The organism is Flavobacterium sp. W21_SRS_FM3, from assembly GCF_052113625.1.
In the GTDB taxonomy this organism is placed as follows: Bacteria; Bacteroidota; Bacteroidia; order Flavobacteriales; family Flavobacteriaceae; genus Flavobacterium.
This window is the reverse complement of sequence record NZ_JBGQOD010000001.1, coordinates 1-57,671: the sequence shown is the minus strand read 5'-3', so window position 1 is coordinate 57,671 and position 57,671 is coordinate 1. Positions and strand designations below refer to the sequence as shown.

Genomic DNA, 57,671 nt, shown 5'->3' with positions numbered 1-57,671 from the left:
ACCAAGCAATTGCTGAGGTTGACTCTGATAAAGCAACTTTAGAATTACCTGCTGAAGCTAGCGGAATTATCACATTAAAAGCTGAAGAAGGGGATGCAGTAGCAGTAGGGGCAGTAGTTTGTCATATTGATACAGCAGCAGCAAAACCAGAAGGTTCTGCTCCGGCAGCAGCGGCTCCAGCAGCAGCTACTGAAGCTCCAAAAGCGGCTCCAGCTCCAGCTCCGGTAGCAGCGGCTCCAGCAGCAACTTATGCTTCAGGAACTCCGTCTCCAGCAGCAAGAAAAATTTTAGACGAAAAAAATATCGCTCCTGCCTCTGTAACAGGAACAGGTAAAGATGGTAGAATAACTAAAGATGATGCTGTAAATGCTGTACCGTCAATGGGAACTCCTACAGGAGGAAGCCGTGGTCAAGAGCGTACAAAATTATCAATGTTGCGTCGTAAAGTAGCAGAACGTTTAGTTGCTGCAAAAAACGAAACGGCTATGTTAACTACTTTCAACGAAGTAAACATGACGCCTATCAACTTGATTCGTAATCAATATAAAGATGAGTTCAAAGCAAAACACGGTGGTGTAGGTCTAGGATACATGTCATTTTTTACAAAAGCAGTAACAAGAGCTTTAAAATTATATCCAGACGTAAACTCGATGATGGATGGTGATTATAAAATTGCTTACGATTTCTGTGATATCTCGATCGCAGTATCAGGACCAAAAGGTTTAATGGTTCCTGTGGTTCGTAACGCTGAGAATTTAACGTTTCGAGGTGTAGAAGCTGATATCAAAAGATTAGCAATCAGAGCACGTGATGGACAAATTACTGTTGATGATATGACAGGTGGAACATTTACCATCACTAACGGTGGTGTATTTGGTTCTATGTTGTCTACACCTATCATTAATCCTCCACAGTCAGGAATCTTAGGAATGCACAACATAATTGAGCGTCCGATTGCTGTAAATGGTAAGGTTGAAATTCACCCAATGATGTACGTTGCTTTGTCTTATGACCACAGAATCATCGATGGTCGTGAGTCTGTAGGTTTCTTAGTAGCTGTTAAAGAAGCTTTAGAAAACCCAATGGAATTATTGTTAGACAACAATCCTAAAAAAGCATTTGAATTGTAATACTATTATTTCTTTCAAATGAAGGAAAATTTAAATCCCGCTTGAGCAATCTAGCGGGATTTTTTAGTTAGTCGTATATTCTACTGAATCAAAAAGTGCATAGTTTTGCTTTTTGGGTATATGATCGCCAATGAAGGTTAGGTTTTCCACACTGCAAAAAATTGCAAACTTCTTTTTGAGTCCATAATCCAGTTGCGCTGTTGCAGCTAATTCATTGTTGATTTTCCAGTTCACGTTGTAATGCCGACTTGGATTTAAACTTAATTCTATCGAAAAAGTGTGCCACTGTCCTCTTTTTATCTTTGCTTTGAAAGATTTGCTAGGATTATCTTGAGACGTCATATGGACAATAAGATCATCCATGGCTGCATCTAGTTCTGTTCTATAAACTTGCTTGCCATAGCCTATTTCAAAATCCAATTCGTGATTGTTACTATTGTATAAAAAGGCACCAATGGTTGCCATGTCGCCAACTCCCATTTCAGGAACGAAGATGCGCCAAGTATAAATACCAGTACTATAAGTTGATGTCGTTTTTACCTTAGAACGATCCCAAGTGTTGGCACGAGTATAAATTTTTAACTGCTCATTTTTTATATGGTAATTGATACTTCCAGATTGCGTAGCATCTTTCCAGCCACTTAAGTCTTTAAAATCCCAAAACTTACTGGTAGGTTTTTTAGATACTTTTGCTGAAAAATTAATAGGCTGTTTTTCTGGTTTAGTCATAATAGTTTCGCCAGCACCACATGAAAAAAATAGTAAACCTATCAATACCCCTATTACTGTGCTGTTTGGTTTCAAATGTGTTGTTTTAAATAATTTTTTAAAGAAAAGTTAGGCTAATAAATATAAGTAATGATTGTAATAATCTACGATTGCTTTCCCTTTCATTAATACATCTGCACCTATAATGCCATGAACAGCTCTTGATTTATATTGCGTTAATGCTTCATTGACATGCGACAAATCAAAGATGACTAATTCAATATCCGAACTTTTCCAGTAGCCCAATTGCAGCTTTAAATTTCGTGCTGTCTGTGTTAACATTCCTGAGCCTCCTGCTCCCGAAGCTTTCGTACTAGATTCTTTTGCTTCAAGCTTAAAAAATTCAATACTTTCAAACCCGATACAACTGTTAGAAGCTCCGGTGTCTAGTATGAAATCTCCTTTTATACCATTAATTTTAGCATGAATTAAGAGATGCTGTGTTTTAGTAATCTTGAATTTTATCCTTTTATAGTTGTTTTCCTTAAGTACATTTTGAAGTTGTTCCATTGAAGCTAAATTCGTTTCAGTAATTATATGTTTAGCAAAAGTGCAAAGCGTTTTCACAAAGATACAGCAAGATTTTAGAATTTACTCGCTTAGAGAACTGCTGTTCTTTGCTAATCTTTGGCTAATAGTTTAGTTTTGTAGCTTAAATGATGATTAAGGATGATGATTACTGATACGCATACCCATTTATATTCTGAAGAATTTGATCAAGATCGTGATGAAATGATGCAAAGAGCGTTAGACGCTGGTGTTTCTCGCTTTTTTATTCCTGCGATAGATTCAAGTTGCACACAGTCTATGTATGATTTAGCGGATAAATATCCTGATAATGTTTTCCTGATGATGGGTTTACACCCAACGTATGTCAAAGAAAATTTCATAGAGGAATTACAGCACGTAGCAGATGAACTGGCCAAACGAAAGTTTTATGCAGTAGGAGAAATTGGCATTGACTTGTACTGGGATAAAACTTACTTGGAGCAGCAGCAAACTGCTTTTAGACAACAAATTCAATTAGCCAAAAAATATAAATTACCTTTTGTTATCCACTGCCGTGAAGCGTTTGATGAGATATTTGCAATCTTAGAGGAGGAGAAAGGGGATGATTTGTTTGGTATTTTTCATTGTTTTACAGGAACTTATGAGCAAGCCTTGCAAGCGATATCCTATAATATGAAATTAGGGATTGGAGGAGTAGCTACTTTTAAGAACGGAAAGATCGATCAGTTTTTAAGTAAGATTGATTTACAACATATTGTATTAGAAACGGATGCGCCTTATTTGTCACCAGTTCCTTTTAGAGGAAAAAGAAATGAGAGTAGTTACTTACCGCTTGTTGTTAGTAAACTGGCGACTATCTATCAGTGTTCAGAAGAAGAAATTGCAGCTGTGACTACAGAAAACTCCAAAGTAATTTTTAGTATTTAAGTACTGAATTCATCATAATTTGATATTTTTTTTGTTCATTTGCCACCTAAAATAACCAAAATGCAAAAATTTGACGCTATTCGGCCATTTTATGATTCAGAGATAAATGACGCCATCTTAAATGTAATTAATCATCCGATGATGAAAGCGATGATGAACTTTACATTTCCAGATTTGGCTGACGATGCCTGGAAAGATCAACTAAGAAAAACACATTCTATACGTGATTTTCAGTGTAATTTTATATACCACACTATTCAAAAAGTGTTAGAAAAAAGCTCTGAAGGATTGACTACTTCTGGTTTTGATAAACTTGAGAAAAACGAAGCTTATTTATTTGTCTCTAACCATAGAGATATTGTCTTAGATACGACTTTATTGAATGTGTCGTTGTTTGAACATGGAATGGTTATGACTGCTTCAGCAATTGGAGACAATCTAGTAAAGAAAGATTTCTTGAATACCTTAGCAAAAATGAACCGAAATTTTCTGGTTCAAAGAGGACTAACGCCTCGTGAAATGTTACAAAGCTCTAAATTACTATCAGAATATATTGGGCACTTAACACAACATGAAAACCGTTCTGTATGGATTGCCCAAAGAGAAGGTAGAACTAAGGACGGTAATGATGCTACAAATCCAGGGGTTCTTAAGATGTTAGCCATGGGATCTGATGAGGCTAACTTGATGGATTATTTTAAGAAAATAAAAGTGGTTCCCGTTTCTATTTCCTATGAATATGACCCAACAGATGTGCTAAAGATTCCGCAGTTAATGGCAGAAGCCAATAATGAAGTATATGTAAAGGACAAGAATGAAGATTTCATGACCTTATTGAGTGGAATAATGGGACAAAAGAAAAAGATCCATATTCACGTAGGAGATGTTCTTGACAAGGAGATTGATTTGATTAAAGATGAATTTCAAAATTCAAACAAACAAATACAAGCTTTAGCGCAAGTAATTGATGACTCTGTGTTGAAAAATTATAAGCTATGGCCTACTAACTATATTGCTTACGATATAGTCAATAAAACTAATGAATACGCCTACTTATATACCGAAAACGAAAAATCGTTATTCGAACGTAGATTGGAGATGAGAATAGATGGCGAAAATCCAGTTGCTTTGCAAGGAATTTTAGACATGTATGCTAATCCTGTTTTCAATAAATTGAAATATAAAAATGAGCAAAAAAGCTAACATTCTATTAATATATACCGGCGGTACTATTGGGATGAGCAAAGATTTTGAAACAGGTGCTCTTAAGGCGTTTAATTTCAATAAATTATTGCAAAAAATACCCGAATTAAAACAGCTAGACTGTGCCATTGAAACCTATTCTTTTGAAGATCCGATTGACTCTTCGAATATGAATCCAGAACAATGGTGTACTATTGCCACGATTATTGAAGAAAATTATGCTTCTTTTGATGGCTTTGTAGTACTGCATGGTTCAGATACAATGTCGTACTCGGCCTCTGCTTTGAGCTTTATGTTGGAAAATTTAGACAAGCCAGTAGTATTTACTGGATCCCAACTTCCGATAGGTGATTTACGTACAGATGCTAAAGAAAACCTGATTACAGCTATTCAAATAGCTTCTTTATTAGAAGATGATAAGCCGGTAATTAGTGAAGTATGTTTGTACTTCGAATATAAATTATACCGTGGAAACCGTACCACAAAAATTAATGCTGAACATTTTAGAGCCTTTACTTCGCCTAATTATCCAGAATTAGTAGAATCAGGTGTGCATTTAAAATTATATCCAGAATTGTTTTTGCCTCTTAGCGAAAAAAAGCCATTAAAAGTCCATAAAAAAATGGATACAAATGTAGCTATCATTAAGATGTTTCCAGGAATGAGTGAAACGGTTTTATCAGGAATTCTATCGATTAAAGGATTAAAGGGAATAGTGTTAGAAACCTATGGTTCAGGAAATGCACCAACCGAAGACTGGTTTTTAAACTTAATGCGAAAAGCAATTAAAGAGGGGTTATATATAATTAATGTTACCCAATGTTCTGGTGGTAGTGTTAATATGGGACAATATGAAACCAGTACTGTATTGAAAGAAATAGGTGTTATCTCTGGAAAAGATATTACTACAGAAGCCGCTATTACTAAATTAATGTATTTATTGGGACATGATATTGCAGTTAAAGATTTCAAGACTATTTTTGAAACTTCATTGCGAGGCGAAATTGCATTATAAGTTCGATTTATTTTCTTAACTCAATTATTTTAGTGTTATTTGCAAAACCAAATAGAGAGGTGGCCGAGTGGCTGAAGGCGCACGCTTGGAAAGCGTGTATATGGTAACATATCGAGGGTTCGAATCCCTTCCTCTCTGCAATAAAATGAATGCTTCCTGAAAGGGAAGCATTTTTTGTTTTATAATTAAAGTACTTAACTGTACAATAACTACCGAGTATTTTACAACGTTAAGCTTGCAGTCACGGTATAATTTATTTCAAAATTATGGGTTCCTGCAGGAGTTAAAGCGCTGGGTTTAATGCGAAATTGGATTGGAATATCAGTCCTACACCCTACAAATTCCATTATTTTAATGGCTTGAGAAGCATTATTAGGCACCACAATATAATTACCACCATTAGAGGGGGTTAAATCTCTGGGTCCTAAGGGTTGAATAGGAGAGCCATCATAAATACTTACTGCAGGGAAACGTTGTCCACTGTTGAATGATGTTTTGGCTTCAAGAATTACATTGGCAGGAGCATTAAGAGTGTTGATATAAACACTATAACGGTACACATTAGCTTCACAATTTAATGCAGAAGAAATACGAGGAAAGGAACGTGGATCTAAAACAAATCCTATTATAGTCGAATCAAAATTACTTTCAAATCCTACCGTGGTATCATCAGCACCCGCTTCCAAAACTACATCATCAACAGTTTGAATAAAACTAGGCATTCCAGATACATCAAGTGTTCCAGGTAAAATTTGTGCTATTGTATAAGAATAGTTTAAAAATAACAAAACGGTCAGTACAAATATCTTCTTCATGTTTTCTTTATTTAATTTCATAAATAATTTCAAAACCCGTAGATAATGAAACTCCATTTGGATTTTCTATGGTACAACGAACTTGGTATCCTGTACCTAAACCATCTCCTGTATATCCGCTTGCAAAATCATACACTAGTACTTGCTCAAAGTTGCTTAAGGTAATGGGATTCGTGTTGGGATTCGCATTGTAAACACCGCCTACATTTGCTCTAGCAATAATTTGTATTTTAATAGCCATGCCAGCGGGTACAGCTTGGTTAGTGTAGACAAAGATTCGGGCATTAGCATAATTTAAAGCTCGGTAAGTAAAATTTAACCAAGTATCTTCATTTATGGAATTTCCTCCAGCTCCGGTTACAGGTAATCCCGCTTCCATATTGCTTGTACTAATGCCAAAACTAATGGAGTTACTCGGGTCAGGTTCAGCATCAATAATAGCAATGGTTTGTAGGTCTAAAACTGCAAAGTTTGAACCTTGGCCACCACCAAAGAGAAAAGTATTGGGGTCATACGCATTAATGGTTTCTTGTGCCAAACACATTATGCCATTTAAAGCGAATAGGATAACTAATAAATATTTTATCTTTTTCATAATTAAGCACCTATTTTAAAGTTTTTACTTTTGAACTGTATTTTGCGTTCTTTGCCTTTTACAATTACTTCTATTATTTCCTTTTCACCTTCACTAACCGTTACTGTAGTTTCTTTATCTAATTCAAAGAATTGATTGCCTTTGTAATGAATTAATGTCAGTTTGTAAGTGCCTGGAACAATGTTTTTAAATTGAAAAGCACCTTTGGCATTGGACTCTACGTTATAAGAAAAATTATCATTTTCTAATTTTAAATATCCTTCAAGATTGTTAATTATAGGTTTGCCTAATTGAGGATAGATTAATTTTCCTGTTACGGTAGCTGAACGTACAAGCTCTATGTTTAAGTCTGTTTTTTGATCTTTCTGAATTGTAACTTCAAAAGGCGTTTGCACAGCAGCTATTATTCCAAAAGGGAGTGTAGATTCGTCCATAAGGATGTAATTTTTTCCTAATGCTAGGTTATTTAGTTCAAAACGACCTTTATCATCTGTGACAACGCTTTTCCCTGCCGCTATTATTTTAATTCCTTTGATGTCGATAGTGTTATCATTCAATTGAACGTATCCATCTACACCACCTTGTTCTAAAATTCTTTTTAAAGGCACTCCAAAAGAATAAGTGTATTTACCAAAAGCTAAAAGCTCTCGTTTATTTACAGCACCTGGGTTTTCGTAATAATTTGCGCGTAATTCAAATAGGTGATTCTTTGCAACTCGTACGGTCAATTTAGCATTAATAAAGTCTCGTCTTAGATAGTTTTCCTCAGGGCTAAAGCCACTGTTATAGGTAGCATTGAAACGAAAGTTCTTGTTGAAGTTATAATTAAACCCCATAGTATATCTAAAATAATTTGTGTTAAAGTTTGATGTAGCATATCGGTTGCTGTAGTTATGATTAACTCCTCCTCTTAAAGATAGATGATCTGAGAAACGGTAGGATGCATTCAGATTGTGTGCGTAAGTGTTTCTATATTGTAAATTGTCGCTTAACAAATTTTGTGTCTTCGCAATTCGTCCATTAAAACTTAAAACAAATGCACTATTAGAATAGAGATACCTATAATCCATTCCATATTCTTTGTAAAAATAATTTTTAGGTTCCAGCTGATCTTCCCTTACTCGCTTGTCAAAGCGAATGTTGATGTAATTTTTTTTACCAAAGCGATAGCCTATTTTCCCATAATAATTTTCATAATACGGCTCAGCTGCAAAAAATAAAGGATCTAATCGTTTGTTGACCTGTGATAAAGTTTGTCCTACTACAAAATCAAATTTATTCACTTTATAATACAAACTATTAGAGTATTGCAAACTGTTACCAATGGTTCCAAAGTAATTTTTACCTGCTACAGTGAAACTACCAGAATACGTAAGGTTTTTATACTTTTGAACCAAGGTAAGATAATTAGCATAGTCGACATTTTTGTTTGTCATACTTGTGGATGACTCGGCGTATATGAAAGTATTCTTGTTTCTATACTCAAAATTAAAAGTGGCAATTTGCCCTTTTTCATCCAGGTTTTCTTCAATATTTTTATTGGCTCCCATAACCGTTCCTTCAGAGCGCTCCACTGCAATTCCTAAGTGTAGCGATTTTGTAAAGTGATAGACGCTTTTAATACCAAAAAGGGCTTCTGAATTAAAACTGTACAGTCTTGGTTTAGAGTAAAAAGCAGATAAAGTCCAATCTTTGATATTTTGGTCGACTTTAAACCCCATTCCATATCTACTGTCAAAACCTAATCGGTTAATATAGTAGGCATGATCTCCTAAATATACCGTTGTGCTGTTGTTGTATTTGTATATTAAACTGTACTGGTCTGTTACTCCAAACCGTTTTAAGTTTTGCTGTTGCGGAGCTCGAATTATAAAATTCAAGTAATTTTTTTTGTTAACATCTAAATAACCATCACCGATAAATTCTGATGAAATGGTAGAAAAGTGATTGTCTTTGTAGGTATGACTATTATAGTTTAAACTTGCTCTAACAGGATATCTAAAGAAAGCATCTTTTTGTTTTAATTTTGAGGGGAATACCTGTGTACTACCAAATGATTTGTACACCTTTTCAGAGGTGTTACTAATAACATTCAAGTAAGTACCAATGTTTCTAAAGTCAAAATATTTAGCATCAGTCTCTTGGTTCAAATCAACTGTTACCTTAGAATTTGGCGCAATTTTGATTAATTTTTCTCCTTTTATATTGTTTTTTGAAGATAAGAAAATTTCTTGTTCAATATTCCCTTTGTTTTTAATTTCATATTTAGCTTCAATAGTTTCTCCAGCTTGCAATTTACTTGGTGTATATAAGTTGTAAACTTCCAAATCATAATTTGCAGCAATAGATAGGAACACTTCTTTAGATACTAATGTAATTCCATTATTGTTTTTTATAGCAATAGTCGCAGCTACTTTTTCAGGTGGGCTATCTGCGGGTATAAAAAGACTAATTAAAACTATTTTCTTTTTGTTAGGTTCTATTGTCCCTAAATCACTTATTGAAATTACTCTCCAGGTTTTAGGTAATAAAGCCTCCGCTAGTAGATTAATAGTTTTTGCATTAGTGTTCTCTACTTCAATAATTAAGGTGTGACTTTTATTAGTTTCATAGGTTTCTTGAAGATTTAGAACACGAATTTTTACTTCTTCAAGTGCAATACTTTTCCGCTGTTCTTGTTTTGAATCTATAAGCGCTTTTTTATTACTATCTTTCATTGCTGTACTATCTTCGCTAGAGTGTAGTATTTCTAGCTTTTTATCTACAAAAAGGCCTGTTTTCGTCACGTTATTTCTTTTAGAAATAGGTGATTTAACTTCTAGTAACTGTGTTTTGTCTTCCTTTTTTTTTGATTTTTTAGCTTCAGAAAAATTAACCTTTTCAGCTTTAATTGAGTCTGTAGTAATTGAGATTTCTTTTACTGTACTATCATAATCAGTATTAGGAAATGAGTGGTTTTCTTTAGTAGCCGCATTAAAATCTTCGGCCTGTACCTCTGTTGCGCATCCTATGCACAAAAGAAGAAATAGAGAGATAATATGTAATGCAGTTTTCATAATAAGCTGTTTTAATTAATTCAAATTTTAGTAGTCCATTATTCTATAGTTAGACTGATATTAGTACCTAAAAACTGATTTCTAGAATCAGCAACTAATAGACATTCGTAATTTCCTTTAGGTAGGGAAGAGATGTCAAAACTGTAGTCTTTACAGAATCCGGGGAACACCATGTTTCTGGCTGTAGCGGTTTCTAATATGTTTTTTCCATTAGAGTCATATATCTCAAGTGATAATTTGACACCTTCAATAAAAAGATTTTGGTTGGTAAGTTTTACTTTTAGTTTTTTGTTATTTCCAGATTTATCCACATCCATTTTTTGAAAATCTAAACTTACTTCATCTAACGAATTGACATTGGTAAGTAAACCTATGGCATATCTAACCTTTGTGTCGAGACCAATGTTTTTAGATAGTTTGTCTTTCTTAATAGGTTTTTCGACATCAATCATTAAACTAGTCCAGTAGGAACCTTTTAATGCTTTGTCTTTGGGAATGGTGATAGCAAATCGGTACACGTATTTTTCTTTTGGGTCAAGTATCTTATCCATCAAGCTACCGTCAAACCATTCTAATGAAGATTGATGATGGGTTTGTTCGTTAGTAAAGATGCGGCTTCCAGTACAAGAGAAAATAGCATCTTTTAAGTCAAAACTTACACGTTGCTCTTCATTTGAAGTATTTAATAAAATAATTTCTCCACGCATCTGATCGCCAGAGTTACCAGAATAAATATGAGTTAATCCATTAATTACAACTACACTAGAATAACTAAGGTTTGAGAAAATAAACAAGGCTACTATTAAGATGTATTTTTTCATTTTTGTAATGTTTTGATTAGATAGAAAGGTTTTTTGTTTTATATACTATCAAAGTTAACAGACACTTCAAGCGTTTTTGGCTTGTTTTCGTTAGTTGGTTGATTAGTGTAGATAAATGGTATCTATTTTTCCTTAAAGGATTTTTAACTTTTCTACTAATTTTAAGTACGATGCAGGTTATAGTAAAAAATGTTAAATTGGAACTTAGTATTGTAGGGTTTATCGGAATGATATAAACTAAAAAAGGTTCTTTACTTTGAGTAAAGAACCTTTTTTAGGGGGCAAAAAGGGATTATATATCGGTTAAAGTATATGTGATAGTTGCTTGGTAACTACCAGCATTGTATGCTGAGAAATTTCCGTTTTGTTCTAAAGTGTAGGTCAGTTTAACACCTTGTGCTTCATCACCAGTATACACACTTTCTACACTATCAACTAATAGGGCATCAACTCCTATAGCAGTAGTTTTTCCTAGAGCTACACCACCAGCAGTTACTGTCCCTGCCGAAGCTACAGTACCTCCATCAGCAATGATTTGTGGCGCTTGGGGTGTAATTCTTAAATCTAAATTACCAGGAAATGTACTTCCAGGTTCCAATTGAACATTAATTTGACGGGTTAGATCAAAGCCATCGGTATTAGCAGCACTGGCAACAACGCTCGTATAATTCAAATATAAATTTGAATAACTCATGTCTTCAAAAGCATAAAGACCTGCTTCAGCATTGTTTCCTAAGATAGTTACATCAGTCATGTCAAATAAAACAGCAGCTGCTTCTGTACCAGTATTGTCATCATAGATATCTAAGAGGGCCACTTCTGGAACATTTACATCTAAAGAGTGAGAAGCAATGTTAGTGTCATTGTTGTCTTGAGCGTTTACATTGTTTACAAATAAGGCTACAAAAGTTACGATTAGTAGGTTAACGTTTTTCATAATACTATTTTTTATTGATTAATATGATGTAAAAGTACTACTGAGTTCCCGTTGTGATTAGTGTTTTTCGTTGGATAGCGTTCAAGTGTAGATGAATAAATGAAATCGCGCTTTTAGATGAAAGACTGTATTGTTGTTTTTACTATTTATGATTTAGAGCATTAGATTTAAACTGCCATACTTTGTAAAAAACCTATATTTGTATAATTATACGTAGCAATTGAAGATATTAAAGGATATGAGAATAGTAATACATAGGAGCAGACTTCAACATATATTAGTACTTAGTTTTCTAGTACTATCTTCTTTTCAAATATTCGCTCAAGGAAAGGAGTTGATAGAAAAAGAATTAGGAGTGAAAGTAGATTCTTTATATAGAGAGGACCAATTTTATTTTAGTTTTACCTACAATACATTACAGCAAAAGCCAGAAGGTGTGTCTCAAAACAAGTTTTCTACAGGCTTTTCTGGAGGTTTTGTAAGAGACATGCCTATTAATAAAGATAGAACTATAGCAATTGCTTCCGGTTTGGGTTTTACCTATAATAACTATATTCAAAATTTAGCCATTACGGGGACTGATCAAGATCCAGTTTATACTGTTATAGATTCAGATACACCATACAGCTCTAATAAGTTTTCTCAATTTTTAATTGAAGTGCCCGTAGAGTTTAGATGGCGCACATCAACATATGAAAGCCACAAGTTTTGGCGCATTTACAGCGGACTTAAATTTAGTTACTTACTATATGACAAGTCTGCATTTACAGATAGTCAAGGTAAAGTTGTGATTACAGGGAACAAGGATTTTAATAAGTTATTGTATGGTATTTATGCATCTGCTGGATATAATACTATGAATGTATATGTGTACTATGGTTTAAATTCAATTTTTAAATCGGCACAAATTGAAGATAAAAGTATCGATATGAAGTCTTTAAACATCGGAGTTATATTCTATATTTTATAACCACAAATAAAGCAATAACATTTGCGGAATACTACCTATTAGTGTCCCAATGACCAATTCCTTTACGGTATGTGCTTGCATTTCTAATCGCGAGGAAGCAACGACGCCATTCATTAAAATTAATAAAGCAATAATGATGGTGTTTTGAGTTTGATCATGTAAATTCATTCCAATAATGAACAATGTTAAGGCGCTAATTCCCATCATGTGAAGACTGGCTTTAGTTTTTACAAACAGCAGTAAAAGTGCAATTAGTGTGCTTAATAGTGCTCCTAACAAAAAGAAGTGCAGTTCTGGATAACGGGCTATAACAATGGTTCTTTTTACTAATAAAATAATCAAGAAGGACTGGATAACTAAAGGGATTTTACGTTCTGAAATTAATGGTGCCATGGCTGAACTTATTCTGCCTGTGGAACGTAAAACAAAGAAAAAGAGTATTGGGACTAAAATTGTAATGATCACAATTTGAAATAATATAAAGACCTTTTCTTCACTAGAAAAATTAGTAGTACTAGAAAAAAGGTAAAATAAGGTGGCGTATACCGGAATAAAAACAGGATGGAAGAGGTAAGAAAATAATGGGAGAATTTTTTTCAAGGTTATTATATTTGGTTAGCCAAACAAATATAATAAATATCCTAAAAAGACTAGGCCGAAAAGCATAAATCCTAAAAGCAATGGCTGTCTCTATAAACTAAAGTTTTATAGTCAGAGCATTTTTCAATTCCCTAAAGAAGTAGTATTTTTGAGTAACTTTCTAAAACTATTAGTGTGATGTATAGCTCTTCTCTGATATAAATACCGTACTAGTAAGAATATTAAAAATGCCTAAAAATAACGCGAATAGCGTGTATCTAAATGAGTATAGCCTTAAAAAATATCGTTCCTGTCATTCAAGCCAAATGGGAAGGAACCCAAAAAGATTTTAAATTCGAAAATATTTCTATCGATAGCCGTTCCTTGCAAAATAGTGCTCACACCTTGTTTTTTGCATTAGTAGGACCTAATAATGACGCTCATGTTTACATTGAGGATTTAATAAGTATAGGAGTTACCAACTTTGTCGTGTCTTATATTCCGTCTGGCTGTGAAGCCAAAGCTAACTTTTTAGTTGTCGAAAACACTTTAGACGCTTTACAAAAATTTGCAGCTTATTATCGTCAGGGCTTTCATTTCCCTATTATCGGTTTAACTGGAAGTAATGGGAAAACCATAGTCAAAGAATGGTTGAATTTTCTTTTAAGCCCCGACTTTAATGTAATCAGGAGCCCTAAGAGTTACAATTCTCAGGTGGGAGTTCCTTTATCAGTGATTGCAATTAATGAAAAACACAACTTAGGGATTTTTGAAGCGGGCATTTCTACTGTCGCAGAAATGGAGCGCTTAGAAAAAATTATCAAGCCTTCAATTGGAATTTTGACTAATATAGGCACTTCTCATGATGAAGGTTTTGCAAATTTAGAAGAAAAAATAAAAGAAAAACTGTTGCTATTTAAAGAATCAGAAGTTGTAGTTTATCAAAAAAGTGCTGTAGTTGCTAAGTACATAGCTCCTGCAACTACATCTTTTACGTGGAGTTTTAAAGAGGAGCAGGCTGATGTTTATATCTATAGAAAAGAAATCAAAGAACAAAATACCAAAATTCAATACCGATATAAGGACGCAAATTATGAATTGAAGATACCGTTTCTAGACAAGGCTTCAGTTGAAAATGCAATTTCTTGTTTAATGGTATTATTGTATTTTGATTATGATCTAGCTACTATTCAGTCGCGTATGCTATTGCTCTTTCCTGTGGAAATGAGGCTAAAAGTGAAAAACGGAATAAATAATTGTAGTCTCATTGATGATAGTTATAGTTCTGATTTTCAATCTTTAAAAATTGCTCTTGATGTACTTGAAAGTCAAAAGCAGTTTCAAAACAAAACCGTTATTCTATCGGATATCTTTCAAAGTGGTTTATCTAATGAAGAACTGTATTCAAAGGTGTCTCAATTGATTATTTCGAATCATATTAATCGTGTGATAGGTATAGGGGAAACGATTACCGCATTTAAGGCCAAATTTGAGAATTGCATTACGTTTCATGATACTGCTGAATTTATTGCCAATTTCGAAAATCTAGAATTTGCTAATGAAACAATATTAATAAAGGGTGCTCGTTCTTTTCAGTTTGAAGAAATCGTATACTTACTAGAAGAGAAAACCCATGAGACGGTATTAGAAATTAATCTCAATGCCATTAGCTATAATTTGAATTTCTTTAAATCAAAGCTTAAGCCTAATGTGAAAATCATGGTGATGGTGAAGGCCTTTGGTTATGGCAATGGCGGTCTAGAAATTGCTAATTTATTAGAGCATCATAAAGTAGATTATTTAGGAGTCGCTTTTGCTGATGAGGGAATTTCATTGAAAAACGGGGGGATTCATTTGCCTATTATGGTTTTAAACCCTGAGAATACTAGCTTTGCTGCTATTATCCAACATCAGTTAGAACCTGAAATTTACTGTCTAAAAGGACTTCATGCTTTCTTGAAAATAGCCAAACAAAAGAACTTACAGCATTTTCCCATACATATAAAGTTAGATACAGGAATGCATCGTTTGGGTTTTGAAGAAGATACAATTGATGAGTTGATTAGTACCTTAAGAGGGAATGAAAACGTTAAAGTGCAAAGTATTTTATCCCATTTAGCAACCAGCGATGATCTAAAACATCGTGATTTTACAGATTCTCAAATTAGTTTATTCGATAAATTATCAACTAAAATTATCACGGAGTTGAATATTAATCCTATTCGTCATATTTTAAATACTTCAGGAATAAGTAATTTTCCAGATTCACAATTTAATATGGTACGTTTGGGTATAGGTCTTTATGGGGTTTCGAATGATCCATCTGAGCAAAAATATTTAGAAAATGTAGGCACGCTTAAATCAGTTATCTCCCAAATAAGGACGATAGAAGCAGGTGAAAGTGTAGGATATGGCCGTAAATTTATGGCCGAAAAAGCGACACGTGTAGCAACGATTCCTATAGGATATGCTGATGGTATTTCAAGAGGATGGGGCAATGGTGTGGGTTTTGTCAATGTTAAAGATAAAAAGGCTAAAATATTGGGGAGTATCTGCATGGATATGCTGATGGTGGATGTTACTGAAATTGATTGTACAGAAGGAGATACCGTTATCATTTTTGGAGAAAGGCCTACCGTTTCTTATATAGCTAAAAAATTAAATACAATCCCATATGAAATCCTGACTAGTATTTCGCAACGTGTTAAAAGGGTCTTTTACAGGTAAGCTTGAAATATTTCCAAGTAAAATGTTAAATTATGTTAAAAATTTATTAATTTAGATTTAAAATTATTTAACTTAAATAAAAAGGTATGGGATTCTTCAGTGATTTTAAAGCATCTTTAATGAAAGGTGATGTATTAAGTTTAGCTACTGCGGTAGTTATTGGTGGTGCATTTGGTAAAATTGTTAGCTCTGCAGTTGACGATGTAATTATGCCAATTGTAGGTTTATTAACGGGGGGAATTGATTTCACTCAAAAATTCATTGCTTTAGACGGAAACAGTTATGCTGACTTAGATGCAGCCAAAGAAGCAGGAGCGGCCGTAATCACTTATGGTAATTTAGTGCAAGCGACGATTAATTTTATAATTATTGCATTCTTTGTTTTTGTAGTATTGAGAGCTGCAGAAAAAACTAAGAAGAAAGAAGAAGTTGTTGCTGCTGCTGCGCCAGCTGGACCAACACAAGAAGAGTTGTTGATACAAATTAGAGACTTATTGAAAAAATAGTTCTGTAAAAATATTTGAAAAAGCCACATCTTAGGATGTGGCTTTTTTGCACATTGTTTTATTTGTAACATTTTGTTATTTTTTGTGAGAGCGATTGTTATGAAGGCTTTAATACTTACTTTTGCAGTTCAAATATGTATTCAATAACAAAATTATACTATGAAAATAGCTGTTGTAGGTGCTACCGGAATGGTAGGTGAAGTAATGTTAAAAGTATTAGCAGAAAGAAATTTTCCAGTTACAGAATTAATTCCTGTTGCATCTGAGAGATCAGTTGGGAAAGAAATCGAATATAATGGAAAAAAATACAAAGTAGTTGGCATGCAAACTGCTGTAGATATGAAGGCAGATATTGCTTTGTTTTCTGCAGGAGGAGAAACCTCACTAGAGTGGGCACCTAAATTTGCTGCTGCGGGTACAACTGTTATTGATAACTCATCAGCTTGGAGAATGGATCCTACTAAAAAATTAGTGGTACCAGAAATCAATGCGACTTCGCTAACTAAAGAAGATAAAATTATTGCTAACCCGAACTGTTCTACCATTCAAATGGTTTTAGTTTTAGCACCACTACATAAAAAATATAATATTAAACGAGTAATCGTTTCTACGTATCAGTCAATTACAGGAACTGGAGTTAAGGCAGTACAGCAATTAGAAAATGAGTATGCAGGAACTCAAGGAGAAATGGCTTACAAATACCCAATTCATAGAAACGCGATTCCACAATGTGATTCATTCGAGGAAAACGGTTACACTAAAGAAGAAATGAAGTTAGTGCGTGAAACTCAAAAAATTCTAGATGATAAAACCATTGCAGTTACAGCAACTGCTGTTCGTGTGCCTATTGTAGGTGGACACAGTGAAGCAGTAAATGTGGAGTTTACCAATGATTTTGTGGTTTCAGATATTCAAAATATTTTACACCACACTGATGGTGTGGTGGTACAAGACAACAACGATACTTATACCTACCCAATGCCTATGTATGCACAGGGGAAAGATGAGGTTTTTGTAGGAAGAATTCGTCGTGACGAGAGCCAAGCAAACACTTTAAATATGTGGATAGTTGCTGATAACTTACGTAAAGGAGCAGCCACGAACACTGTGCAAATTGCAGAATATTTAGTAGCATCAAAACTGGTGTAAATTATTACGGAAAATAATATAGTAAACCATCTATGACGGCAATTCTAAATGTTTTGTCTCCTTAGATGGTTTTCTTTTTTGATGTTTACCTACCTTTGTAGTGTATGAAAAAGAAGCAGCTCCTATTAAGTCTTTCTTTAGCGATGACCGTATTGTTTTCAATACTTGTTCAATCGTTGCATACCTATACCCATTTTGTCGAGCAATTTGCACAAACAGAATGCCAACATAAATACAATGTTACCCATACGGAGATAACGCACCAACACCATTCTTTTGAACAATGTTCGGTTTGTCATTTTACATTTGGTTCCTACGTTTCCCCAGAGGCTTTTACCTATAAATTCCATTCGAATTATAAGTTAATTCCATACTTTTTAACAACTACAGAAAAAATAACTTTATTTTCTGGTAGTTTGTATTCTCTTCGTGGCCCCCCTATTTGTATTGTTTAAACAGCGTTACAGTTTTGAATAAAGATAATGTATATCCATACTCTATTTAATTAAGTGATTACATCCATTCGTAATGGATCTACTCCTTAGCTGAATATTTTTTGATATATAGTGGTTATCCGTTTTTAAACTGTATTAAACTCGAATACAATTACAAACAATCTCACTGATATCCTTGGCTATGGCTAATTTTCAGTGAACTATAATTATTCTCCATGAAAAAATACATATTAACCCTAATTTTGGGTTTTACAGCGGTGCTACAAGCACAAAATACGGTATCGGGTACCGTATCAAATTTGGCAAACCAACCTATAAAAGGGGTTTCTGTCTATGCTCCTGAATTACACAAAGGAACTACTACAGATGAAAATGGGCATTATTCGATAACAAATGTGCCTAATGGAACTGTAAAGTTGAGTTTTACTTTTGTAGGTTTCACAACTCAAAATAAATCCATAAAAATTCAGCAACAAGAAAATAACTTTGATGTAATACTTGAGGAAACTATTTTCCAAATGGATGAGGTTATTGTCTCTACGGCTTTTAATAAAATACAGTCGCAAAACGTGATGAAGGTTGAGCATGAATCCATCAAAGATTTACAGCAAAAGGGGACGGCAACTTTAATCGAAGGATTAGCTACTATTCCTGGGGTTTCTCAGGTTTCTACAGGAACATCAATAGGGAAGCCTGTTATTCGTGGCTTAAGCGGGAATCGAGTACTGGTCTATTCTCAAGGAGTCCGCATGGAAAACCAGCAATTTGGTGATGAACATGGTTTAGGCTTGAATGATGCAGGAGTAGAAAGTGTTGAGGTCATTAAAGGACCAGCTTCTTTGCTTTATGGTTCTGATGCCCTTGGGGGTGTTTTGTATTTCAATCCAGAAAAATTTGCTGATGCTAATACGTTCAAAGCTAATTTTAATCAAAAGTTATTTTCTAATACGCTAGGAAGTAACTCTTCAATTGGACTAAAAACATCTACTGAAAATTGGAAATTTTTAGCGCGTGGAAGTTACAATACCCATTCAGATTACCGCATTGCGGATGGCGATCGAGTAACAAATACACGGTATAATGAAACTGATTTCAAAACAGGGATTGGCTACAGTACTTCTAATTTTTCTTCGGTCCTTCGATATAATTATAACAATTTAGATATTGGTATACCAGAAGACGGAATCGCAGGGCAATCTTCCAGCAAAAACACACAGTTTCCAAGACAGGCTGTTTTTAATCACTTATTAAGTTTGAACTCCATAATCTATTTTAAAGAGTCAAAACTGGATGTAGATCTTGGATACATTGCTAATGACCGTTCTGAATTTGAGGATAGCAACATAGCTGGTTTACATATGAAACTGAAGACATTTAATTATGACGCTAAATACCATCTACCAAAGATGGGTAAACTAGAATCGATTTTTGGAATTCAAGGCATGCATCAAACGAATACCAATTTTGGAGAGGAATATTTAATTCCAGATGCCACCACAAATGATTTTGGTGTTTTTGGGACTGCTAATTATGAGTGGGGAAATAATAGTGCGTTGCAAGGAGGTTTGCGTTTCGATAATAGAAAAGTTACTAGTGTCGCACATGGAAACCTGGGAGAAGAAGGTTATTTTAAAGCAATTGACAAATCCTTTGATAGTTTTAATGCTTCTTTAGGTTACAAAACAAACTTGGCTGATGATCTTACTTTACGACTGAATTTGGCTTCAGGGTTTAGAGCGCCTAATTTAGCTGAACTTACCTCTAATGGAGTTCACGAAGGAACCAATCGCTACGAAATAGGGAATTCTGATTTAAAAACAGAACAAAACGTACAAACGGATTTGAATCTAGAATATAAGACGGATCACTTTGAGTTTTTTGTCAATGGTTTTTACAACCACATCAATAATTACATTTATACCTCACCCACGGGGACCGTGTTAGATAATAATGATGTCTTTACTTATATTCAAAATAATGCAAAGTTATATGGAGGAGAAGTTGGCTTGCATTTTCATCCGCATCCTTTAGACTGGTTGCATTATGAAACTAGTTTTGAAACAGTTACCGGTAAAAAAGAAAATGGAGACTATCTGCCATTGATTCCAGCAAACAACTGGAGTAATACCTTAAGAGCTGAATTTAAAATCAAGAATTGGTTCGAAGGAGGTTTTGCTACAGCAAATTTAGTTACAACGTTTAATCAAAAAAATGTTAGTGGTTTTGAAACAGAATCTAACGGATATACTTTGCTAAACTTGGGCTTAGGAGGTACTGTGAAATTTGGCAAAACCGTATTTGATATAAATTTAAATGGGAATAACCTTTTTGACAAACGATATATTGCTCATTTATCGCGCTTGAAAAATGACGGCATTCCTAATATTGGAAGAAATATTGTGCTAGGCGTAAATTTCAATTTATAGTTTTTATAATTATCTAATTTTTAGCACTTTTAAGCCATTAAGATGTTCAGAAATTAAAAGCTTTTAGCTAATTTTCTTGATCTCTTAATGGTTTTTTATTTTAATTCATTTACAACTAGCGAGTTGCTATGGGATAAAACAATATCGTAACAAAAACCAAATTTTTACGACTAACACTCTTAAACTGTCTTCTTTCAACAGGGAGACAATCTATTTCCTTATTTTTGTTATAACCAATAAAAAGATACTAATGAAAAAATTAATTCTGATAATGGCAGTACTTCCTACAATGGTTGCAATTGGACAGAACCAAAAACCATTACAATACCCTAAAACTCATAAAGGATCTGTAGTCGATACCTATTTTGATACCGCGGTTAACGACCCATACCGCTGGCTAGAGGATGATCGCTCTGAAGAAACCGCTGCTTGGGTAAAAGCACAAAACGAAGTAACTTATGGGTACTTAAACCAAATTCCTTTTCGCGATGCACTGAAAAACCGCATGGAAAAATTGTGGAATTATGAAAAAATAGGTGCTCCATCTAAAGAAGGGAATTACACTTATTTTTCAAAAAACAACGGATTGCAAAATCAATCGGTGGTGTATAGAAAAGATGCTTCTGGAAAAGAAGAGGTTTTCTTAGATCCTAATACTTTTTCAAAAGACGGCACAACCTCTTTAGGAGGTCTTGATTTTTCAAAAGACGGTTCAAAAGTAGCCTATGCTATATCAGAAGGGGGTAGCGATTGGAGAAAAGTAATTATCATGGATGCCTTGTCTAAAAAAGTAATTGAAGACACACTTGTCGATGTGAAATTCAGTGGGTTGTCATGGAGAGGAAACGAAGGATTCTATTATTCTAGCTATGAAAAACCAAAGGGAAGCGAACTTTCAGCCAAAACGGACCAACATAAATTGTATTTCCACAAACTTGGAACGGCTCAAAAGGACGATAAGGTAGTTTTTGGCGCAGACCAAAAAAGACGCTACATAGGTGGTTACGTAACTGAAGACGATGCCTATTTAGTGATTTCTGCAGCTAATTCTACTTATGGGAACGAACTCTATATTAAAAGTTTAAAAACGGATAATAGTCCTATTATTACTATCGTTGATAACTTCAATAGCGATAACAGTATTATAGAAACGGAGGGAAGTAAATTATTTATAGAAACCGACTTGAACGCGCCTAACAAACGAATTGTTACCGTAGATTTTAGTAATCCTGCACCAGCAAACTGGGTAGATTTTATTCCAGAAACAACAAATGTGTTGTCACCTTCAACAGGAGCCGGTTTTATCTTTGCTAATTATATGAAAGACGCCGTTTCAGTAGTGCAGCAATATGATTATTCTGGAAAAATGGTTCGCGAAATCAAATTGCCAGCAGTAGGAACTGCAGGAGGCTTTGGTGGTAAGAAAATCGACAAAACTTTATATTACTCTTTTACAAACTATACCACACCAGGAACCATTTATGCCTTGGAACCAAAATCGGGAAAATCAACAATCTATGCCAAGCCTAATGTTGATTTTAACAGTGAAAATTTCGAATCAAAACAAGTTTTTTATACCTCAAAAGATGGGACCAAAATCCCAATGATTATCACCTACAAAAAAGGCCTAAAATTAAACGGACAAAACCCAACAATGCTGTATGGTTACGGTGGCTTTAATGTCAGCCTAACGCCAAGTTTCAGTATAGCAAATGCTGTTTGGATGGAAAATGGCGGTGTTTATGCGGTACCTAACTTGCGTGGTGGTGGAGAATATGGTAAAAAATGGCACGATGCAGGAACTAAAATGCAAAAACAAAATGTGTTTGATGACTTCATCGCCGCTGCAGAATACTTAATTGCTCAAAAATACACTTCTACAAATTTCCTTGCCATACGTGGTGGATCAAATGGAGGATTACTAGTAGGTGCTACAATGACACAACGACCTGATTTGATGAAAGTGGCTTTACCGGCGGTAGGAGTAATGGACATGTTGCGCTATCATACTTTCACAGCAGGTGCAGGTTGGGCATATGATTATGGAACAGCTCAAGACAGTAAAGAAATGTTTGATTATATTAAAGGGTATTCACCAGTACAAAACGTAAAAGCGGGTACACACTATCCGGCAACAATGGTTACTACTGGAGATCATGATGATAGAGTGGTACCAGCACATAGTTTTAAATTTGCAGCTGAGCTACAAGAAAAACAATCAGGACCTAATCCTACTTTAATACGTATTGATGTAAAAGCAGGACATGGAGCAGGAAAATCGGTTGCAGCAAGTATTCAGGAAAATGTAGACATTCAAGCCTTTACTTTATATAATATGGGATTTAAAGCGTTGCCAAAACACTAATCTAGTATTGAAAATAGTAGAAACAGGTAAATTGATCTCTAAAATCCTGTGATTATAATTACTTAAAAACCATAATTACTTTGACTAGTAGTTGTGGTTTTTTTTTACTTTAAATTGGATGGAAGGCTATGATTCCTGTGTTTTTTTAAATTGTAATTATTTGGCATTTAGCAGTGTATTGAATTTTAGTTGCTTTTTGTTATCAAGTTTTTACTATCTTTAATGTTCCTAATATCTAAAGTTTAAAGCTATATCAGGATCAAGAAAAGTATTTGATATAATCAATCCATCTTCTTTCTGATAACAGTTTAATTGGAACGAATATGCTACAGTATTTTAAAAGACTTTTTACTACACGATTAAAAAACCTCACTTATTTTAATTAAAAAAGGAAGCTATGAGAGTTGCTGTTACCCGAAAAAATGTAAAATTTAAGCCAGATTCTAGTAGAGTAGTTGCTAGATATTTTATGAATGGGGATCAGCGTACTCGAGATATGGTGAGCCGTATCATGGTTTTGGATGAAAAACAAGTGTTACATACCTTAGAACAAACACTAAGGGAATTTGCTAGGCGCCATCGCAATATTTCGCGCATATTTTTTAATCATTGTGAAAATATTCGAGGAATAATAGAAGAAATGCAAATTAACTATGACAGCATATCTGACGAAAGAAAAATGCTGATAGGTTCCTACTGCACAATGGAATATGCCATTGAATCTGCTGCTTTTTTCAACCCCTCTATTGTTGAAGATTTTGATCAATCTTTTCTGGGAAAGCAGGAAAAGCGGGTTGTTATTTCATTTAGATCTACAGGAGAAGGACATATTTCTTCGGTGGTTTTTAGAAGAGGAATTCTGGACAAGAACAATGATCTTCAGATGATGAAGGTAGGGGCAAATATTGACAAGGCCGAGATTGTACACAAAGCGTTGTTTGACAAAAATAAATTCATCAGGAAATTAGCCGAAATGGATACGCCAGATAAGTACACAGCCGTTATTTTAAAGGACTTGCCAGAAAAATTTGGCTATCAGATCATAAAAGATGCAATACAAAAAGTGCTGGATGATCCTTTAATTAGTCAAGATCAGCGAATTGCACTTGAAGAAATAATTTGGTTAGCAGATTCCTTTTATGATATACAATTCAAACACGATTCAGATATCACCGAACGGGTTATATTTCCAATATCGGATTCTGAAAGCCGTGGGATTGAGGATGCGCGTTTCGTACGTTTTTCTGATGAGGGAAAATCAGACCGGATATTTGGGACCTACACGGCTTATAATGGACATGTGATTATGCCAAAACTCATCTTCACTGAAGACTTTTACTCCTTTCATGTCATGCCTTTGTATGGAGAAGGGGCGCGTAATAAAAACTTAGCAATGTTCCCCCGGAAAATAAAAGGGAAATATGCGATGCTTTCTAGAATTGATGGAGTCAATAATTACCTGATGTATTCGGATAGAGCTACAGAATGGAATAATCCTGTGATGATACAACAACCACGTTATCCTTGGGAATTCACCCAAATAGGAAACTGTGGATCGCCACTATGGACAGAGGAGGGATGGCTAGTGATTACGCACGGAGTAGGTGCTATGAGGCGATACTGCTTGGGCGCTTCGTTGTTTGACCTTGATGATCCTTCGAAAGAAATAGGACGGCTAGATGAGCCATTACTCGCCCCTAGAGAAGACGAACGCGAAGGATATGTGCCTAATGTGGTCTATTCTTGTGGCTCCATTATTCACAACAACAATTTAATATTGCCCTATGCTGTATCTGACTATTCTTCTACCTACGGAGTGGTTGATATGGTTGAGTTACTCGATGCCTTAAAAAAGAGTAAATAAGCCCGAAATTTAAAGATTGGATTCAAGTTTTGTAGGAGCTGTTTCCTGCTGTACACTCTATCTTTTCCTTTTTAAAGAAAAAAGGAAAAGGATGCCGCTACCATCAGGGCTAGGCAAGAGTTTTACAATGGTCAAATAGTATTTAAAAGATGCTATGTAAATGAGTAGCGATTTTTGTTTATTTCTAATTAATAAGTGGTATTTTATAAGGGAGAACATTATATAATTGTTCCTAAAGTGCACTAGAATTATTCATAATGTTTTATTAATATGCTCGGTTTTTCGTACAGCTTTGAGTAGCTTTGAAAGACAATATTTAAACATACAATACTATGAAGATACAATTTAACACAGACAAAAATGTAGAAGGAAACGAGAGAGCAGAAGGTTATTTCTCAAACGAATTAGAAACAGCTTTAGCACGTTTTGAAGATAAAATCACTAGAATTGAGGTGCATATTGGTGACGAAAACAGCAGCAAACCAGGTATTAATGATAAACGTTGTTTGATTGAAGTACGTCCTGCAAAATTACAACCTATAGTGGTTACTGAGCACGCCGATACCGTTGAAAAAGCCTTTAGAGGTGCGTTAGACAAAATCAAGAAAACACTTACTACAACTTTTGAAAAGCAAAAAGTACATTAAACACTTTCTTTTGGGAAGACTTATATATAAAAAGACAGTTACGCATAAAGTGTAACTGTCTTTTTTTGTGTACCTACATATTTATAGCTAGCAGAATATTTAAGGCTATTGCTCAAATAACAAAGCGGCTAGTGGTTCATCTCTTTTATAAACATCATCATAAAAGTGAACTGTTCCCTCTGTATCAACCCAAGCCGTAAAATACCCAATGTAAACAGGGATTTTATTTTTTAAGGTATACCAAGATTCTTTTCCTGCATTCATCGCTTCATCTATTTTTTCAGCATTCCAGTTTTCATCATCTTCTAAAATCTTATTAGCTAATTCAACTGGTTTGGCCACACGTATACAACCGTGGCTAAAGGCTCTACTCTCTCTACTAAAAAGATGTTTAGAGGGGGTGTCGTGTAAATAAATAGCATTCGAATTAGGGAATAAAAACTTCACTAGACCTAAGGAGTTTTTTGGTCCAGGTTTTTGACGCACTCTACCTTCATTCCATTCCATGTTGTGCTGAGCTAGGTAGTTACTATTCTTAGCAATTGCTGGCAAAATTTCTTTTTGCGTGATGCTACTCGGCACATTCCAGTACGGACTGAAAACGATGTATTTCATTGGTGCACTAAAAATGACTGTTTTATTGACAGTTTTGCCCACCACAACATTCGATTGCAACACGATTTCACCATTTTTAAAATAAGTCAATTCATAAGCGGGAATGTTTACGGCAATAAGTTCTTTGGCATTAGAAATGTCTTTGGAAATCCAGCGACAACGTTCCATATTTACAATTAATGTTCGTATGTGATCGCTCACTGGTACATTCATGTCTTTAATGTGTGACGGAAGTAATATTGTGCTTGCTGCATTCCCTCTGCTTTTTTTGAATTCTAAAACGCCTCTGGATAGTTCTTCATCATAAATGGGGCTCTTAGAGTCGGTACTAATTTCTCCGGTAATATATAAGCGATTGCGTACTTGTGCGATCGTCTGGGAACTGTCTCCCACCTTTAAGGATTTTACTCCTTTCTCCATCTCAATCGTTGACCATCCGCCTTCATTTTCAATCTGACGGTATTTTTTTAGAACTTTTTGCAATAAATAATATTGACTAAAATGGTGTTTCTTTTCTTTTTTAATGATCGAAGGATCAACTATTAAAGAATCAATGTAAGTAGTATAGGATTGTTTCTCTCTGGGTAGAAACCATTCCATTTCGGTAGATTTCTCTGTATCTAAACCATGGTAAACTTTGTCTATATAAAAGAAATACAAAGAGGTGGTTAACAGTTCAGAGGCTACACTAGGAATTTTGCTATTAGTATGATTTTCATAAATAGCATCCAACTTTTCCCTGTAAGGAATGGACGATTGAATCCCTTCATCGGGTAAATTGATAATTTTATTGTACAGTACGTTAGCAAACTCATTAAGTCCGTTCTTATCATACCAAATGTAATGGTACTGCTGTTTTAAGTACAGTGCATCCACATCTTTTTGGTATTTTTTTAATAAAGGATGCTCCATGAAAAAGGTTTTGACTAACGTGCTGTCAAACGGAATCTCGCTAGGAACCACAGCTTTTTTGAGCTCAACAGCTGCAATGTCCTGAGTATGGTTTTTTTTACACGATAGAAAAACGAGTGAGAAGCTTAAAAATAAAAAACTTCGATATATAAATAATTTTGTCATGCTTTGTGATTTGGAACTAAAATAAGGTAAATGTACGTAAAAAGAGAAAAGAAGTTTTTGCTTGTTATGGCAGAAAAAACATTTCCATTAAAATAGTATATTTACCTTCCGATTTATTTTGAAAACAGTTGCGCTAACTGTTGTAGCATTTTAAAATACTTCTTTTTATTTAAATCACAAAAATTCGCCATGAAAAAATTTTTTTTAGCAGCCACTGTAGCTGTTTTACTTTCCTCTTTCGGGCTACCTAGCTCAAATGAGGGGTTAGAGAAGCAGCAAATAAATGCGGTATTGGATAATTGGCATAAAGCCGCTGCAGATGCTCAATTTGATGCATACTTTGATTTAATGACGTCTGATGCAATATTTATAGGTACTGATGCGACTGAAAACTGGAAAAAGCCAGATCTTGAAGTGTGGGCTAAACCCTTTTTTGATAGAGGGAAAGCATGGGATTTCACTGCGCTAGAGCGTCACATTTATTTGGATAAAACTGGAAAGATGGCATGGTTTGACGAATTACTCGATACACAAATGAAAATTTGCAGAGGTTCAGGGGTTTTAATTAAAGTAGGTAAAAAATGGAAAATACAGCATTATGTGCTGTCAATGACGGTCCCAAATGATAATGTGGATGCAGTAGTTAAGATAAAAGCGCCTATTGAAGAGGCTTTGATGAAAACATTAAAAAGTAAATGAGAGGTTAGCTAAAAAAGGCTCTTAAGGAGTAATTTATATTTGATGGATTAAAAACTATTTTTTTCAGTTACAGGTCCTTCGGTCTTATATATTTCGTTAATTTTGCCGAAATATTTGAAATAAAGTGGGAAGCAAAAATAAATTAAAGAGATTTAAGGAAAACGAAACATTTACGAATGTTTTTCAACCAACAAGAGAAGAAGTAGTAGGTGATTTATTTCCTTTGAAAGGAAAATGGAATGCTGAATTTTTTAAGAATGACAATCCTTTGGTACTAGAACTAGGTTGTGGTAAAGGAGAATACTCTGTAGGGTTAGCCGAAAGATATCCTGATAAAAATTTCGTAGGGATTGATATTAAGGGAGCTCGTTTTTGGCGTGGTGCTAAAACTGCGGTTGAAACTGGCCTGAACAACGTGGCTTTCATTCGAACTCAGATCGAATTAATCAATCATATTTTTGCTGAAAATGAAGTTGATGAAATCTGGATTACTTTTCCGGATCCTCAAATAAAATACAAAAGAACTAAACACCGTATGACAAATTCGGAGTTTTTACAATTGTATAAAAAAATCCTTAAGAAAGACGGTGTTGTTAACTTAAAAACAGATAGTGAATTCATGCACGGTTATACGCTTGGATTGCTACACGGTGAAGGACATGAAGTGTTGTATGCTAACCATAATGTGTACGTGAATGAAGGAAGTCCAGAGGAAGTAACTGCTTTTCAGACATTTTACGAAAAACAATATTTGGAAGTTAACAAAGCAATTACGTATATTCGATTTAAAATTAAAGAATAATTACACGTAAGTTTCTAGGATATTTCGTCCATTTTGAATGTTTGACACACACTAAATGAATTACATTTTACCTCTATTTTTTGGTTTTATAACCGCAGTTATAGGCATTATGCCCCCGGGTTTAATTAACATGACAGCGGCTAAAGTGAATCTAAAAGAAGGAGCTCGTAATGCATTCTGGTTTGTACTGGGAGCAATAATTATTATATTTTTTCAGGCATATATTGCGATTATATTTGCTAGAATTATCAATATTCGGCCGGATATAGTGATTTTATTGCGTGAAATCGGTTTTGCAATCTTTGGTTCGTTGACCATTTATTTCTTATGGATCGCCAAAAAACCAAAAATTAAAAAAAGGAAAATTGATAAGAAAAGTAAAAAGAAACGTTTCTTTTTAGGAATGTTGCTATCCGTTTTGAATTTTTTCCCCATTCCATACTATGTTTTCATAAGTATTACCCTATCGTCATATGATCTTTTTAGCTTTACATTACCTTCCATCTTTACTTTTGTTAGTGGAGTAGTGCTGGGGTCATCTATGGTTTTTTACTTTTATATTCGCTTTTTTCAAAATATAGAAAACAAAGCTGACTATCTATTGAAGAATATGAATACAATTATAGGTGGTATTACAGGAGTGATATCGATAATTACCTTATTTAATATCGTAAAGTACTACTTACTTTAACGTGAAATTTCTATTCCAGTTGCAGGATGTCAAACGATAATTTTTTCGAAAGAGTGTATGAAATTGCTAGGCAAATTCCGTACGGCAGAGTGACTTCTTATGGCGCTATTGCAAAAGCGTTGGGTACTGCACGCTCTGCGCGCATGGTAGGCTGGGCTATGAATGCTTCCCACAATAGAGAAGACGTACCAGCACATCGTGTAGTGAATAGAAAAGGACTACTAACAGGCAAGTTTCATTTTGATGGAACAAACCTGATGCAGCAACTGCTGGAGAGTGAGGGCATTCAAGTTGTGGATAACCAAATTATCGATTTTGAAAAGCTTTTTTGGGAACCAGCGATTTTCAACGAATAAAGGATTGCGAAGGTTGGTTTTATAAAATTAGATTGTGTGACTCCTCTTCTACTGTAAAATGTCCCGAAATTAGCTGCTGATGTTTCCATAATTGTATCAAATTCTGGTATCAATAAATCCAATTTAAATCCTTTAAAATAAGAACTTAATCCGTTATCTTTGTAATCTGAAATCAGTTTAAATAAACATAGCATTTTTACTGCAATACCAAATAGAAAATAGTAAACTTATAATGAAATTAGATAGAAAAGAAATTCTTAAAGCTTTAGAAACAATTACTATTGCTGGAGAAGGAAAAAATATGGTGGAAAGTGGCGCCATTGCAAACGTAATCACTTTTGGAGATGAAGTAGTGGTTGATTTAGTTTTAAACACTCCTGCGATGCACATTAAAAAACGTGCAGAGGATGATATTAAAAAAACGATTCATGATTTAGTTTCGCCTGAGGCAAAAGTAAAAGTGAACAGTAAAGTGCAAACTCCTGAAAAACCTGAAATCAAAGGGAAGTCAATTCCTGGAATAAAAAATATTATCGCTGTTGCCTCTGGAAAGGGTGGAGTAGGTAAATCTACTATTACGGCAAACTTAGCTGTTTCATTAGCTAAAATGGGATTTAGTGTTGGTGTTCTTGATGCTGATATCTACGGACCATCGATGCCAATCATGTTTGATGTTGAGAATGAAAAACCAATCTCAGTTACAGTTGACGGAAAATCAAAAATGAAACCAGTTGAAAGTTATAAAGTAAAAATGCTTTCTATTGGATTTTTTACGGCACCTAGTCAGGCAGTAATCTGGAGAGGACCAATGGCTTCTAAAGCATTGAACCAAATGATATTTGATGCTGATTGGGGGGAATTAGACTTTATGTTAATTGACTTGCCACCAGGAACAGGTGATATTCACCTTTCTATCATGCAGTCATTGCCAGTAACGGGAGCTGTAGTGGTAAGTACACCGCAAGCAGTTGCATTAGCCGATGCTAAAAAAGGAGTGTCTATGTTCTTGTCAGAAGCAATCAATGTGCCTGTTTTAGGAATTATTGAAAACATGGCGTACTTTACACCCGAAGAACTTCCCGAAAACAAATATTATATCTTTGGTCAAGAAGGAGCTAAAAATTTAGCCGAAGATTTAGATGTGCCTTTCCTAGGAGAAGTGCCTATCGTACAATCAATACGTGAAGCGGGTGATTATGGTCGTCCAGCGGCTATGCAAACAGGATCTATAGTAGAAACGGTTTTCGAAAATATAACAAGAAAAGTGGTAGAAGAGACAGTACGAAGAAACGACAGTTTACCGGCTACTGAAGCTATAAAAATTACCACTATGGCAGGATGCTCTGCTGTAAAAAAATAATAAGGTTTACTAGATAAATCTTTAAATAGAAGAAAATGACAACAGAAGAATTAACAATAGAAGTTCAAAAAGCACTGGAAGAAATTAGACCTTTCTTAAACTCTGACGGAGGTGATATTACGCTTATCTCTATAGAAGAGGACAAACATGTGAAAGTACGTCTGGAAGGAGCTTGTACCAGTTGTAGTGTAAATCAAATGACACTAAAAGCAGGCGTGGAGACGACTATTAAAAAGTTTGCACCACAAATTGAAACTGTTGTAAATATCCTATAACTTGTAGACATGCACTTTTCCTAAAGAAGGTTATGATAACTTGTAGTTATCCATCTTCTTTAGGTGAAGAAATGTTGGGCTGTTTCGAGAACGATATGCAATAGGCAATATTTCTATAATAATAAAAGTTGATGACCTCTATGTGGTTTTCACTATAGCCTCTGTTTTCATAAAGTCGAAAGTACTATAATCGAATCCACTCTAAAATTTAACGACCACACTTACATGGATGTACTAATTAAAATAAAAGATAGAGAAGGTGTTGTGCATGATTTGCAAGCTCCTACTGATATGGCCATGAATATCATGGAATTATGCAAAGCTTATGAGCTTCCTGTTGAAGGAACTTGTGGCGGTATGGCTATGTGTGCATCTTGTCAATGTTATGTTCTTAATGACGTTGCATTACCAGAAATGGGAGACGATGAAGAAGCGATGCTTTCTGAGGCTTTTTATGTTAAGCCAAACAGTCGCTTGGGCTGTCAAATTCCAATTACTGAAGATCTTGAAGGATTAGAATTAGAACTAGCTCCTGAAAATTAAAATAGTAAAGCGCTTTCTGTGAAGAAAGCGCTTTTTTATTTGTTTATTATTACCGCTGCTTTGGGAGCAATTAGATTTACAAACAGTTTATAGGCAGCTTCAGAAGGATGAAGTCCATCTTGTGCAACTAGATTTGTATTTTGTAATCCCTGTCTAGTAATAGCGGTAATAGTTATGAATTGTATATTATTGTCAGTACAATATTTTTTAGCAAAGGCGTTATATTGGTCTATTTCGGCACTTATTATTGATGATTTTCCTGATCCTTGGCCGTAAGGCGTATATGTATAATCAGGAATAGATACTACAATAACTCTCGATTTATCTCCTTTAGCAAAACCAATGCTCTTCGTTAGCAATTCAGGAAACTCTTTTTCGTAAATGGAAAATGCTTTATTTTGATATTGATTGTTGACACCTATTAGTAGTGTAACAAGATCAAATGTTGCTTCTGGTTTTTGATTCTCAATAGCTGATAGTAAATTACTCGTAGTCCAGCCTGTTTGTGCTATAACCTTCAAGTTGTAATTATTAGCGGTATTGACATTTTTTAAGCGCAATGTGAGTTGTTCTGGAAATTTGCAGCTCTCACATACACTTTGTCCTATGGTATAACTATCACCAAGAGCCAAATATTTAATTGGAAAGTCTTTAGTGGGTATATAAGGAATGGCTTCTACTGGTGAAGCTGTTGTGTTTTGACTGGGTATTGGTTTTACATCATTCTCTACTACCTGGCTTTCACTACTGCAATAAGAAAACATAAGAGCTGTAAATACCGCAACTATTATTTTGATTTGTTTCTTCATAATGTCGAAATTTTTATCCTTATAATAGTTACGGTAATTAGTAGTTATTGGTTTTAGGCAAGTGCAACTTTTGAACTAATATGTTCTTCGATAGCATCCCACAGACCGATACGTTTGTCTAATGCGAGTCTTGAAATTTCTTCCACTTCAAGCCATTTCTGAGCGTCATCTTCGCATAATTCAGTAATCATCTGCATAGCCATAGGGCCGTGCTCATCAGCATCTAATTCAATATGTCTTTCAAAATAGTAAATTAATTTGCTTAAATCTGTATTCGGGAAGTTCTCTTGGAAGTTCTTTAGAATTTCGGTAAACATACTCGGAATTAAATCTTCTCTACCAAAGGTAAATGCAGCAGCGATTTCATGCGGTTTTCCTTCTTCTATTACTCTAAAGGTAAAGTCAAGAAATGCTTTAATATTGGGATGTAGATTACTTATTTTAATGGCAACAAAGATGTTTTGTAGGGAATTGATTTCTCCTAGAAAGCTTTCAATGGCAGTTGTATCAGCGCCACAATCTTTCATTGCTTCAATGTACATTTCATAATGACTTTGACGACGGCCATCAATAGTCAAATCTGATTCTTCAGCAAGAACGATTTCGTTTATTAAATACCTTGTTTCAGGATTTTTTGTGGCAAACCATGGCGTGGTCGTACACGTTAATTTAGCTTGCAATGCTTTTAATAATGACATGAAATCCCAAACGGCATAAACATGATTTTCTAAAAAACATTGTAAGTCTTCAATTGTTTTTACTTTTTTGTAAAGCGGATGTTGCAACAACGCATCTTTTTGAGGCTGAATTTGGTTGTTGATATGCTGGATATTCATACTAAATTATTTTTGTGGTAAATATAAAAAAGCTTCTTGTTTCCAAGAAGCTTTTGTAATCAATTTTATTAATTCTTTAATAGCTGTTTAGCATCAGAACTACAAAGTCTCTTGTGCTTTTATATACGAATTTAAACTGATTTTAGATTTAGGTGCCATAAAAATAGTATGTATAATGGCTGCTATTATAAGTTATCTATAACAATTTCGAGTAAAAGAATTATTTATTTGAAGGCTGGGATTCCAGTAATATCCATACCTGTAATTAGCAAATGGATATCATGTGTTCCTTCATAAGTAATAACCGACTCTAAGTTCATCATATGGCGCATGATCGAATACTCACCAGTAATTCCCATTCCGCCTAATATTTGTCTCGCTTCACGAGCTATGTGAATAGCCATGTCTACATTATTTCTTTTTGCCATAGAAATTTGAGCAGTTGTCGCTCTTCCTTCGTTTCTTAGAACACCTAATCTCCAAGTTAATAATTGTGCTTTAGTGATTTCAGTAATCATCTCCGCTAATTTCTTTTGTTGTAATTGGGTACCTGCTATAGGTTTGTCAAATTGTACACGTTCTTTAGCATAACGCAAGGCTGTGTCGTAGCAGTCCATCGCAGCTCCAATAGCTCCCCAAGCAATTCCATAACGTGCTGAATCCAAACAGCCAAGTGGTGCTCCTAATCCAGATTTATTAGGTAATAAATTTTCTTTAGGAATTTTTACGTTATCAAAAATGAGTTCTCCTGTTGATGAGGCACGCAAAGACCATTTGTTGTGAGTTTCTGGAGTGGAGAATCCTTCCATACCACGCTCTACAATCAAACCGTGTATTCTTCCTTCTTCATTTTTTGCCCATACAACTGCAATATCTGCAAATGGTGCATTTGAAATCCACATTTTGGCACCATTTAATAGATAATGGTCACCCATATCTTTAAAATTGGTGATCATACTACCTGGATCAGAACCGTGATCTGGCTCTGTCAAACCAAAACATCCCATAAATTCTCCGGTAGCTAATTTAGGAAGGTATTTCATTCTTTGTTCTTCATTTCCGTATTTCCAAATGGGATACATAACTAATGAAGATTGCACTGACGATGTAGAACGTACTCCAGAATCACCACGCTCAATTTCTTGCATGATTAATCCATAAGAGATTTGGTCAAGTCCAGCGCCACCATATTCCTCTGGAATATAAGGGCCAAAACCACCAATTTCACCAAGGCCTTTGATAATTTGTTTAGGAAATTCTGCTCTCTGAGCATATTCCTCAATGATTGGAGAAACTTCTTTCTTTACCCAAGCACGTGCAGAATCACGCACTAATTTATGTTCGTCTGTTAATAAATCGTCTAAGTTATAATAATCTGGAGCTTGAAATAAATCTGGTTTCATAGGACGCTTTTTAGGTTTAGTAATAGTATGTGGTTTGCTATCTTTTCTATTCTGCTGTAGCTAAAGATGGCTTGTTTTTTAAAGATTTTCAGGAACAAATTTACATAAAGAAATATAACAAAAGCATTATAATTTGTTATATTTTTTTACAACTAATAGGAAATTGAATTAATTTTTAAAATAACAACTATGTTTTAAATTATAGTTTCACAATTCTATTTTCTTTTTATATATCATTTTTCAATACATTATTCTAATTGGCGGAGACGATGTTTTGTGTAATTATTTAATTAATAATTAATTATGAAGTGAAAAGTGGTATTTTTGATTCTCTTGAAAGGTTAATCTATTCACAACAAAACCATAAAACTATGAGATCATTTCTTTTTACTGCTGTTTTCCTTGCGTTATTGAGTTTTCTTGCCTCATCTTGTAATGGCTACATTGCCTATTACAATAAAGCAAACAGCATTGATAAAAAATTTAAGGCTGATCATGATACAATTGCTTTTATAAAACGCTACGATAAACTATTTGAAAAATATTATCCGCCCAAGAGTAATTTTGCTTTCAGCAAATATGAAACCTACATTGTTTATGCTGACAAGTACGGCAAAAACTTTGGAGAAAAGAAAAGCTTGTATAAACTACTCGATTTAGTAGCTCCTTATAACGAACATTACAAGACATTGTTTCCTATTTGTGCAAAGTATGGTATAGACAGTTTAAGTGTTGAGCAAAAAATAGCGAGTAGTAAAATCAATATGAATAAACGACTAATCGATTCTTTTTCTGTAGCTTTTATTCGTGACCAGCAAGATGGACGTTCAGATTCTTTGACTATGGTGAAAAATGATCGAATAAATGCCAAACTTCTTAAGTGGACGATAGAGAATTATGGTTTTCCATCACCTCAAAAAATTGGTTTGACAGGAAATGATGGTGTGTTTATGCCGATGTTGACATTTTTGAGTCACATGGGGGGAAATGTGCCAGAATATTATCCCTATTTTAAAAAAGTTTTAGTGAAGTATGTGAAATCTGGAGAATGTTCTCCAAATGAATATGCAACAATGATAGACAGACATGAATATGTAAATAAACGGGAAATCATCTACGGTGAATACTTATTTAATTTTTCAAATCTTAAAAAAGTTAATCGTAAAAGGAGAAGTATTGGTTTGAAAAGAACACGTAATGCAGTGCAGTGAAAGAAGATAAATAATTAAGGCTTTAAAAAAAGGCATTAATTTTTTTAATAAAGCAAGATCTTACTACAAAGGAAGATGCAATTTGGTTAGCTTTGGCATCTTAGTTGTAATTTATGTTAAAATCAAACAAATAAATGTGCTTGTAATATAGTGCCTTTGTATTAGGTGCTACATTTTCAAATAAAAATCCTTAGTCAGTGTGATGTATTCGGGAGTATAAATGTGACGATTGGTTTCTATTACCAATTCGTCCATTGGGAAATCACTATTTTCATTTCGGCTAAAAGCCAATAAACTGCGTTTGATTTCTGAAGTAGGCGTTCCTTTGACGCGTGTTATTTTTAAAGGGTATAATTCGTATTCTTTGGCTAAAGCCAAGAAATTTTCTTCTTCTTTAAAAGGAATTATTACGGTGAATATTCCGTTTTCCGATAATAATAAATCTGCAGCTTCAAGTAAATCTTCAAAAGGCATGGCGTCTTGAAAACGTGCTAAATCTCTTTGTTGGCTTTCTGTTTTGTAATCTTCGTTATAAAAAGGAGGATTAGAAACAATCAAATCGTACTCGTCTTCTGGTTCTTCGATAAATTCATCTAAACCAGCATGAAAGCAAAACAGGCGATCGCTCCAAGGTGAGTTTTCAAAATTCTCAACTGACTGCTCATAAGCTTCTTCGTCAATTTCTAAAGCTTCAATCTGGTCGGCGTTACTTCTTTGTGCAAGCATTAACGCAATTATTCCAGTTCCTGATCCAATATCTAAAATGCTAAAGGGATTGTTGGTGATTGGCGTCCATGCACCTAGTAAAACGCCATCAGTACCAACTTTCATGGCGCAACGATCCTGATCTATGGAAAATTGTTTAAATTGAAATTTTGACATGAAGAATAGAGTTTTTTCGATTAAACGATTAAACAACTAACCGATTAAAACTTTTTACAAATACATTTCGATTAAGCCTTCTGGTAAGTCCATGATAACTTTTTTGTTTTCTCGGTCTATCTTAACCAAGAAATGATCAATCATAGGAATAAGGATTTCAATGTCGTCTTTTAAAACTTCAAATAAAGGTTGGGCTGTAGTATCATTTATAGATTGAATTTCTCCTACAAAACCAAGACGTTTGTCTTCTATTTCAAAACCAATTACTTCGTGAAAATAGAATTTATTACCAGAAAGTTTTGGTAACATTTTTAAGGGAAGGTAAAGGTCATTGCCAATAATAGCATCAGCCTCCTCTTCTGTGCTAACATCTTCAAAACGAATTCTAAGAAAGTCGTTCTTGTGAAGTGAGCTGTTTTGAATAAAAAAAGGAACCAAGTGTTTGTTGCATTCAACAAACACTGATTCCAAGTTTTCGTATAACTCAGGTTCGTCCGTGTCTAAATAGGCAAGAACTTCTCCTTTAAAACTAAATTTTTTGGCGATTTTGCCTAAATAGAAACAATCTTCTTTACGCATCTTCGCTTCTAAAATTATGCTTGAGTTTCTTCGTTGTTTTCTTCAGCAGCAGGAGCCTCTTCAGTAGATGCTTCAACTTCTTCAGCTGGAGTAGCAGCAGCAATAGCATCCGCTTCTGCTTGTGCGGCAGCAGCTAAACGTTTTGCGTTTACTTCTTGTTCTGCTTTGAAAGCTTTTGCTTTAACATCAGCTTGCGCTTTTGATAAACCATCTTTCTTAGCATCAACAGATCCAGATTTTGCTTCTAACCAAGCAGCTAATTTTGCATCAGCTTGTTCTTGCGTTAAAGCACCTTTACGAATACCACCATCAAGGTGATGCTTCAATAAAGCTCCTTTGTAAGAAAGAATTGCTTTAGCAGTATCAGTTGGTTGTGCACCATTGTGTAACCATTTAACTGCACTATCAAGGTTTAAGTCGATAGTTGCTGGGTTTGTGTTTGGATTGTAAGTACCGATTTTCTCTAAGTATTTACCATCTCTTTTTGAGCGAGCATCTGCTGCTACAACCCAGTAAAAAGGTTTTCCTTTTTTACCGTGTCTTTGTAATCTAATTTTTACTGACATAATCTATATGATTAAATTTTGAGGTACTCGACCTCTATTAATTAAGGGTGCAAAGATAATATTTTTATTTTAAAATGCTAACTATTGGTTATTAATATGATTTTAAGTGTTTTAAGCTTTTTTAGAGCTGATTTTGTGCTGTCAAATCTAATTGTTTCGCTTTAAAGTCATACTTTTGTTTGTTCAAAACGATGTGTTTTATGAAAAAACTACTTCTTTTAATTGTTGTACTCTTTTCCGTTATATCTTGTACAGAAGAGGTGACGTTTAACAATCCTTCTTTTCAAGGTGTAAAGGATAATGTTTTCTGGCGTGCTATTGACTCTAAAGCCACCGTAGCTTTAGATGGAAGTTTAATTATTCAAGGTTTTTCGGGTACAGAGATCATTACATTAAAAACAACTTCAAGCGCAGCGCAAACCTATTTACTAGGTGTTAATGACGACGATTCAGTTAACTATGTAAAGACAGAGGGAAATGCAACCATTAGTTTTGCTACAGGAGCTGATGTGGGTAATGGGCAAATCGTGATTACTAAATACGATACTGTTAATAACACTATAATTGGAACTTTTAAGTTTAATGCTGAAAATACGTACGATGATCCATTGGCTGGTCCTATATTAAATTTTCAACAAGGGGTTTTCTATAAAGTAGCTGTGACTCCAGCAGTGCAATAGTTTTAATATAAGCGATTAAGATTCTTTTTAATAGCTGGATAAGTCCTAGATTTCTTTTTGAAATCAAAATAAAATCATAAATAAGCTAATTTATAGTGTATTAGAAAAAAATAAGAGTACATTTGTTGCAATTATTATAAATAAGTACATATGAATATTTTTGTTGGAAGCCTTCCATTCAGTATTGAGGAAGCAGATTTAAGAGAGTCTTTCGAGGCTTACGGAGCAGTTGATTCAGTTAAAATTATCACGGATAAATTTACAGGAAGAAGTAAAGGATTTGGTTTTGTTGAGATGCCAAATGATGACGATGCTCAAAAAGCTATTGACGAATTGAACGGAGCGACTGTTCAAGGACGTGCAATTGTGGTTAACAAATCTGAACCAAAACCAGAAGGAGAAAGAAGAAGTTTTAATAACAACCGTGGAGGAGACTCTCGTGGTGGTTATGGTGGAAACAGCCGTGGTGGAGATAACCGTGGTGGTGGAAACAGAGGAGGATATTAATATTCTTTTTTACAACTATAAAAAAAGGGGACAATGTAAATTGTCCCCTTTTTCTATTTTATAACTACTACAAATTAGCGACTAACCAGTCTCCTACATCACTTGTTTTATATGCGGTGGCGCCTTTGGCTACTAAATCTTCAGTAACAATTCCTTGCTCTAATGATTTATTTACTACTGCTCTGATTGCAGCTGCTTCTTCGGTTAAACCAAAAGCATCTTCAAACATCATAGCTGCTGATAATACTGTTGCTAAGGGATTTGCAATGTTGAGACCAGTTGCCTGTGGGTACGATCCATGAATAGGCTCGTATAAAGAAGTGTGTTCACCAACAGAGGCTGAAGGCATTAATCCCATTGATCCTGATATCACCGAAGCTTCATCAGTTAAAATATCACCAAATAAGTTTTCTGTGATTAATACATCATAAGAGTTTGGCCATTGCACCAGTCGCATGGCAACGGCATCAACAAATTCATAACTAACATTTACTTCAGGATAGTCTTTTTCCATTGCTTGTACCGTTTCTCTCCATAAACGTGAAGTTTCTAAAACATTGGCTTTATCCACACAACACAATTTTTTAGATCGTGTCATTGCTAGTTCAAATCCTTTTTTAGCTAAACGCTGCACTTCTGCTCTGGTGTATACACAGTTATCAAAAGCGGTTTCTCCACCGTCTCTTCTTCCTTTTTCGCCAAAGTAAATTCCGCCCGTTAGCTCCCTTAAGAATACTAAATCAGTTCCTTCAATGCGTTCTCTTTTTAATGGTGAATTATCAATCAAAGAAGGGAAGGTAAAGGTTGGTCGTACATTAGCAAACAAGCCTAGTTTTTTACGCATCAATAATAATCCCTGTTCTGGTCTCACAGGAGCAGTAGGGTCATTGTCGTATTTTGGATGACCAATAGCACCAAATAAAACAGCATCAGCTGCCATACATATTTCGTGTGTTTCATCTGGATAGGGAACTCCTACGGCATCAATTGCACAAGCACCTGTAAGTGCTGGTGTCCAAGTGATTTCATGATTAAATTTTTTAGCAATGGCATCCGAAACTTTTACTGCTTCATTGATTACTTCTGGTCCTATTCCGTCTCCGGCTAAAAGTGCTATGTTTAATTTCATAATTGTTTTTGTTTTCCTCCCCCCCGTCTCCCTCCGAAGGAGGAGGAGACTGGGTGTCTGAGAATTGGGTTGTAATTGTTTTTATTTTGTAATTATGTAGTCTATTCTAAACTATTTTTATCCACATTGGCTCCCTTCACATTTGAGAGGGCTGGGAAGAGGCTCACTCCACATTCAACATTTTTTGTGTGGCTACAATTGCAGCTACAGTTTGGTCTGAATCAAGACCCCTAGTTTTAAATTCTTTGCCATTATTGGTCCAAGTAATTACTGTTTCGCATAAAGCATCTGAGCTACTTCCTGGAGGAATACGAACAGCGTAATCAATTAATTTAGGAAGTTCTAAGTTTTTGCTTTTGTAAATTTTACCTAATGCGTTCATAAAGGCATCAAACTGTCCGTCACCTTGCGCATGTTCTTCAATCAACTCTCCGTCGATTCTTAACGATAGTGTAGTTGAAGGGCGCATTCCTTTAGCATGAGATAAAATATAAGACTCTACTACAATTTTTTCTTCAAAAATTTGACTGTGCAACACGTCTGATATGATATAAGGTAAGTCTTCTTTAGTTACTGTTTCTTTTTTATCTCCTAATTCAATGATTCGTTGCGTAACGAGTTTTAAATCTTCTTGATTTAGTTTGAGTCCTAACTCCTGTAGGTTCTTTTCAATGTTTGCTTTACCCGAAGTTTTTCCTAAAGCATATTGCCTTTTTCTTCCAAAACGTTCTGGAAGTAAATCATTAAAATACAAATTGTTTTTATTATCACCATCAGCATGAATACCTGCCGTTTGTGTAAAAACATTATCACCTACAATTGGTTTGTTTGCAGGGATTCTATAGCCTGTAAAAGTTTCGACTAATTTACTCACCGAGTATAAGGAAGACTCCTTTACATTGATTGCTATCTCAGGCATGAAATCATTAATGACAGCAACTGTACTTTCAAGAGGTGCGTTTCCAGCGCGTTCTCCCATTCCGTTTACTGTAACATGTAGTCCTTTAATTCCTGCTTTTAAAGCTTCCATCACATTAGCAATACTCAAGTCATAATCGTTGTGAGCATGGAAATCAAAATGAATGTTAGGATATTTTGAGGTTATTTGTGAAACAAATTGATAAGTGTCAGACGGAATTAAGACTCCTAAAGTATCTGGTAATAAAATTCGTTTAACACCTTGATTTACTAAAAAATCTAAAAACTGAAAAACATATTCGGGTGAATTACGCATTCCGTTACTCCAGTCCTCTAAGTAGACATTAGTAGCAATGTCGTTTTCTTTGGCGAGAGTTATAGTTTGAGCAATTTCGCTAAAATGCTGTTCAGGTGTTTTTTTTAACTGGTGTTTCAAATGATTCATTGAACCTTTGGTTAATAAATTTTGAACTTTCGCTCCCGCTTTTTTCATCCATTCAATAGACAATCCACCATCTACAAAAGTTAACACTTCGATACGGTCTGTATATCCTTTCTCTTGGGCCCAAGCCATGATACCTTTTACACCTTGAAATTCTCCTTCACTAACACGCGCCGAAGCAATTTCTATTCGGTCTACGCTTAATTCCTCTAGTAATAATTGGGCAATAGTCAGTTTTTCTGCAGCAGAGAAAGACACTCCTGATGTTTGTTCACCATCACGAAGCGTCGTGTCCATTATTTCAATTTTTCTTTTCTCCATTATTTCTTTTCTAAGCCAATAGGTTTGTTTTAAACTCTATTGCGCAACTAGTATTCTGTTTTTATTTCAAACAAACTCAGGGTTATGCCTGCATAATGTTTTGGTAAGCCACTGTAATCAGGTGTTATAATTCCTAAAAAGTCAAATCCGCACTGCTGGTAATACGCAATCAATTGGTCATTATCTCCCCAAGTGTCCATTCGTAAGTAATCAAGTTTTTTTTCTTTGGCGAAAGCCAATCCCCAAGCAACAATTTTTTTTACAAAGTGATGTCCTCTGAAATCAGGATGTGTAACAATGCGATGAAAGTAAACCGCTTTGTCACTATTTTTCTCTTTCCAAATACTGGCATCTTCAAAAGTTATCGCAAAAACACAGGCTATTTTATCATCAATTACAATTTTCCATTGTCTGGTTTCCGCAATTTCTTGTCGAACTAAAAGCTGATCAAAGCCCAACCAATGTTTATTAAATTTGGTTTTTTGATACGCAATAGCCATATCGTAAAATTCAAAAATGCGATCAAAATCATTAATTGTACTGGGTTCAATTCTCATTCAAAAAAAAATAGATAAGTTGCCTTATTACTTATTACTAACGGTAGCTTAAGTTTATATCAATTGCTTTTCAGCAAAAGTTACAATGTCATTTTTAATGTTTTGTAAGTAATCTATATCATCAAAACCGTTTAACATATTGTTTTTTTTGTAGCCGTTGATGTCAAATGATTCTTTTTCACCAGTAGCTTTCAACGTAATTGTTTGTTCTGGTAAATTAATTTCGAGTTCGGTATTGGGGTCGGCTTCAATTGCTTCAAAAATATTTTTAGCAAATTCAGGGCTTACTTGAACGGGTAATACCCCAATATTCAAACAGTTTCCTTTGAAAATATCAGCAAAGAAACTGGAGACTACAGCACGAAATCCGTAATCGTAAACAGCCCAAGCAGCATGTTCACGCGACGAACCTGAGCCAAAGTTTTTTCCTCCTACCAAGATTTTTCCTGAATAGGTTGGATTATTTAAAACGAAATCATTTTTTGGAGTATTATCACCATTATATCTCCAATCTCTAAAAAGGTTGTCTCCAAAACCTTCTCGTTTTGTTGCTTTCAAGAAACGAGCTGGGATGATTTGATCAGTATCTACGTTTTCTATAGGTAGTGGCACTGCACTACTGGTAAGTATATTAAATTTATCGTATGCCATGTTTTTATTGCTTTTGGCTTATAGCTTTTGGCGCTGTGCCATCAACTAAAGTCTAGTAGCCTATTTTAATTTTTCTATTAATTTTCGTAGCTGTTTTCTAAGAATAGTTATTTTATCTGTAAACTTGTCAGCCTTAATAATTCCTCTTTTGGAAATGGCTTAGTCAGATTGTAAATAATCATTGCTAATGGATGTCATCTTACTAAAAATTGTAATTTTTTTAGTCTCTCCTTAGTTAGTTTCTGTTATTCATTATATGGTTTTTGCCAATTAATAATAGTCAAAAGCTAACAGCTTTTCTAAAATAAATCTCGAGGATCTGTCAATTTTCCTGTAACGGCGGCAGCTGCTGCCATAATTGGTGACGCTAACAATGTTCTTGATCCAGGACCTTGACGTCCTTCAAAATTTCTATTGGAGGTACTTACTGCATATTTGCTAGCTGGTACTTTGTCATCATTCATCGCTAAACAAGCTGAACATCCTGGTTGTCGCAATACAAATCCCGACTCAGTAAGTATATCTAACAAACCTTCTTCTTTAATTTGCGCTTCAACAACATGTGATCCAGGAACTAACCAAGCGGTCACGTTATCCGCTTTTTTACGGCCTTTCACAATTTCAGTAAAAGCTCTAAAGTCCTCGATACGCCCATTAGTACAACTTCCTAAGAAAACGAAATCAATAGGTTTTCCTATCATGACATCATCTTCTTCAAAACCCATATAGGCAAGTGATTTTTTATAGGTTTCAGCACCACCTTGAACTTGACTTGCATTTGGAATATTTTTTGAGATACCAATTCCCATACCTGGATTTGTTCCATAAGTAATCATCGGTTCGATATCTGCGGCGTCGATATTTAATTCGGCATCAAAAACAGCGTCAGCATCAGTTTTTAATGTTTTCCAATAAGCCACTGCTTTAGTCCAGTCATCTCCTTTGGGAGCATATAATCTACCTTCAAGAAAGTCAAATGTTTTTTGATCTGGAGCAATCATACCACCTCGAGCACCCATTTCGATAGAAAGGTTACACACAGTCATACGGCCTTCCATGGACATGTCTTCAAATACATTTCCAGCGTATTCAGCAAAATAACCAGTTCCTCCTGATGTCGTTAACTGAGAAATAATGTATAAAGCAACATCTTTAGGGCCTACGCCTTTGCTAAGTGTTCCATTGACATTAATGCGCATTTTTTTTGGTTTAGGTTGCATAATACACTGCGTAGCCAAAACCATTTCGACCTCTGAAGTACCAATTCCAAAGGCAATAGCTCCAAAAGCACCATGTGTAGAAGTATGTGAATCACCACAAACAATAGTTGCTCCAGGTAAAGTAATTCCGTTTTCAGGACCTACCACGTGAACGATTCCATTTTTTGCATGACCTAGTCCCCAGTGCGAAATTCCGTATTCAGCGGCATTATCTTCTAAAGCCTTTAGTTGATTAGCTGATAAAGCATCTTCAACAGGTAAGTGTTGATTTATTGTGGGTGTATTATGATCTGCAGTAGCAAAAGTACGTTCTGGATATAACACAGAAATACCTCTAGTTTTTAAACCTAAAAAAGCAACAGGACTTGTTACTTCGTGAATGAAATGACGGTCAATAAAAAATACATCTGGTCCATCTTCAATTTTACGTACAACATGTGCGTCCCATACTTTGTCAAATAATGTCTTACTCATTTTAATATTTTTTAATTGTAATTTTATAAAGCCAGTAATTGTGGTCACTTATAATAGGAGAGCAAATTTAAATAATGCTTACAAAGCGTCAATTACTATATTCTGTTTTATACGATGCCCAAAATTGTTTTAGACAGCTAGGAGCTTCTTTTTTAAATGATGTTCCTTTACAGTTGTATAATAATTTATCTTGAATACTGTTTAAATTTTTAGCTATTGAATTTAAAACGAAAGAAGCAACATTATTAATTTAATGGCTTTACTGCTTTATAAGGCATTGAATGTGTTGATTGCACAATAACAAAACTATTCTATTGGGAATTATGCAATAAAAGCTATAATTTTAATCATCATCACATTACTTTATTTGAAGATTTCTGACTGGCTTTAGACCAAAATAATTTCAATTTGAATGCTATTTTTATAAGTCGAAAATACGACATCCAAAAATTTAATCAGGCGATAATGTTTTCCTTTTAACTTTCCTTTTTAGGAATTATAGCATATTCAGTTAAGCGTTGTTCGTTCTAATTTATAATTCATACTATTTATGTTAATGTCTATTTTAGGGCTTATTTTTTAGCTAAAAAAAGCCTAAATTTGAATTTCATTTTCAGTAGTTTTTTAAAATTACAATCACTTCATTTACAGCTATGTATTTAATATTCGATACCGAAACTACAGGATTACCTAAGCGTTGGGATGCGCCCATAACCGACTCAGACAACTGGCCACGTTGTATACAGATTGCTTGGCAGTTACATGATGATATGGGAAAACTCCTCGAGCATCAAGATTATTTGGTTCAGCCAGATGGTTTTAATATTCCGTATGACGCGGAGCGAATTCACGGAATTTCAACTGAGCTTGCTGCTGCTGAGGGAATTTCACTTGCTGAAGTTTTGGAAAAATTTAATGCTGCTTTAGGGAGGGCAAAATTTATTGTAGGTCAAAATCTAGGATTTGATGTGAAAATTATGGGTGCTGAACTGCACCGTATGGGTATGGAATCACCTATGGCTTCTATGCCCGTTTTAGACACTTGTACTGAGATAACGGCTAAGCTACTGCAACTACCTGGAGGTCGTGGAGGAAAATTTAAATTACCTACGCTTACGGAGCTACACCAGTATTTATTTAATAAACCTTTCTCAGAAGCTCATAACGCTACTGCCGATGTGGAGGCAACTACACGTTGTTTTTTAGAATTAATTCGTAGAGAGCGTTTTACAAAAGAAGAATTAGATGTTCCTGCAAGTTATTTTCAGGAATTCCAAAATAAAAATCCAAGAGAAATTCAACTTATTGGATTAAAACACATCAACTTAAAACAAGCTTCTGATAGAATTCGTCAGCAGTTTGGGGAAAAGGAAAGCAGTGGGATTTCTAAAGGCGAACTTTTAGAGAATAAAAAAGTGTTGGCTGAGGCCAAATTTGCACACCTGCACAATCACACACAATTTTCGGTTTTACAGTCTACTATTGGTATTGGACCTTTGGTTTCGGCTACCGCCAAAAATGGTTTTCCAGCAGTTGCTATGACGGATACCGCTAACATGATGGGAGCCTTCCATTTTGTGAGTGCGGTTATGAATCATAATAAATCAGCTTCCGCCAAAAACAAAACACTAGTTGAAAGTGGAGAAGAACCTACTGAAACAGAAATTAAACCTATTGTAGGTTGCGAGTTTAATATTTGTGAAAACCATTTGGATAAAACCAAAAAAGATAATGGTTACCAAGTGGTGTTATTGGCCAAAAATAAAAAAGGCTATCATAATCTAGCTAAAATGTCTTCCATTGCTAATATTAATGGATTTTATTATGTGCCTAGAATTGATAAAAAGATAATCGAACAGTACAAAGAGGACATTATGGTGCTCTCTGGAAACTTGTATGGAGAGATTCCAGGAAAGATTTTGAACCTTGGTGAAAACCAAGCCGAAGAAGCAATGGTATGGTGGAAAGCACAATTTGGAGCGGATTTTTATCTGGAAATCATGCGCCACAATCAAGAAGATGAGAACAGGGTGAATAAAACCTTGATTGAATTTGCTAGAAAGCACGATGTAAAACTGATTGCATCTAATAATACCTACTATTTAAATAAAGAAGATGCTAATGCGCATGATATTTTACTGTGTGTAAAAGATGGAGAAAAGCAAGCTACACCTATAGGTCGTGGTCGTGGCTACCGCTATGGTTTACCTAATCAAGAATATTATTACAAATCTGGCGAGGAGATGAAAAAACTCTTTGCTGATTTGCCAGATGCCATTATTAACATTCAAGAAATTATTGATAAGGTCGAAATTTATTCACTATACCGTGATGTATTGCTTCCTAAATATGATATTCCGGAAGAATTTGTAAATCCAGAAGATGAGGTAGACAATGGAGTAAGAGGGGAAAATGCCTATTTGAGACACCTTACGATGGTTGGGGCTCAAAAACGTTATGGCGAAATTACACCTGCCATTCAAGAACGTTTGGACTTTGAGTTATTGACCATATCTAATTCTGGATATCCAGGATATTTCTTAATTGTACAGGATTTCATTGCTAAGGCTAGAGAAATGGATGTGTCTGTAGGGCCCGGCCGTGGATCTGCTGCAGGATCTGCTGTTGCCTACTGCTTGAAAATTACCAATATTGACCCTATTAAATACGACCTGCTTTTTGAGCGTTTCTTGAATCCGGATCGTGTATCCATGCCCGATATTGATATTGACTTTGATGATGAAGGCCGTGGTCGAGTTATGGACTATGTAATTAAAAAATATGGTGCAAACCAAGTAGCACAGATTATCACTTATGGTAAGATGGCTACCAAGTCGGCAATTCGTGATACAGCTCGTGTATTGGATTTACCCTTATTTGAGGCGGATAGAATTGCCAAATTGATACCAGGAATGATGCCTTCTAAGTGGAATCTGGCTCGATTCATTTCTGAAAAGGAAGAAGATGTCAAAAAAGCATTGCGATCAGACGAATTTGATAATGTAAAAGAGCTGATTGCCATAGCAAATTCAGATGAGTTAGCGGGAGAAACCATTCAGCAGGCTAAAATTCTGGAGGGTTCAATGCGTAACACGGGTATTCATGCTTGTGGAGTGATTATTACACCATCAGATATTACAAACTTCGTTCCGGTAACCACAGCTAAAGATTCTGATTTATACGTTACCCAATTTGATAACTCCGTTGCCGAAAGTGCTGGATTATTAAAAATGGACTTTTTGGGTTTAAAGACCCTTACCTTAATAAAAGACACAGTAAAGCTGGTAAAATATAGAAACAATATTGATCTGAATCCAGATGAGTTTCCTATTGATGATGTAAAAACCTATGAACTTTTTCAACGTGGGGAAACGGTAGGTATCTTTCAATATGAATCACCCGGTATGCAAAAGTACATGAAGGACTTGAAGCCAACAGTCTTTGGGGATTTAATTGCGATGAATGCACTTTATCGTCCAGGACCTTTAGAGTATATCCCATCTTTTGTTCGAAGAAAAAATGGCGAAGAGGAAATAAAATACGATTTAGATGCCTGTGAAGAATATCTAGGAGAAACTTACGGGATTACAGTTTACCAGGAGCAGGTGATGCTTTTGTCGCAATCGTTGGCTGATTTTACTAAAGGTGAAGCTGATGTCTTGCGTAAAGCGATGGGTAAAAAACAAAAAGAGGTTCTAGACAAAATGAAACCAAAGTTTGTTGAACAAGCAGCTGCCAAAGGTCATGATGCCGTAGTGTTAGAAAAAATTTGGAAGGACTGGGAAGCATTTGCAAGTTATGCCTTTAATAAATCGCACTCTACTTGCTATGCCTGGATTGCTTATCAAACAGCTTATTTGAAAGCACATTACCCAGCAGAATATATGGCTGCAGTACTTTCTAATAATATGAGTGATATTAAGCAGGTTACTTTTTTTATGGAGGAATGTAAACGTATGGGATTACAAGTACTAGGCCCTGACGTAAATGAATCCTTTTATAAATTTACGGTAAATGATGATTATGCAGTCCGTTTTGGAATGGGAGCTATTAAAGGAGTAGGACAAGGAGCAGTAAATACTATTGTAGAAAATAGGAAAGACGGTAAGTACAAGTCGGTATTTGATTTAACAAAGCGCATTGATTTGCGTGCTGCGAATAAAAAGGCTTTGGAAAACCTAATTCTTGCAGGAGGTTTTGACTCCTTTGAAGGGACCTTGCGTTCTCAATATTTCCATGACGAAGGGGACGGAATTACCTTTTATGAGAAAGCGATTAAGTATGGTGCTAAATTTCAGGAAAATGAAAATTCCTCTCAAGTAAGTTTGTTTGGAGAGTCTAGTGATGTTCAAATTGAAGAACCTGTTGTGCCACCCTGTGAAGACTGGAGTACAATGGAAAAATTAGCCAAAGAGAAGGAAGTAGTCGGGATTTACATTTCTGGACACCCACTGGATGATTACAAATTCGAAATGAAATATTTTTGTAATGCAAAGTTAGAAGCATTAAAAAACCTAGATCAACATGTGGGTAAAAATCTAACTTTTGGTGGAATCATCAATAATGTACAGCACCGAGTGGCCAAAAATGGAAAAGGCTGGGGGATATTTACGTTAGAAGGTTATGATGAAAGTTATGAGTTTAAGATTTTTGGAGAAGAGTATCTTAAATTCAGGCATTTTTTCATTCAAAACAACTTTACCTTTATGAAAGTTCTAGTTAAAGAAGGCTGGGTAAACCAAGATACTGGAAAGAAAAGTGATCCTAGAATACAGTTTATGCTAGTGCAATATTTACAAGATGTACTGGACTCCTTTGCAAAGAAGTTAGTAGTACTGCTTAATATTAACGATTTACAGACAGAGTTTATCCATAGATTAAGTCATCTTTTTCAAGAAAACAAAGGAGACAATCAGGTTAGCTTTGAAATCATGGAATTAGAAAAAATAAAAAAATTAGTCGAAAGCCGATCAGTTTTAGAAGTAGATGATGAAAACTTTAGTGACGAGACAGAGGAAAATGCAGATGCTACCGATGTAGTAAGTGTATCTGAAGTAGAAGAAATTAAAGTGGTCACAAAATTAACCATGCCTAGTAGGAGGTTAAAGATTAAAATCTCTAATGAATTATTATTTGAATTAGAAAAAATGCAAATCAATTTTAAATTAAACTAGCATTCGCATTTAAGTAATAGTACTATAAATGTAAATACTTTAGTTCAAACTAGCCGACTATAACGTTTGAAAAACCTCGTTTTTATTGTAAAAACGAGGTTTTTTTATGATTTTTTCTGGTTTAATCCATTCGAGAACGTATTAACTATTTTTGTAACTAACTGATATTTATATGCGTGCATATTATTTTAGTTTTTTGTTCACATTTCTAGAGCAAAATTTGAAAGCATTATTTAAAATTATTTAAGTTTGTAGTAACTGAATTAACTATAAAAATTTTTAGAAAATAAATTATTATGAAAAAGAACCTACTAATTTTAGGGATGATGGCTTGCTCAATGACAATGTTAGGGCAATCAAAAGAAGACACTAAAAATGAAAGCTGGTATTTTAAACTAGGTGCATCGTATTTTGGACAAACAGCAGCAACTGAGTTTCCTACAGTGGGAGGAAATTTGCCTTTGAATAGGACTTATGTTGGTGGAAAGTTAGTTTCAGAAGAAAGTGTAACTGGATCTTTTGGAGAAGGTTTTAGAACAGGTTTAACTGCAGGGTACAGATTTAATACAAGAGTTGGTGTTGAAATGGGAGTGAACTACTATAAAAGTAGCGATAAAACTATGGCTCAAACAACAACAGATCAAATTTTTGTATCTAACGGTAAGCCAGTTTATAATTTTAAGTCAGTAGGTCAGATTACGGCATTTGATTTAGCACCGGCTTTAGTATTGTTTTTAGGAGAAAAAAATGGTTTTGAACCATATTCAAAAGTAGGGGTTATTGTACCTGTTCACGGAGATTTAGAAATCACAACTGATGCAATTGCTCCAACAGGAGTTGCAAGTCCTGCAACGGTAGCGGTTCGTAGTATTGATAAAGTAAAGCCAAATCCAACTTTAGGGTTTATGGCAACTTTAGGTTCTTCATATAAGTTAGGTAAAAACATTTCAGCATTTGCAGAATTAGAATACCGCAATTTTACTGTACATGGAAAAACTAAAGAAACTACCTCATTTACTCAAAATGGTCAAGATGCTTTAGCTACAAGATCGAATGCACAGATAAACACAAACTACGTGGATCGTTTAGATGTAAATTCTAACAACTCAATGACAAATCCGAATGGAGTTGACTCAACAAAACCAATGGACGAATTGAGTTCTTATGTTGGAATTAGTGGTTTAGGATTAACTTTAGGGTTGAAATACAATCTATAATCTAATTACGAATTATATAAAGACCTTCTGAAAAGAGGGTCTTTTTTTTTATCATTATTTGTAAGATAGCAAATTTCCTAGCCCTGATTGTAGCGGCATCCTTTTTATCTTGCACTCTTTTAAATGCTATTAAATGAAATTCCTGATAAAAAGATATAGCGAAAAGCAGGATTAGCTCCTTAAAATGAGTCTTGAAATGCCAATTTTAGATTTTTTTAATAGTTATTTACGATACATTTATAATCAAAACTAATTCAGGTATAGTGTTCAATTTGTTTTTAATTTCTAAATTTGTAATCTAGTTTTAAAAATGGTTAAAACTTTAAACATTAAAAAAAGATATTATGGCATTAGCAATAACAGACGCTACTTTTGAAGAAGTAGTATTGAAATCAGATAAACCAGTAATGGTAGATTTTTGGGCAGCATGGTGCGGGCCTTGTAGAATGGTTGGACCAATCATCGACGAATTAAGTGCTGAATATGACGGTAAAGTTGTAGTAGGTAAAGTTGATGTAGATGCAAACCAAGAATTTGCTGCAAAATACGGAGTGAGAAACATCCCAACAGTTTTAGTTTTTCATAACGGTGAAGTAGTAGGTAAGCAAGTAGGAGTTGCTCCTAAGCAAACTTATGCAGATAGTTTAGACGCTTTGTTGTAATCGTAAGATTATAATTTATATAAAATCTGGAGCAATTCAGGTTAAAAAGGTTTGATGTAAGTCAAACCTTTTTTTTATTTTTAACCCATAGTAATCCATGTATTGAATGAAAATCATAATCTATTTGCTAAGTGTAGTGTCTCTACTGGTTTCCTGTCAATCTTTAAAGAAATCTAATTTGTTAGAACCAGGTATTTCTAAGGAGCTGGCTATCTTTAGAAAAAGTCAAATTTCCGATGTCCATTATGCGCTTTCATTTGATATACCAAGGGAAAAAGAACTTCCTATTCAGTCAAACCTTACGCTGGAAGTTAAAATTAACAATCTAACAGAACCTTTATATTTAGATTTTAATGAAAATAAAGAAAACCTAAAGGCAGTTGCTGTAAATGGACGTCAGATTTCAATTGAACATGAAAGAGAGCATTTAATCATTGCTAAAGAATACTTGCAAAAAGGTCAAAATAAAATTGAAATCCGTTTTATTGCTGGTAATTTATCTTTGAATAGGAATGATGATTTTTTATATACTTTACTAGTCCCAGATAGAGCAAGCACATTATTTCCTTGTTTCGATCAGCCCGACATCAAAGCTAAGTATACGCTTTTGATCAAAGCACCTAAACAATGGCAAGTATTAGCCGCAAGTGAAGTAACTAAACAGATAAAAGAAGGTGATTTTATAAGCTATCAATTTGAGCAATCGGATTCCATGAGCACTTATTTGTTTTCGTTTGTTGCAGGAGACTTTCAAAGTTCTTCGCAAACACTGGCTGGCTTCCCTATGAAAATGTTGTATCGAGAAAACAATGATGAAAAAATAAAAGCAAGTACCGCACCTATATTTGATTTGCACCGCCAAGCTATTACTTTTCTAGAGGGATATACTAATTATCCGTTTCCATTTAAAAAAATGGATTTTGCCGCCATCCCTGTTTTTCAATATGGAGGGATGGAACATGTAGGTGCGATACAGTATAAGGAAGGAACACTTTTTTTAGATAATAGCGCTACAGATAGTGAATATCTAAACAGAGGGAAGTTAATTGCTCACGAGACTTCCCATATGTGGTTTGGGGATTTGGTAACGATGAAATGGTTTGATGATGTCTGGATGAAAGAGGTATTTGCTAATTTCATGGCCGATAAAATAATGAATCCAGCATTTCCTAAAACCAATCATAACTTACAGTTTCTTACGGCACATTATCCAGCTGCTTATGATGAAGACCGTACTAAAGGAACTCATGCTATTCGTCAGGAACTGTCTAATCTCAAAAATGCAGGATCACTTTATGGCGGAATAATATACCATAAGGCACCTATTATGATGAGACAGTTAGAAGCAACGATGGGGGAAGGAGCTTTTAAAAGAGGAATTCAAAAATACATTCATAAATACGCAAACGATAATGCTAGCTGGCCAAACTTAGTGGATATTTTAGATGCTGAAACAGCTGTCGATCTAAAGAAGTGGAGTGCTGTATGGGTAAACCAGTCGGGAAGAGCGATCTTTAATGATGCCATTACTTATGACGGTAAGGGGAATATACAAAAATTTGAAATTCGTCAACATGCAGAAGATGGATCCAGTAAGGTCTGGCCTCAGTTATTTGAAATTGCTTTGGTGTATCCTGATACTATCAAGGTATTTAAAATAGCTGTGGAAGGTGAGCTGACCAAGTTTAAAGAAGTTGTAGGACTTTCAAAACCACTTTCAATTATTTACAATTACAATGGTTACGGCTACGGTGTATTCCCAATAGATCACAACGATCTAGAGTCAATCGCATCAATTAAAGATGATGTTACACGTGCTTATAGTTATATTAATCTATATGAAAATACATTAACCGCTACTATTGCTCCGCAGAAAGCTTTTGATGGTTGTTTAAAAGGACTTTCTGTCGAAAAAAATGAGTTGATTGTGAAATTGTTGGTTGGGCAGTTGAATTCGTTATATTGGAGTTTTCTTACTGAAAAGCAACAATTAGTCGGCCAGTATAAAATGGAAGCGCTACTGCTTGACAGGATGCAGCAGGACCTGCCTTCCAACGTGAAGAAAACTTTATTTAGTTTGTTTCAAAACATAGCATATTCAGCTGAAGGACGAGAAACGCTTTATCAGTTGTGGAATAAAGAGCTAGTCATTACGAATCTAAAACTCAACGAAGATGATTTTACAAGTATGGCGATGAGTTTAGCGCTATTTAACTATCCTAACTCAGAGGAAGTTCTTAAGAAGGCAAGAGCATCAATAACAAATCCTGATAAGGTTAAAAGATTTGATTTTTTATTGCCTTCGTTATCGAATGATGAGAGCGTAAGAGATGTTTTTATGGAATCATTGAGATTAAAGGAAAACAGAGAAAAGGAATCTTGGGTACAAAGTGCATTAGCAAATGTACATCATCCTTTGCGTCAGGATAATGCTAAAAAATATTTGAAGCAATGCTTAGAGATGACAGCAGAAATTCAACGTACTGGAGATATATTTTTTCCCAAAGCTTGGCTCGCTAATAGTATTGGTAAATACTACTCCGAAGATGCATTGGCCACTGTTAATGAATTTCTAAAGAACAATCCAGAATTTAGTCCTATATTGAAAAGGAAATTGTTACAAGCTACTGATGATTTGTATAGATCTCAATTAATAAAGACGGAATAGTAATGAAAATAGAATCACAAATAGAGAAAATTTCTAGTTTTCAGCACCTTGAATTGTTAGCCAATCAAGTAGTTGAAGGTTTTATTTCAGGAATGCACAAAAGCCCTTTTCATGGATTTTCGGCTGAATTTGCAGAACATAAGGTATATAATGTAGGGGAAAGTACTAGGCATATTGACTGGAAGCTTTTTGCAAAGACGGATCGTCTGTATTCGAAGCGATTTGAAGAAGAAACGAATCTGCGCTGCCATATTATCGTCGATAATTCTTCGTCGATGCATTATCCAGAACTAAAACCGAATCAAAAGTTTTATGAAAGCAAAATAGGTTTTTCTGTATTGGCATCAGCTGTATTGATGAATATACTAAAAAAGCAACGTGACGCTGTTGGTTTAAGTGTTTTCTCAGATACTTATGAGTACTATGCACCCGAAAAAGGCAGTGATCGTCACCATAGAATGCTTTTGAACACTTTAGAGAATCTTATCACTCCAGCTAGAAAACAGAAAAATACGGATACCATTACATACTTGCATCAAATAGCACAAAAAATTCATAGACGCTCCATGATTATCTTGTTTACAGATATGTTTCAGTCCAATAATGAAGATGATTTATTTGTTGCCTTGCAGCATTTAAAACATAATAAGCACAAAGTGGTGTTGTTTCATGTAGTTGACAGAAAAACCGAACAGAGTTTTGACTTTGATAATGCGCCTAGAAAGTTTGTGGATATTGAAACAGGAGAAGAAATTGCTGTTTTTGCTGATAATGTGAAACAGCAATATGAGAAAGGAGTAGAGAGCTTCTTTAAAAAGATTGCTTTAAGCTGCGCTCAAAACCAAATTCAGTATGTTCCTGTTGCAGTTGGAGAGAATTTTGAACAAATTTTATTAACTTATTTAGCTGAGAAACAAAACTTTGCTTAATGGCTATTAAAATTTTTTTATTTTTTTAATAAAAATAGTTGCGTAACTCGAATTCTGTTGTATCTTTGCCACCGCAATAGAGCAGTGGGTCTGGTAGTTCAGTTGGTTAGAATACCTGCCTGTCACGCAGGGGGTCGCGGGTTCGAGTCCCGTCCAGACCGCGATATTGGGGAAGCCTTTCTTTTAAAGAAAGGCTTTTTTGCCCCATAAGGTTTTTAAGATTAGTTGTGTTGTTTGGTCGAGTTGGAAGCAATGAGACCGGGTTTAGTAGTTAGACCAATGAAAAGCTTTCCACTTTATTGTGGATGGCTTTTTTGATTTAAGGAGGTTTTTGAAATAATGTATTCTCCGTTGTTGGCTGTTTTAGTAGCTAATTTTTACTGCTTTTTATAGACGATGCTTTTTTTATATTAAAAAATTTCTAAAATGGGTATTAAGAATCAATGAGTTGATTCTTGCATGATAAAATTTACATTAAAAACGATAGAAGTGCTTGCATAATCCGACTTCTATTGTATCTTTGCCACCGCAATAGAGCAGTGGGTCTGGTAGTTCAGTTGGTTAGAATACCTGCCTGTCACGCAGGGGGTCGCGGGTTCGAGTCCCGTCCAGACCGCAAATATTGTTAAAGCCTTTCTTTTAAGAAAGGCTTTTTTTATTTCTTCTATTTTGATCTTCAATTTATGGTACTCTGTCATTGTTGTTAATTTTATAACGCCATTTCTTTTTACTTCTACAGCGGCAAGTCTGTTGGTTTTATTGGCCTTGTTTTTTGTTTTCAAATCTCTTTTATTTAGGAGCTTTAACCTGCTATTCGCTACAATCTACTTCGCCAAACCATGGCTCAGTAGGATTTCTGCTGCTATCAGGGCTAGGGGAGTAGTTCTTAAATTGGCGGTAGTGGTATAGTAACTTAGGAATTGCATCTATATAGTGTAATAAAGGTGTTTTGTATTTGTTAGCTAGAGATCACGATAATCATGCTACCTATATAGTATTGTTTTTTTCTTTGATAAGGTATCGTTTAAAACAAAGATGGTTTTTTGAAGGCTATCATTGTTTAGATAATGACTACTCGTGTCTCTTATATAAGAGTTATCATCGCAGATTAGTTGGGTAAAGTGTCAATTTTGTGAGAAATATAAGTTGTTCTCTTCAAAAATTAGAATAGCATAAAAAAACTTCCATTGCAAAATACAGATTTTCAATAAGTTAAAATAAAACTTAAAAAAAAGTAAAAAAAAGGGGTTCAAAAAGCTTGAATAACACAATAAAGGTGGTACTTTTGCACCCGCAAACACGTTTACGCAAAGCAAGGTAAAACAAGCAGAGTTAGTAAAGTTAAGCAAGTTCTTAGAAAGATTGAGTAAGTAGAAACGTTTGAAAAAGACGTTTTATTTAAGAAAAAAAAGGAGATTAAATTTCCTAAAAATTTTTTTAAAAAAAGCTTGCGAGATTAAAAAGAAGTTGTAGTTTTGCACCCGCTTCCAGCGCCACGATTAGTGGTTAAGGAAACGAGAAAAAAAGACAAGACACGTTCCTAGACATATTGAATTGACAGCCGTTTTGAGAAGAGATTCTTAAGACAAAAGAATAAGAGTAATAGAATTGAGAGATTTTAAAAAACCACTAGACCTTCAGTCAAAAATAAATAGAGACAAAGCAATTTGTTTCGCATAATATACGATGAAGAGTTTGATCCTGGCTCAGGATGAACGCTAGCGGCAGGCTTAACACATGCAAGTCGAGGGGTAGTCATTTTCGGATGATGAGACCGGCGCACGGGTGCGTAACGCGTATGCAATCTACCTTTCACAAAGGGATAGCCCAGAGAAATTTGGATTAATACCTTATAGTATAGCAGTCTCGCATGAGACCACTATTAAAGATTTATCGGTGAAAGATGAGCATGCGTCCCATTAGCTAGTTGGTATGGTAACGGCATACCAAGGC

The 57,671-nt window shown here is 34.8% G+C and carries 48 protein-coding genes, 3 tRNA genes and 1 rRNA gene (1 of these 52 running past the window's edge); 32 read left to right on the top strand and 20 right to left on the bottom strand.

Translation table 11 applies throughout. The features are described 5' to 3' along the window. Nucleotides 1-1,130: the 3' portion of a 2-oxoglutarate dehydrogenase complex dihydrolipoyllysine-residue succinyltransferase gene (gene odhB, locus ACEN2K_RS00260; RefSeq protein WP_441757932.1), read on the top strand. Its footprint begins 97 nt before the window's first position; 1,130 of the gene's 1,227 nt are visible here — the last part of the coding sequence; its start codon lies beyond the left edge, outside the window; the stop codon is at nt 1,128-1,130. Between the two features lie 63 nt (nt 1,131-1,193). On the opposite strand, the gene ACEN2K_RS00255 is transcribed toward odhB, so the two are convergent. Further along, a complete protein-coding gene (locus tag ACEN2K_RS00255; RefSeq protein WP_441757305.1) occupies nt 1,194-1,934 on the bottom strand; it encodes a hypothetical protein in 741 nt (246 codons plus the stop codon). Between the two features lie 33 nt (nt 1,935-1,967). Then, nucleotides 1,968-2,408, bottom strand: coding sequence for a retropepsin-like aspartic protease (locus ACEN2K_RS00250; RefSeq protein ID WP_441757304.1), 441 nt, complete (start codon nt 2,406-2,408; stop codon nt 1,968-1,970). Nucleotides 2,409-2,567: 159 nt separating this feature from the next. On the opposite strand from ACEN2K_RS00250, the gene ACEN2K_RS00245 reads away from it, so the two are divergent. The 4 genes from ACEN2K_RS00245 to ACEN2K_RS00230 all read left to right on the top strand — a co-directional run bounded on the left by ACEN2K_RS00245 (nt 2,568) and on the right by ACEN2K_RS00230 (nt 5,691). Then, nucleotides 2,568-3,335, top strand: a complete 768-nt coding sequence (locus tag ACEN2K_RS00245; RefSeq protein ID WP_441757303.1) for a TatD family hydrolase — start codon at nt 2,568-2,570, stop codon at nt 3,333-3,335. A 60-nt stretch (nt 3,336-3,395) separates the two neighbouring features. After that, complete coding sequence (locus tag ACEN2K_RS00240; RefSeq protein ID WP_441757302.1) at nt 3,396-4,538, top strand: 1-acyl-sn-glycerol-3-phosphate acyltransferase; 1,143 nt, start codon at nt 3,396-3,398, stop codon at nt 4,536-4,538. Beyond that, the gene (locus tag ACEN2K_RS00235) at nt 4,522-5,553 is read left to right on the top strand and encodes an asparaginase (RefSeq protein ID WP_441757301.1); all 1,032 of its coding nucleotides are present in this window, start codon (nt 4,522-4,524) and stop codon (nt 5,551-5,553) included. The genes ACEN2K_RS00240 and ACEN2K_RS00235 overlap by 17 nt, the downstream gene beginning before the upstream one ends. A 53-nt stretch (nt 5,554-5,606) precedes the next feature. Beyond that, a tRNA-Ser gene (locus tag ACEN2K_RS00230) sits at nt 5,607-5,691 on the top strand. Nucleotides 5,692-5,774: 83 nt separating this feature from the next. Here the strand turns inward: ACEN2K_RS00230 and ACEN2K_RS00225 are convergent. The 5 genes from ACEN2K_RS00225 to ACEN2K_RS00205 form a co-directional block, all read right to left on the bottom strand. Beyond that, nucleotides 5,775-6,368, bottom strand: coding sequence for a hypothetical protein (locus tag ACEN2K_RS00225; RefSeq protein ID WP_441757300.1), 594 nt, complete (start codon nt 6,366-6,368; stop codon nt 5,775-5,777). 7 nt (nt 6,369-6,375) lie between these two features. Then, nucleotides 6,376-6,963, bottom strand: a complete 588-nt coding sequence (locus ACEN2K_RS00220) for a hypothetical protein (RefSeq protein ID WP_441757299.1) — start codon at nt 6,961-6,963, stop codon at nt 6,376-6,378. A gap of 2 nt (nt 6,964-6,965) precedes the next feature. Then, entirely contained in the window at nt 6,966-10,019 is a 3,054-nt protein-coding gene (locus ACEN2K_RS00215; protein ID WP_441757298.1) for a hypothetical protein, read from the bottom strand. Nucleotides 10,020-10,057: 38 nt separating this feature from the next. Beyond that, on the bottom strand, nt 10,058-10,840 hold the full coding sequence (locus ACEN2K_RS00210; protein ID WP_441757297.1) for a hypothetical protein: 783 nt from the start codon (nt 10,838-10,840) through the stop codon (nt 10,058-10,060). 292 nt (nt 10,841-11,132) lie between these two features. After that, nucleotides 11,133-11,777, bottom strand: a complete 645-nt coding sequence (locus tag ACEN2K_RS00205) for a hypothetical protein (RefSeq protein WP_441757296.1) — start codon at nt 11,775-11,777, stop codon at nt 11,133-11,135. Between the two features lie 238 nt (nt 11,778-12,015). On the opposite strand from ACEN2K_RS00205, the gene ACEN2K_RS00200 reads away from it, so the two are divergent. Beyond that, entirely contained in the window at nt 12,016-12,747 is a 732-nt protein-coding gene (locus ACEN2K_RS00200) for a porin family protein (protein WP_441757295.1), read from the top strand. Here the strand turns inward: ACEN2K_RS00200 and ACEN2K_RS00195 are convergent. Further along, a complete protein-coding gene (locus tag ACEN2K_RS00195; RefSeq protein WP_441757294.1) occupies nt 12,742-13,347 on the bottom strand; it encodes a hypothetical protein in 606 nt (201 codons plus the stop codon). The genes ACEN2K_RS00200 and ACEN2K_RS00195 overlap by 6 nt on opposite strands. Before the next feature lie 261 nt (nt 13,348-13,608). On the opposite strand from ACEN2K_RS00195, the gene ACEN2K_RS00190 reads away from it, so the two are divergent. The 8 genes from ACEN2K_RS00190 (at nt 13,609) to ACEN2K_RS00155 (ending at nt 25,465) form a co-directional block, all read left to right on the top strand. Beyond that, nucleotides 13,609-16,053: a bifunctional UDP-N-acetylmuramoyl-tripeptide:D-alanyl-D-alanine ligase/alanine racemase gene (locus tag ACEN2K_RS00190; RefSeq protein ID WP_441757293.1), complete on the top strand. Its 2,445-nt coding sequence runs from the start codon at nt 13,609-13,611 to the stop codon at nt 16,051-16,053. 86 nt (nt 16,054-16,139) lie between these two features. Next, nucleotides 16,140-16,559 carry a large conductance mechanosensitive channel protein MscL gene (gene mscL / locus ACEN2K_RS00185; RefSeq protein WP_441757292.1) on the top strand — a complete coding sequence of 140 codons (420 nt, stop codon included), beginning with the start codon at nt 16,140-16,142 and terminating at the stop codon, nt 16,557-16,559. 159 nt (nt 16,560-16,718) lie between these two features. After that, nucleotides 16,719-17,708: an aspartate-semialdehyde dehydrogenase gene (locus tag ACEN2K_RS00180; protein WP_441757291.1), complete on the top strand. Its 990-nt coding sequence runs from the start codon at nt 16,719-16,721 to the stop codon at nt 17,706-17,708. A gap of 104 nt (nt 17,709-17,812) precedes the next feature. Continuing rightward, nucleotides 17,813-18,163: a hypothetical protein gene (locus ACEN2K_RS00175; protein WP_441757290.1), complete on the top strand. Its 351-nt coding sequence runs from the start codon at nt 17,813-17,815 to the stop codon at nt 18,161-18,163. Nucleotides 18,164-18,378: 215 nt separating this feature from the next. Beyond that, nucleotides 18,379-20,589, top strand: a complete 2,211-nt coding sequence (locus tag ACEN2K_RS00170) for a TonB-dependent receptor (RefSeq protein ID WP_441757289.1) — start codon at nt 18,379-18,381, stop codon at nt 20,587-20,589. 271 nt (nt 20,590-20,860) lie between these two features. Beyond that, a complete protein-coding gene (locus ACEN2K_RS00165) occupies nt 20,861-22,954 on the top strand; it encodes a prolyl oligopeptidase family serine peptidase (protein ID WP_441757931.1) in 2,094 nt (697 codons plus the stop codon). Nucleotides 22,955-23,594: 640 nt separating this feature from the next. Then, complete coding sequence (locus ACEN2K_RS00160; protein ID WP_441757288.1) at nt 23,595-24,818, top strand: glycoside hydrolase family 130 protein; 1,224 nt, start codon at nt 23,595-23,597, stop codon at nt 24,816-24,818. 332 nt (nt 24,819-25,150) lie between these two features. After that, the gene (locus ACEN2K_RS00155; RefSeq protein WP_441757287.1) at nt 25,151-25,465 is read left to right on the top strand and encodes an HPF/RaiA family ribosome-associated protein; all 315 of its coding nucleotides are present in this window, start codon (nt 25,151-25,153) and stop codon (nt 25,463-25,465) included. A 105-nt stretch (nt 25,466-25,570) separates the two neighbouring features. Here ACEN2K_RS00155 and ACEN2K_RS00150 read toward each other — a convergent pair whose 3' ends face one another. Then, on the bottom strand, nt 25,571-27,157 hold the full coding sequence (locus ACEN2K_RS00150; RefSeq protein WP_441757286.1) for a L,D-transpeptidase family protein: 1,587 nt from the start codon (nt 27,155-27,157) through the stop codon (nt 25,571-25,573). Nucleotides 27,158-27,346: 189 nt separating this feature from the next. On the opposite strand from ACEN2K_RS00150, the gene ACEN2K_RS00145 reads away from it, so the two are divergent. The 7 genes from ACEN2K_RS00145 to ACEN2K_RS00115 all read left to right on the top strand — a co-directional run bounded on the left by ACEN2K_RS00145 (nt 27,347) and on the right by ACEN2K_RS00115 (nt 31,883). After that, nucleotides 27,347-27,856, top strand: a complete 510-nt coding sequence (locus ACEN2K_RS00145) for a nuclear transport factor 2 family protein (RefSeq protein WP_441757285.1) — start codon at nt 27,347-27,349, stop codon at nt 27,854-27,856. A gap of 124 nt (nt 27,857-27,980) precedes the next feature. Then, nucleotides 27,981-28,658 carry a tRNA (guanosine(46)-N7)-methyltransferase TrmB gene (gene trmB, locus ACEN2K_RS00140; protein ID WP_441757284.1) on the top strand — a complete coding sequence of 226 codons (678 nt, stop codon included), beginning with the start codon at nt 27,981-27,983 and terminating at the stop codon, nt 28,656-28,658. A gap of 55 nt (nt 28,659-28,713) precedes the next feature. Beyond that, nucleotides 28,714-29,349: a LysE family transporter gene (locus ACEN2K_RS00135; protein WP_441757283.1), complete on the top strand. Its 636-nt coding sequence runs from the start codon at nt 28,714-28,716 to the stop codon at nt 29,347-29,349. 26 nt (nt 29,350-29,375) lie between these two features. Then, nucleotides 29,376-29,705, top strand: a complete 330-nt coding sequence (locus ACEN2K_RS00130; protein WP_441757282.1) for an MGMT family protein — start codon at nt 29,376-29,378, stop codon at nt 29,703-29,705. A gap of 232 nt (nt 29,706-29,937) precedes the next feature. Beyond that, nucleotides 29,938-31,065, top strand: coding sequence for a P-loop NTPase (locus ACEN2K_RS00125; protein ID WP_441757281.1), 1,128 nt, complete (start codon nt 29,938-29,940; stop codon nt 31,063-31,065). Between the two features lie 35 nt (nt 31,066-31,100). Then, nucleotides 31,101-31,340 carry a NifU family protein gene (locus ACEN2K_RS00120; RefSeq protein ID WP_441757280.1) on the top strand — a complete coding sequence of 80 codons (240 nt, stop codon included), beginning with the start codon at nt 31,101-31,103 and terminating at the stop codon, nt 31,338-31,340. A 225-nt stretch (nt 31,341-31,565) separates the two neighbouring features. After that, the gene (locus ACEN2K_RS00115; RefSeq protein WP_441757279.1) at nt 31,566-31,883 is read left to right on the top strand and encodes a ferredoxin; all 318 of its coding nucleotides are present in this window, start codon (nt 31,566-31,568) and stop codon (nt 31,881-31,883) included. Nucleotides 31,884-31,918: 35 nt separating this feature from the next. On the opposite strand, the gene ACEN2K_RS00110 is transcribed toward ACEN2K_RS00115, so the two are convergent. From ACEN2K_RS00110 to ACEN2K_RS00100, 3 genes are all read right to left on the bottom strand, one after another. Next, nucleotides 31,919-32,692 carry an SGNH/GDSL hydrolase family protein gene (locus tag ACEN2K_RS00110; RefSeq protein WP_441757278.1) on the bottom strand — a complete coding sequence of 258 codons (774 nt, stop codon included), beginning with the start codon at nt 32,690-32,692 and terminating at the stop codon, nt 31,919-31,921. A gap of 53 nt (nt 32,693-32,745) precedes the next feature. Next, a complete protein-coding gene (locus tag ACEN2K_RS00105; protein ID WP_441757277.1) occupies nt 32,746-33,528 on the bottom strand; it encodes a DUF3050 domain-containing protein in 783 nt (260 codons plus the stop codon). A gap of 224 nt (nt 33,529-33,752) precedes the next feature. Next, nucleotides 33,753-34,931 (bottom strand): acyl-CoA dehydrogenase family protein, encoded by a 1,179-nt coding sequence (locus ACEN2K_RS00100; protein ID WP_441757276.1) that lies wholly within the window; start codon nt 34,929-34,931, stop codon nt 33,753-33,755. Nucleotides 34,932-35,302: 371 nt separating this feature from the next. Here ACEN2K_RS00100 and ACEN2K_RS00095 point away from each other — a divergent pair, with 371 nt between their 5' ends. Then, the gene (locus ACEN2K_RS00095) at nt 35,303-36,142 is read left to right on the top strand and encodes a hypothetical protein (protein WP_441757275.1); all 840 of its coding nucleotides are present in this window, start codon (nt 35,303-35,305) and stop codon (nt 36,140-36,142) included. A 168-nt stretch (nt 36,143-36,310) separates the two neighbouring features. Here the strand turns inward: ACEN2K_RS00095 and ACEN2K_RS00090 are convergent, their stop codons facing one another. Genes ACEN2K_RS00090 through ACEN2K_RS00080 form a run of 3 tightly spaced genes read right to left on the bottom strand, consistent with a single transcriptional unit; the run spans nt 36,311 to nt 38,169 of the window. Further along, entirely contained in the window at nt 36,311-37,024 is a 714-nt protein-coding gene (locus ACEN2K_RS00090) for a tRNA1(Val) (adenine(37)-N6)-methyltransferase (RefSeq protein ID WP_441757274.1), read from the bottom strand. Between the two features lie 54 nt (nt 37,025-37,078). Next, on the bottom strand, nt 37,079-37,603 hold the full coding sequence (gene rimM, locus ACEN2K_RS00085) for a ribosome maturation factor RimM (protein ID WP_441757273.1): 525 nt from the start codon (nt 37,601-37,603) through the stop codon (nt 37,079-37,081). Between the two features lie 14 nt (nt 37,604-37,617). After that, nucleotides 37,618-38,169, bottom strand: a complete 552-nt coding sequence (locus ACEN2K_RS00080) for a 30S ribosomal protein S16 (RefSeq protein WP_441757272.1) — start codon at nt 38,167-38,169, stop codon at nt 37,618-37,620. 200 nt (nt 38,170-38,369) lie between these two features. On the opposite strand from ACEN2K_RS00080, the gene ACEN2K_RS00075 reads away from it, so the two are divergent. Continuing rightward, nucleotides 38,370-38,849 (top strand): DUF6252 family protein, encoded by a 480-nt coding sequence (locus ACEN2K_RS00075; protein WP_441757271.1) that lies wholly within the window; start codon nt 38,370-38,372, stop codon nt 38,847-38,849. Between the two features lie 150 nt (nt 38,850-38,999). Beyond that, nucleotides 39,000-39,356 carry an RNA recognition motif domain-containing protein gene (locus ACEN2K_RS00070; protein ID WP_026707763.1) on the top strand — a complete coding sequence of 119 codons (357 nt, stop codon included), beginning with the start codon at nt 39,000-39,002 and terminating at the stop codon, nt 39,354-39,356. A gap of 67 nt (nt 39,357-39,423) precedes the next feature. On the opposite strand, the gene leuB is transcribed toward ACEN2K_RS00070, so the two are convergent. The 5 genes from leuB to leuC all read right to left on the bottom strand — a co-directional run bounded on the left by leuB (nt 39,424) and on the right by leuC (nt 45,068). Next, complete coding sequence (gene leuB, locus ACEN2K_RS00065; protein WP_441757270.1) at nt 39,424-40,485, bottom strand: 3-isopropylmalate dehydrogenase; 1,062 nt, start codon at nt 40,483-40,485, stop codon at nt 39,424-39,426. 163 nt (nt 40,486-40,648) lie between these two features. Continuing rightward, nucleotides 40,649-42,166, bottom strand: coding sequence for an alpha-isopropylmalate synthase regulatory domain-containing protein (locus tag ACEN2K_RS00060; protein WP_441757269.1), 1,518 nt, complete (start codon nt 42,164-42,166; stop codon nt 40,649-40,651). A 47-nt stretch (nt 42,167-42,213) separates the two neighbouring features. Then, nucleotides 42,214-42,723 carry a GNAT family N-acetyltransferase gene (locus ACEN2K_RS00055; protein WP_441757268.1) on the bottom strand — a complete coding sequence of 170 codons (510 nt, stop codon included), beginning with the start codon at nt 42,721-42,723 and terminating at the stop codon, nt 42,214-42,216. Between the two features lie 54 nt (nt 42,724-42,777). After that, nucleotides 42,778-43,374 carry a 3-isopropylmalate dehydratase small subunit gene (gene leuD / locus ACEN2K_RS00050; RefSeq protein WP_441757267.1) on the bottom strand — a complete coding sequence of 199 codons (597 nt, stop codon included), beginning with the start codon at nt 43,372-43,374 and terminating at the stop codon, nt 42,778-42,780. Nucleotides 43,375-43,673: 299 nt separating this feature from the next. Beyond that, the gene (leuC, locus tag ACEN2K_RS00045; protein WP_441757266.1) at nt 43,674-45,068 is read right to left on the bottom strand and encodes a 3-isopropylmalate dehydratase large subunit; all 1,395 of its coding nucleotides are present in this window, start codon (nt 45,066-45,068) and stop codon (nt 43,674-43,676) included. A 653-nt stretch (nt 45,069-45,721) separates the two neighbouring features. Between leuC and dnaE the strand changes: the two genes are divergently transcribed. The 8 genes from dnaE to ACEN2K_RS00005 all read left to right on the top strand — a co-directional run. Further along, nucleotides 45,722-50,242, top strand: coding sequence for a DNA polymerase III subunit alpha (gene dnaE / locus ACEN2K_RS00040; RefSeq protein WP_441757265.1), 4,521 nt, complete (start codon nt 45,722-45,724; stop codon nt 50,240-50,242). Nucleotides 50,243-50,538: 296 nt separating this feature from the next. Then, entirely contained in the window at nt 50,539-51,459 is a 921-nt protein-coding gene (locus tag ACEN2K_RS00035) for an outer membrane beta-barrel protein (protein ID WP_441757264.1), read from the top strand. A gap of 344 nt (nt 51,460-51,803) precedes the next feature. Next, nucleotides 51,804-52,121: a thioredoxin gene (gene trxA / locus ACEN2K_RS00030; RefSeq protein ID WP_099713717.1), complete on the top strand. Its 318-nt coding sequence runs from the start codon at nt 51,804-51,806 to the stop codon at nt 52,119-52,121. Nucleotides 52,122-52,227: 106 nt separating this feature from the next. After that, the gene (locus ACEN2K_RS00025; protein ID WP_441757263.1) at nt 52,228-54,789 is read left to right on the top strand and encodes a M1 family metallopeptidase; all 2,562 of its coding nucleotides are present in this window, start codon (nt 52,228-52,230) and stop codon (nt 54,787-54,789) included. Between the two features lie 2 nt (nt 54,790-54,791). Next, nucleotides 54,792-55,718 (top strand): DUF58 domain-containing protein, encoded by a 927-nt coding sequence (locus ACEN2K_RS00020; protein WP_441757262.1) that lies wholly within the window; start codon nt 54,792-54,794, stop codon nt 55,716-55,718. Between the two features lie 87 nt (nt 55,719-55,805). Next, a tRNA-Asp gene (locus ACEN2K_RS00015) sits at nt 55,806-55,879 on the top strand. Nucleotides 55,880-56,260: 381 nt separating this feature from the next. Then, nucleotides 56,261-56,334 (top strand) — tRNA-Asp (locus ACEN2K_RS00010). 1,067 nt (nt 56,335-57,401) lie between these two features. Beyond that, nucleotides 57,402-57,671: ribosomal RNA gene (locus tag ACEN2K_RS00005) — 16S ribosomal RNA — on the top strand; the annotation flags it as partial.

Coding starts and splice junctions, on each gene's coding strand:
- ACEN2K_RS00250 (WP_441757304.1), bottom strand. CDS start 2,408: ATGGAACAACTTCAAAATGTACTTAAGGAAAACAACTATAAAAGGATA.
- ACEN2K_RS00245 (WP_441757303.1), top strand. CDS start 2,568: ATGATGATTACTGATACGCATACCCATTTATATTCTGAAGAATTTGAT.
- ACEN2K_RS00240 (WP_441757302.1), top strand. CDS start 3,396: ATGCAAAAATTTGACGCTATTCGGCCATTTTATGATTCAGAGATAAAT.
- ACEN2K_RS00235 (WP_441757301.1), top strand. CDS start 4,522: ATGAGCAAAAAAGCTAACATTCTATTAATATATACCGGCGGTACTATT.
- ACEN2K_RS00225 (WP_441757300.1), bottom strand. CDS start 6,368: ATGAAGAAGATATTTGTACTGACCGTTTTGTTATTTTTAAACTATTCT.
- ACEN2K_RS00220 (WP_441757299.1), bottom strand. CDS start 6,963: ATGAAAAAGATAAAATATTTATTAGTTATCCTATTCGCTTTAAATGGC.
- ACEN2K_RS00215 (WP_441757298.1), bottom strand. CDS start 10,019: ATGAAAACTGCATTACATATTATCTCTCTATTTCTTCTTTTGTGCATA.
- ACEN2K_RS00210 (WP_441757297.1), bottom strand. CDS start 10,840: ATGAAAAAATACATCTTAATAGTAGCCTTGTTTATTTTCTCAAACCTT.
- ACEN2K_RS00205 (WP_441757296.1), bottom strand. CDS start 11,777: ATGAAAAACGTTAACCTACTAATCGTAACTTTTGTAGCCTTATTTGTA.
- ACEN2K_RS00200 (WP_441757295.1), top strand. CDS start 12,016: ATGAGAATAGTAATACATAGGAGCAGACTTCAACATATATTAGTACTT.
- ACEN2K_RS00190 (WP_441757293.1), top strand. CDS start 13,609: ATGAGTATAGCCTTAAAAAATATCGTTCCTGTCATTCAAGCCAAATGG.
- mscL (WP_441757292.1), top strand. CDS start 16,140: ATGGGATTCTTCAGTGATTTTAAAGCATCTTTAATGAAAGGTGATGTA.
- ACEN2K_RS00180 (WP_441757291.1), top strand. CDS start 16,719: ATGAAAATAGCTGTTGTAGGTGCTACCGGAATGGTAGGTGAAGTAATG.
- ACEN2K_RS00175 (WP_441757290.1), top strand. CDS start 17,813: ATGAAAAAGAAGCAGCTCCTATTAAGTCTTTCTTTAGCGATGACCGTA.
- ACEN2K_RS00170 (WP_441757289.1), top strand. CDS start 18,379: ATGAAAAAATACATATTAACCCTAATTTTGGGTTTTACAGCGGTGCTA.
- ACEN2K_RS00165 (WP_441757931.1), top strand. CDS start 20,861: ATGGCAGTACTTCCTACAATGGTTGCAATTGGACAGAACCAAAAACCA.
- ACEN2K_RS00160 (WP_441757288.1), top strand. CDS start 23,595: ATGCAAATTAACTATGACAGCATATCTGACGAAAGAAAAATGCTGATA.
- ACEN2K_RS00155 (WP_441757287.1), top strand. CDS start 25,151: ATGAAGATACAATTTAACACAGACAAAAATGTAGAAGGAAACGAGAGA.
- ACEN2K_RS00150 (WP_441757286.1), bottom strand. CDS start 27,157: ATGACAAAATTATTTATATATCGAAGTTTTTTATTTTTAAGCTTCTCA.
- ACEN2K_RS00145 (WP_441757285.1), top strand. CDS start 27,347: ATGAAAAAATTTTTTTTAGCAGCCACTGTAGCTGTTTTACTTTCCTCT.
- ACEN2K_RS00135 (WP_441757283.1), top strand. CDS start 28,714: ATGAATTACATTTTACCTCTATTTTTTGGTTTTATAACCGCAGTTATA.
- ACEN2K_RS00130 (WP_441757282.1), top strand. CDS start 29,376: ATGTCAAACGATAATTTTTTCGAAAGAGTGTATGAAATTGCTAGGCAA.
- ACEN2K_RS00125 (WP_441757281.1), top strand. CDS start 29,938: ATGAAATTAGATAGAAAAGAAATTCTTAAAGCTTTAGAAACAATTACT.
- ACEN2K_RS00120 (WP_441757280.1), top strand. CDS start 31,101: ATGACAACAGAAGAATTAACAATAGAAGTTCAAAAAGCACTGGAAGAA.
- ACEN2K_RS00115 (WP_441757279.1), top strand. CDS start 31,566: ATGGATGTACTAATTAAAATAAAAGATAGAGAAGGTGTTGTGCATGAT.
- ACEN2K_RS00110 (WP_441757278.1), bottom strand. CDS start 32,692: ATGAAGAAACAAATCAAAATAATAGTTGCGGTATTTACAGCTCTTATG.
- ACEN2K_RS00105 (WP_441757277.1), bottom strand. CDS start 33,528: ATGAATATCCAGCATATCAACAACCAAATTCAGCCTCAAAAAGATGCG.
- ACEN2K_RS00100 (WP_441757276.1), bottom strand. CDS start 34,931: ATGAAACCAGATTTATTTCAAGCTCCAGATTATTATAACTTAGACGAT.
- ACEN2K_RS00095 (WP_441757275.1), top strand. CDS start 35,303: ATGAGATCATTTCTTTTTACTGCTGTTTTCCTTGCGTTATTGAGTTTT.
- ACEN2K_RS00090 (WP_441757274.1), bottom strand. CDS start 37,024: ATGTCAAAATTTCAATTTAAACAATTTTCCATAGATCAGGATCGTTGC.
- rimM (WP_441757273.1), bottom strand. CDS start 37,603: ATGCGTAAAGAAGATTGTTTCTATTTAGGCAAAATCGCCAAAAAATTT.
- ACEN2K_RS00080 (WP_441757272.1), bottom strand. CDS start 38,169: ATGTCAGTAAAAATTAGATTACAAAGACACGGTAAAAAAGGAAAACCT.
- ACEN2K_RS00075 (WP_441757271.1), top strand. CDS start 38,370: ATGAAAAAACTACTTCTTTTAATTGTTGTACTCTTTTCCGTTATATCT.
- ACEN2K_RS00070 (WP_026707763.1), top strand. CDS start 39,000: ATGAATATTTTTGTTGGAAGCCTTCCATTCAGTATTGAGGAAGCAGAT.
- leuB (WP_441757270.1), bottom strand. CDS start 40,485: ATGAAATTAAACATAGCACTTTTAGCCGGAGACGGAATAGGACCAGAA.
- ACEN2K_RS00060 (WP_441757269.1), bottom strand. CDS start 42,166: ATGGAGAAAAGAAAAATTGAAATAATGGACACGACGCTTCGTGATGGT.
- ACEN2K_RS00055 (WP_441757268.1), bottom strand. CDS start 42,723: ATGAGAATTGAACCCAGTACAATTAATGATTTTGATCGCATTTTTGAA.
- leuD (WP_441757267.1), bottom strand. CDS start 43,374: ATGGCATACGATAAATTTAATATACTTACCAGTAGTGCAGTGCCACTA.
- leuC (WP_441757266.1), bottom strand. CDS start 45,068: ATGAGTAAGACATTATTTGACAAAGTATGGGACGCACATGTTGTACGT.
- dnaE (WP_441757265.1), top strand. CDS start 45,722: ATGTATTTAATATTCGATACCGAAACTACAGGATTACCTAAGCGTTGG.
- ACEN2K_RS00035 (WP_441757264.1), top strand. CDS start 50,539: ATGAAAAAGAACCTACTAATTTTAGGGATGATGGCTTGCTCAATGACA.
- trxA (WP_099713717.1), top strand. CDS start 51,804: ATGGCATTAGCAATAACAGACGCTACTTTTGAAGAAGTAGTATTGAAA.
- ACEN2K_RS00025 (WP_441757263.1), top strand. CDS start 52,228: ATGAAAATCATAATCTATTTGCTAAGTGTAGTGTCTCTACTGGTTTCC.
- ACEN2K_RS00020 (WP_441757262.1), top strand. CDS start 54,792: ATGAAAATAGAATCACAAATAGAGAAAATTTCTAGTTTTCAGCACCTT.